Here is a 57,671-nt window from a genome sequence, read left to right on the forward strand (position 1 = left end):
ATATAACTTATTGTTTGAGCGTTTTTTGAATCCGGAACGTTTAACCATGCCCGATATCGATATTGATTTCTGCTTTGAAAGAAGACAGGAAGTAATCGATTATGTTGTTGAAAAATACGGCAAAGACCGGGTGGTTCAGATTGTGACGTTTGGTACCATGGCTGCAAGAGCTGTTATCCGTGATGTGGGACGTGCTCTGGATTTAGGATACGGCAGAGTGGATACGGTAGCTAAGATGATTCCCACTGAGCTTGGTATCACTATAGAAAAGGCATTAAAACTTAACCCGGATCTGAAAACCTTATACGACAATGATGATGATATAAGAAACTTAATTGACATGTCCAAACGTCTGGAGGGTTTGCCCCGCCATACTTCCATGCATGCGGCTGGAGTTGTAATCAGTAAAGCTCCCGTGATGGAATATGTACCCCTCTCCCGGGCTTCCGACGATTCCATCACCACCCAATTTACCATGACAACCCTGGAGGAACTGGGACTTCTTAAGATGGACTTTTTAGGCCTTAGAACCTTAACTGTTATTCAGAATGCGGTCCGTCTGATAAATAAAAGGCGTAATGAGGGAGAGAAAATAGATATCGATAACATCGATTACAATGATAAAAATGTATATGCTTTATTTGCCTCCGCTAAAACAGACGGCATATTCCAGTTTGAAAGTGCAGGAATGAAAAACTTCCTGAAAGAATTAAAACCAAGCAACCTGGAGGATATCATTGCAGGTAATGCACTCTACCGTCCGGGCCCAATGGATTTTATTCCAAAATATATCAAAGGTAAAAATCAGGCAGGCAGTATTATCTATGAGTGCCCTCAGCTGGAACCCATCCTGTCTCCAACCTATGGCTGTATCGTTTATCAGGAGCAGGTTATGCAGATCGTTCGTGACTTGGCAGGGTACAGTTATGGCAGAAGTGACCTGGTACGCCGTGCCATGTCAAAAAAGAAAGCTTCCGTTATGGAAAAGGAACGGTACAATTTCGTATACGGTAACGATGAAGAAAATGTTCCTGGCTGTATCAAAAATGGGATATCAGAAGAAGTTGCAAACCACATATTTGATGAAATGACAGACTTTGCGAAATATGCTTTTAATAAGTCCCATGCGGCTGCTTATGCAGTTGTAGCTTATCAGACAGCATTTTTAAAATGTTATTATCCGGTTGAATTTATGGCTGCTTTAATGACTTCGGTAATTGATAATCCAGGAAAGGTGGCAGAATATATTTTTACCTGCAGACAGATGGGTATTAAAATACTTCCGCCGGATATTAATGAAGGAGACAGTACTTTTTCCGTATCGGAGGGCGCTATCCGGTATGGACTATCCGCAATAAAAGGTCTTGGGCGCCCGGTTATTGAAGCAGTAGTAAAGGAACGGGAAAGTAATGGTAAATTCACCAGCTTAAGAGATTTTGCAGAACGGCTGTCCGGCAAGGAAGTAAATAAAAGGACTGTTGAAAGTTTTATCAAATCCGGTGCTTTTGACAGCTTACAAGGTACCAGAAAACAGTTAATGATGATTTATGTGCAGGTACTTGATGATGTGGCTCAGACCAAAAAGCGTAATCTGTCAGGGCAGATGTCATTATTTGATTTTGCAGAGGAAGAGGAGAAGACGGAGTATGAGAATAATCTTCCGGATGTAGGGGAATATACCATTGAACAAAAGCTTTCCTTTGAGAAAGAAGTTATGGGTATCTATGCAAGCGGTCATCCACTGGAAGCCTATGGGGAATTAATGAAGAAAAATATAACGGCAACTACCATGGATTTTGTTATCGATGAAGAAACGAATGAAACGAAAGTAAATGATGGAGAGATGGCAACCGTAGGTGGTATCATTACAGGGAAAACCGTAAAAACCACAAGAACCAATTCCATGATGGCTTTCGTCACTCTGGAAGATATGGTGGGAGCTGTTGAAATTATTGTATTTCCTAAAGATTATGATAAATATAAAATGCTTCTTGTAGAGGATAATAAAGTACTGGTAAGGGGAAAAATAGCAGTAGAAGAAGAAAAAAATGCTAAATTAATCTGCCAGACGATTATTCCTTTTGAAAGTATTCCCAAAGTTATTTGGATAAAGTATCCCAATAAAGAGAAATTTGTTGAAGATGAACAGAGGCTGTATACGATATTAAGGGAATATGATGGTACGGATAGTGTATGTATTTATCTGGAATGTGAAAAAGCAATAAAACACTTACCTAAAAGTATGGGTATTAAGGCGGAAATAGAGCTTATTGATAAACTAAAACAGACATATTCGGAAGCAAATATAAAAGTAATTGAAAATAGTATTGAAAAAGCTAGAAAAATAGATTAAAATATAAGCAATTTAGTTTTTTTGGAGGTGGACACAATGGCAAATGAAGTAAAGACAATCGGTGTATTAACAAGTGGTGGTGATGCACCGGGTATGAATGCAGCAATCAGAGCGGTCGTTAGAACAGCTTTAGCAAACGGTTTAAAAGTAAAAGGTATCAGACGAGGATACAGCGGCCTATTAGATGAAGATATAGTAGATATGGAAGCGCAGAGCGTTTCTGATATTATACAAAGAGGCGGTACCATTCTATATACTGCCAGAAGTAAAGAATTTATGACAACAGAAGGTCAGGATAAAGCTGCTGAAATCTGTAGAAAGCATGGCATTGATGGTTTGGTGGTAATAGGCGGTGACGGTTCTTTCCGTGGTGCTGCCGATCTTGCTGTAAGAGGAATTAATACGGTATGTTTACCAGGAACCATTGACTTGGATATTGCATGTACCGATTATACCATTGGTTTCGATACGGCAGTCAATACGGCTATGGAAGCAATTGATAAAGTAAGGGATACTTCAACTTCCCATGAAAGATGCAGTATTATTGAAGTAATGGGTAGAAAAGCCGGTTATATTGCATTATGGTGCGGTATCGCTAACGGGGCGGAAGATATCTTAGTTACTGAAAGATATGATTATGACGAACAAAAGATTATAGATAAGATCATTGAAAGAAGAAAAGCCGGTAAGAAGCATTACATCATCGTTAATGCAGAAGGTATCGGCGATTCCAATAATATGGCAAAGAGAATCGAAGCAGCTACCGGTATGGAGGCCAGAGCAACCATTATCGGCCATATCCAAAGAGGTGGCAGCCCAACCTGCATCGACAGGGTACATGCTTCCGCTATGGGTGCATATGGGGTTGACTTATTATGTAAAGGAGCTTCCAACCGTGTAGTAGGTTACAGAGACGGTAACTATGTAGACTATGATATTAAAGAAGCACTTGCCATGAAAAAAGATATTGATCAATATTTATATGACGTGTCTAAAACATTGTCCAGATAATTATAATACAATTGTTTTATAAACGAAAGCCTGACTTAAAAACCACTTAAAGCTTAAGTGTTATTCAACGGTCAGGCTTTTAAATTTCTGAGAAAGCAAAGTGAGCAGAAATTCAAGCGTTAAATTATGAACTTTATAAAATCGTCATAAATATAAGTATAAAATATAAAAATGCTGTTAAACAGGGGGAAAAGATGAGTAATAAATTTCAAAAGTTTTTATCCTATTATAAACCATATATGGGTTTATTTTTATCTGACATGTTTTTTGCATTAATAGCAGCGGGTATATCACTGGTGTATCCATTAATAGTCAGATATGTAACCAATGATCTGTTGGTGCATTATGAAATCAGTGAAGTAATGCATACTATAATTAAATTATCATTTCTTATGATAGGGCTGGCCATACTGGAACTGGTATGTAACTTTTATATTGCTTACCAGGGGCATGTTATGGGTGCGAAAATGGAATACGATATGAGGAATGACATTTTCGAACATTATCAGAAATTATCCTTTAATTTTTATGATAATCAGAAAACCGGACAATTAATGTCCAGAATTACCAATGATTTGTTTGACATTACGGAATTATGCCATCATGGTCCGGAAGATATCGTAATCTCCATTATTAAGTTCGTAGGTGCTTTTATTATATTAATTAATATAAATCTTCCCATTACATTAATCGTTTTTGCTTTTATTCCCATTATGTTTATTTTTGCTTATCACATGAAAAATAAAATGAATCACGCTTTTCGTAAAAACAGGGAACGAATCGCAGAGATTAATGCCCAGATTGAAGATAATTTGTCCGGTATCCGGGTTGTAAAATCCTTTGCAAGTGAAAATAAGGAAATGGATAAATTCCACGACGGAAACCGCCGTTTTGTGGAGAGTAAACGTAACAGCTACTGGCAGATGGCAACATTTCATTCCGGACTTGGGTTTTTTACAAGTCTAATAAATGTTGCGGTTATTGTCGGTGGTGCCGTACTTATGGCAAATAAGATCATTGCTTTAAGTGATTTACTTACTTTCTTATTATATATCAATAATATTATTGAACCCGTCCGTAAATTAATTAACTTTACGGAACAATTTCAAAACGGAATTACCGGTTTTGACCGGTTTATGGAGATTATGGATATCCAGCCGGATATTATTGATAAAAAAGATGCCGTATCCATTAAGGATGTAAAAGGAAAAATTGAATTTCGTGAGGTATCATTCCGTTATAATGATACCAAAACGGATGTATTCCGTAATATAGACTTGAAAGTGGAATCGGGAGATTACCTGGCTTTAGTCGGTTCCTCCGGTGTAGGTAAAACAACTCTTTGCAGCCTGATTCCAAGGTTTTATGAAGTAAACTCCGGTAAAATCCTGTTAGATGGTACGGATATTAGGAATATTAAACTTCGGTCGTTGAGAAAAAATATTGGAATTGTTCAGCAGGATGTTTATCTGTTTACCGGTACGGTATTGGATAATATACGGTATGGTAAATTAGAAGCTACGGATGAAGAAATTATAGAAGCCGCTAAAAATGCCAATGCCCACGAATTTATTATGGAACTTCCGGATGGATATAATACATATATCGGACAGCGTGGCGTTAAGTTATCCGGGGGACAGAAGCAGCGGCTCAGTATCGCCAGAGTATTTCTTAAAAATCCGCCCATACTAATCTTTGATGAAGCAACTTCTGCCCTTGATAATGAAAGTGAAAAGGTAGTGCAGGAATCCTTGGAAAAACTGGCGAAAAACAGAACCACTTTTGTTATAGCCCACAGACTTTCAACAATCCGGAATGCCAAAAATATCATTGTTTTAACAGAAGACGGAATTAAAGAGAGAGGAACGCATACGGAACTACTGAATCAGAACGGAATCTACGCCGGCCTGTATAAATTAACACAGGGAGCAGAGAAAAATCTGGCATAAATTAGCAGTTTTTTTATTGGAACCATAATTTCATTTGCGTCGTCTAATAGTTGATAGTATACTAATACTGCAGCTATCAATAAAAGCGGAAAGAGGACTGTCCGGCTCGCGGCATAACTTAGAGAGCTGCCGGACAGCGTACAGGTCCTAAGTCGGCACAGAATAGGAGATGGAGCAAAATATTACCGCGTAAATAATATATTGAGGTTATAATTCAGCCTATGAAACCGCGAGGGGTTTTTGGTGAGCGGAGCGAAGCGAAAGTCACAGAAAACCCACGACATGTATGCAAAATTATGCATTTAGCATTATTTTTGTGCATTATGTTACGGTTAAAAGCCAAGGCTGAACTGTAACAAATAGGGGGAAGTTATCAATGTACGAGGATAAAGAACCGGTTTACGACATTGAGACATTGATGAGGAAATATGGCAATGATGTACTCCGTACGGCATATATGTATGTAAAGGATAGTCATTTGGCAGAGGATATTTTTCAAGATGTCTTTATAAAAGTAAATCAAAAACTTGAAACCTTTCAAGGTGGCAGCAGTATTAAAACATGGATGATACGTATTACTATTAATACCTGTAAAGATTATCTGAAAAGCGCATGGAATCAACGTGTCATGCCTTTTACGGAGTTTCAGGAGAACACAATGGCAGGGGAGGACGATTTTACAGCTGTAGAACAACAGGATGAAAATCGGATCATCCGCCAGGAAGTTATGAAACTGCCGGATAAATACAAAGACGTTTTGCTTTGTGTCTATTATCATGATATGACAATAAGTGAAGCCGCAAAACTTTTGCATATTGCAGAAGGAACGGCAAAAAGCCGTCTGTCCCGAGCAAAAGAAAAACTTAAGCTTTGCCTTGAAGGGAGGATTTAAGGTGGATAAGAATAAGATAAACAATAGCCTTCCCAGTGATTTGGATGATTTACGTGTGAAAGACCATCTGAATGCCTCTTTTGAACTGGATAATTTAACGGTATCGGAAGATTTAATCGCCAGAACCCTTAAGGCAATAAAAGAGTCCGATCAGCAGGAAGAGCAGTCAAAAAAAATAAATAAAATTAAGCATTTCCCGGTTCGAAGACTTGTTAGTGCCGCAGCAGCTATTGCCGTACTAATTGTTGGAATCAATATATTTCAAAACAGTTTTACAGGAAATAAAAAAGGTACACAAATCAGTATGGATTCCAGTTCGACTGAGAAAGCCCCGGAAGAAGCGGCGACTATGGAAAATTATAGTGCTGCAGCTGATGGAGCAGCATCTTTAAATAATAGTACCAAGAGCAGTGAAATTACGGGTTCATCCGCTGAAGAAAGTGACATGGCCGCTGCTGATGAAGAAATTACCACATTTTCAGCGGAACTGAAAGAGGATACGAAAAAAGCAGGAGGTGCCAGTTCCGGTTATGGAGAAAATCTTTTTTCTGTATTGTATCCAATCAACTATGATACGGTTACGACATTTAACGTATCAAAAAATGGTGATACCGGTAAAGCATTAAAAGAAACCGGTATTAAAGTAAATGAATTCTATAATATACTGGACGGATATCCTTTAACTGAAAGCAATACAAACGAGAATAGAAATACTGCCGAATGGATTTACAAAGCTGAAATTGTTGAACCAAATCAAGTGGCCTATACTATAATAATTGGGGATACGATTCAGGTAGAACAGAAAAGTGAAACGGGAGAGCCACAAGTTTCCGTATACAGTACGGAAAATATGGATAATTTAATTAAACAAATTCAAGATTTTTATAATTCGAATAATAAATAAAATAATAAAAGAATGTTGAAAATTCTAAATCTATTCGTTATATTTTAACAAAAAGCAATGTACCTAAAGCCATTCTTGCAACCGGAAGGAACACGCTTTGCGAGTTTCTCCGGTTCGCGTGCGCGTTCGAATTATTGCAAGCAAGCTTGCTAATTCTCACTTTGCTTTCGCGGAAATAAAGATAACCGCTCATTCTTAACAGGAACGAGCGGTTTTTCTAATCTGAGAATATTATTCTTCTGTAACCTCTTTTTCGTCAGTTTCAGTATCAGCTGCGGATACTTTATCTTCAAAAGAACCCTGGTCAGATCCTTCTGAAGTAATATTAATTGAAACATATTCCCTTGTATCTTTTTTATTTTGATCAGTGGTATCCTCGTCTTCAGCGTCGAAATCTTCGAATTCATCTTCAAATTCATCAAAATCATCAGAAGAGTCCTTATTTACTAAGTTTTTGTACAAATAATAAGCACCACATGCTATAGTCGCAACGGATACTGTACCAAATAAAAACTTTCCAAATTTTTTCATGCGATTCATACTTCCTTTCGTTAAACAGTATATGCAATTACTGTTATTTGTTATACAGTTTAAAAGAATTTGTTTGCTAAAAAAAGTTTTTCAGTTCCATTATAAGGGAAGGGGGTGGAAAAATAAAGTAAAACTTATCTAAATTTTTACCAAAAAAACAATAAAATATAATAGTATTACAAAAAATTATTTTTCCAAGGGTAAAAGGTTTCTGAAAATTCTTAAGATAAGACAGTATAATGTAACGGTGAAAACAACACGACTATTTCTAAGGTTCCTTAAAACGTTTGTACTGTGTAAAATATGGAAATATATTGATTCAAAAAATTAGAAATGATATAATTGAAATAAAAAGCACGGAGGGTGCGTTTCACTCAGAATTAGTATGCCGCTAAAGCGGCAGATGGGGTGTATTATGAAATATGAAAATGTGCTGGCTGGGATATTCTTATCAAGGCCCAACCGGTTTATAGCATTTGTGGAGATAGATGGGTGTGCAGAAACCTGCCATGTTAAAAATACAGGACGATGCAAGGAATTACTGATTCCAGGTGTAACAGTATATGTACAGAAAACGGATAATCCGTCCAGAAAAACGAAATACTCACTTATCGGAGTGAAAAAGGGAACGCGGATTATTAATATAGATTCACAGGCTCCCAATAAGGTCGTTTCTGAATGGCTGCAAAGGGGCGGGTTATTTAAAGATATTACTTATTTAAAGGCTGAGAAAACCTATGGTAATTCCAGATTTGACTTTTATTTGGAAACCAAACAGGAAAAAATTTATATGGAAGTAAAGGGGGTAACTTTAGAGGATAATGGCATAGTTTTATTTCCTGATGCACCGACTTTGAGGGGGATTAAACATATCAAGGAATTATGTCAGTGCAGGGAAGAGGGGTTTACGGCTTATCTTTTATTTGTGGTACAAATGAAAGATGTATTATATTTTAAACCAAATGATAACACTCACCCGGCATTTGGTGAAGCTTTACGGGAAGCAGCTAAGAACGGTGTTCATATTCTGGCTGTGGATTGTGAAGTTTCATTCGATGGAATGGAAATACGGGAGAAAGTACCGGTTAATCTGGGATAACAAAGGAACGAAAGAAAATTCAATTATGAAAGGATGTATAAAGTATGTATGAGATGAAAGAGGAATATTATACCGGTATTGAACTAATAGATAAAGAGCATAAGGAATTATTCCGGCTTGCAGATGAAGCATATCAGGTTTTAAAAGACGATTTCATAGCGGATAAATTTGATCATATCGTTGAAATTATTATAGGGCTAAAAGAATATGCAATCAAACATTTTGCAGACGAGGAAGCTTATATGCAGAGTATCCAATATAAAAGGTATTTATCCCAGAAAGTAGAACATAATGATTTTGTTGAAAAACTGGAGGCAATCGATTTTGACCAGATGGATCATAATCAGACCGGTACACTGGTTGATTTACTGGAATTCTTAAATGACTGGCTTGTTCATCACATTCTGGAAAAGGATAAGTTAATTGGAAAGATTTAAGAAACTAATAAATTCTTAAATTTTTTATCATATAAAATTTAAGAATTTTTAGTTATTATATAAGAGTCATAATTTAAACTGATAATCAATCAAATTTTTGCAGGCAGTTTAAATTATACCATTACTTGCAGGAATCCTGGATATCATTTGGATAGAGGAGAGTTATCATTGAATATTGGTTTGTTTACGGAGACTTATTACCCTGAAATCAATGGTGTTGCGAATTCGGTATATATGCTCAAAACAGAGCTGGAGGAAATCGGACATAATGTATATGTCTTTACAACAACGACACCGGGAGCACCGGAATTTGAGCACAATGTTTTTAGGGTTCCCAGTCTTCCTTGTATATTAATTACGGAACGAAGAGTAGGACTGTTTTATCAGCCGAAATTAGCTTCCCTCATAAAAAATTGAATTTGGATTTAATACATACCCATACGGAATTTTCTTTGGGTATCTTTGGACGGATTATGGCAAAAGAATTGAAATTGCCCACGGTCCACACTTATCATACGATTTATGAGGATTATACTCATTATTTGACACACAGAAAAATTCTGGACAAAAGGGCAAAAGCTTTTGTAAGGGTGTTTTCAAAAATATGCTGCAATACCGTAGAGCAGGTTATCGTACCGACTGAAAAAGTAAAGGAATTACTCTTAAAATATAGTGTTTTCAGGGAGATATCCGTTATTCCTACCGGGGTAAATTTAAGAAAATTTAATCCCGGACTTTATTTAAAAGAAGATGTATTAGCCTTAAGAAATCAATTTGGAATCAAACCAGAGGATAAAGTACTTTTATATCTTGGCAGGATCTCAAAAGAGAAGAATATTGCTGAGATCATAGAAGCAATGCCGGATTATATGAGAAACAGAGAACAGGTCAAGTTCCTGATCGTAGGCGGTGGGCCTGAGATAGAACATTTAAAACAGGTTGTGGCAGACAGGAATATGACGGATAAAATTATTTTTACCGGACCCAAACCCTGGGATAATATTGGACTCTTTTATCAATTGGGAGATGTATTTGTCAGTGCCTCCCAAAGTGAAACCCAGGGACTTACTTACATTGAAGCTATGGCAGCAGGATTGCCCGTTGTAGCAAAAAGAGATAAGTGCCTTGAAGATATTCTGGAACCGGGATGGAACGGATATGATTTTACAGACCGGGAAGGCCTGATTAAAGGACTGGATGCTATCTTTTTTGAAAATAACGGGATCCCCTACGGCGAGAATGCCAAAATCAGAATGCAAAGGTATTCTTCCGAAGAATTTGCCAAAAATGTTGAAAGGGTATACGAAGAAGTGATGCAGCGGGATGCCATATCTGAGCAGCGTGCAGCCTATGAAACCAAAAAGATAAGTCATCTGTTTCATACCTGATAATTGGAGAATTAAATGAATTTATTAGCAGTTATATTTTTAATAATTGGACTATTCAGTATAGGATATACGATTGCAATCGTCTGTTATTCCGGTATCAATACGGCTTTTCTGGGGTTTTGGATCATCATGGGACTGGGGTGTATTGTTTTATCCCTAGTATTAAGATTTCTTTATACTCATAATATAGAGGGTCCGAAATACCTTAAATTTATCTTTACTTTTCTCTTTTTATCCGGAATAAGCATTTTCCTGTTGGTTGAAGCAGTAGTTATCCAAGCTGGAAATAAACAGCCCCAACCAGGAGCAGATTACGTTATTGTACTTGGTGCCCAGGTGAGGGGAACGGCCTTATCAAGAGCATTAAAAAACAGACTGGATACGGCTTATGAATATCTTGTTAATAATACCACTGCCAAGGTTATTGTATCAGGCGGACAGGGTAACGGTGAGGATATATCAGAAGCAGAGGCAATGAAAGAGTATCTTGTCGGGAAAGGAATACAAGACGAACGGATACTTATGGAAGATAAATCTACCAATACACATGAAAATCTTCTTCTAAGTAAAGTACTTATGACAGGTGAGGAGCATAATACCGTCATCGTTACCAGTCGTTTTCATGTATTCCGGGCAGTCGGTATAGCGGGTAAACTTGGTTTAACGAATGTAAGCGGTTTAGGAGCACCTACCAATGATATATTGATAGTAAGCTATTATGTCAGGGAATTTTTTGCTATTATTAAGGATAAATTGGTGGGTAATATATAAAGAAGGGGTATTCTTATGATGAAATCGGATAGTCAGTTAATAATCAACGGTCTTAATTTTACACCGGTAGTTATGGAAGATGAGATTAAAAAGGTTGCCGCCGCCGCAACGAAAATCTGGCACGAGCATTTTACAGCTATTTTATCATCAGAGCAAATAGATTATATGGTGGACAAATTCCAATCTGAAAAAGCCATAACCAACCAGATAGAAACAAGCAGTTACCGCTATTATATGATCAGGGTTGAGGAAAAGCTCATTGGTTATTTTGCCATAAAGGAAGAAGAACCGGAAAAAAGTTTATTTTTAAGTAAACTATATCTGTACAAAGAATATAGGGGATATGGTATAGCCAGTAAGGCATTTGAATTTATGACAGATTTATGCAGGCAAAAAGGTTATCATAAAATATGGCTCACTGTAAACCGCTATAACGAAAATACTATCAAAGTTTATGAGAAAAAGGGTTTTATCAAAGTCCGTACACAGGTAGCCGATATTGGGAATGGTTTTGTTATGGATGACTATATTATGGAGAAAACCATATAATGAATAAAGGTGTATGGCTTCGGTTAAATTTTATTAGCTTATCTCATTCTTTTATAAAGCTGTTACAAATAATAAATGAAAAATAGAATTTAGAATGGATTAAAGTTGATTATTAAGGATATAAATTAGATTATAAGATATTAATAATTAGGATTAAGTGTCAAAAGGTCATTTTATCGTTTTCAATGTATACGGGCGTAGTAGATATACGGTATTCATTCATTACGATATGAGTGACCTTTTGACACTTAATCTATTTGGCTGTTGCTAAAGTATTTTATTATTAGAACATACCATATAATACTCTTATTTCACAATTAACTGGATATTAATATTAATTATAAGGATAGTGATATTAAATTTTAGCATCTTAGTAATCTGTTTTATAATGTTAATAATGCTTACCGTTGAAAGTAAGTATTAGGATTCTCTGAATAATTAGAAATTACCTGAATTTATACAAATGTAAATACTGATGAGAGAAAATCCCTCTTGACAAAGATTTTTACAATGCTATAATGAAAATTATCAAATAATATGTTAATACGATGATGAGACAAGTAAGATGCCTGATATTGCAGAGAGAGATATGATATGCTGAAAATATCTTATTGGAAGACATCCGAAGACTACCTCTGAGTGACCCTAATCCGGTCCGTTGATTACGTTATAATCTAATTAAGATGGGAATTTAATTACAATAAACAATCATTTATAATAATATAAATTCCAACAAGGGTGGAACCGCGAGATAATGACTCGTCCCTTTCGAAACTAATCAGGTTATTCGGAAGTGACGGGCTTTTTTTATTTCTTAGAAAAGTGATAAAACTTGCTTATCTTAATGCAAGCGCCATACAAGCCGGAGAAATTCCTACTGTATACTTCCAACGATTACCTGATGATACAATAGAGTATTTGACATATCAAATCATATAACTATTTAAAGGAGAGAATCAAATGAAGATTACATTAAAAGATGGATCAGAAAAGCTTTATGATAACGCCATGTCTGTAATTGACATTGCAAAAGATATCAGTGAAGGCCTTGCCAGAATGGCTTGTGCCGGAGAAATAAACGGAAAAGTTGTGGACTTAAGAACCGTGGTTTCAGAAGATTGCCAATTAAATATATTAACCTTTAATGATGAGGCAGGTAAAGCCGCATATAGACACACAACCTCCCATGTACTGGCAGAAGCGGTAAAACGCTTGTATCCCAACGCAAAACTTGCAATCGGTCCTTCCATCGATACCGGTTTTTATTATGATTTTGATATAGAATCTTTCGACAGAGCAGCTTTAGATGAATTAGAGAAAGAAATGAAAAAGATTATTAAAGAAGGTGCTGAGCTGGAACGTTTTACCCTGCCCAGAGAAGAAGCAATGAAGTTCATGGAAGACAGAGGAGAGCCTTATAAGGTGGAATTAATCCGTGACCTTCCTGAGGATTCCGTAATTTCTTTCTACAGACAAGGGGAGTTCGTAGACCTTTGTGCCGGCCCTCATTTAATGAGCACGAAAGGAATTAAAGCGATTAAATTAATTTCTTCTTCCGGCGCATACTGGAGAGGCAGCGAGAAAAATAAGATGTTAACCAGAGTATATGGTACCGCATTTACCAAAAATGCAGACTTGGATGAATATCTGGCGCATCTGGAAGATATCAAGAAACGTGATCATAATAAATTAGGCCGTGAAATGGAGTTATTTACCACAGTTGACGTAATTGGACAGGGACTTCCTCTGATTATGCCAAATGGTGTTAAGATAATTCAGACTCTTCAGAGATGGATTGAAGATGAAGAAGAAAAAAGAGGTTATATCAGAACGAAAACTCCTTTGCTTGCTAAGAGTGACTTATATAAAATTTCAGGACATTGGGATCATTACAAAGATGGTATGTTTGTTCTTGGAGATGAAGATAAGGATAAAGAAGTATTTGCTCTTCGTCCAATGACCTGCCCATTCCAGTATTATGTTTATAAGGCAAGCCAGAAATCCTACCGTGATCTGCCTCTGCGTTATGGTGAAACCTCAACTCTTTTCAGAAACGAGGATTCCGGAGAAATGCATGGTTTAACCCGTGTACGTCAGTTTACCATATCAGAAGGACATCTGATAGTAAGACCGGACCAGATGGATGAAGAGTTTAAAGGCTGTCTTGACTTAGCAAGATATTGTCTGAAAACTTTAGGTTTGGAAGATGATGTAACCTACCGTTTATCAAAGTGGGATCCAACCAATAAAGAAAAATATATCGGTACGGAAGAAATCTGGGAAGAAACCCAGGGAAGAATCCGTAACGTTCTTACAGAACTGAATATTCCATTTACGGAAGCAGATGGGGAAGCAGCGTTCTACGGTCCTAAAGTAGATATCCAGGCAAAGAACGTTTATGGTAAGGAAGATACCATGATTACGATTCAATGGGATGCTATCATAGCAGAACAGTTTGATATGTATTACATCGACCAGAACGGTGATAAGGTTCGCCCTTATATTATTCACAGAACCAGTATGGGATGTTATGAAAGAACTCTTGCATGGCTGATTGAAAAATATGCCGGACTGTTCCCAACCTGGTTATGCCCGGAACAGGTAAGAGTACTTCCTATTTCCGAAAAGTATCATGATTATGCGAAGAAAATCGAAAGCGAGTTAAAGGATAACGGTATTCGCAGCAGTGTGGACGAACGTGCAGAAAAAATCGGTTACAAGATTCGTGAGGCAAGACTGGACCGCGTTCCATATTTATTAGTAATAGGTCAAAAAGAAGAGGAAGAAGGTTTAGTTTCCGTAAGAAGCCGCTATCTTGGAGATGAAGGACAGAAACCTCTGGATACTTTTATAGATGATATCTGTAAAGAAATCAGGACAAAGGAAATTAAGAAGATTGAAGTAGAACAATAATTCACATAAATATATAGGCCGGCCCGACTGGGCCGGCTTTTATATTTTGGTAAATCTGGATAAACCGAAGATAAGTTAAAAAAATGCTTACCTGATTATACTGAAATACCTTGACAATTAATGCTTTTTTATTATATTATGAAGTGGTTTTGAGAGTTATTTACATTAGAAACAGGAATCACGGATAATATAACTTATCAGAAGTTGCTTTCCAAACTTCTGATAAAAGGCGCTGCACTTGCGCCGTACATCCGATTATAGGAACACGGGTTTTGTTCCTATAATATAACTTATCAGAAGTTGCTTTCCAAACTTCTGATAAAAGGCGCTGCACTTGCGCCGTACATCCGATTATAGGAACACGGGTTTTGTTCCTATAATATAACTTATCAGAAGTTGCTTTCCAAACTTCTGATAAAAGGCGCTGCACTTGCGCCGTACATCCGATTATAGGAACACGGGTTTTGTTCCTATAATATAACTTATCAGAAGTTGCTTTCCAAACTTCTGATAAAAGGAGCTGTTCTTGCGCCGTACATCCGATTATAGGAACACGGGTTTTGTTCCTATAATATAATAGTAACTGCTTTGATTCTGTATTTATGAATTATGTTTACCGTGATTACATTGATAGATTAAAAATTAACCATGAATTATATAGTGTGGAGGATTTATTTTGGCTGATTATACAAAGGAAATTAACAAAAGACGAACATTTGCAATTATATCCCACCCCGATGCCGGTAAGACGACATTAACGGAAAAACTTCTTTTATACGGAGGAGCAATTAACCTGGCAGGTTCCGTAAAGGGGAAAAAAACGGACCGTCATGCGGTTTCCGACTGGATGGAGATCGAGAAACAGCGTGGTATTTCGGTTACTTCTTCCGTAATGCAGTTTAATTACGGGGATTACTGCATCAACATTCTGGATACACCGGGGCATCAGGATTTCTCGGAAGATACTTACCGTACTTTAATGGCAGCAGATTCTGCGGTCATGGTAATCGATGCGTCAAAGGGTGTTGAGAACCAGACAATTAAATTATTTAAAGTTTGTGTTATGCGTAATATTCCCATCTTTACTTTTATCAACAAGATGGACCGGGAAGCAAAAGACACCTTTGAATTATTAGATGATATAGAAACCGTTCTTGGTATCCGTACCTGCCCCATTAACTGGCCTATTGGTTCCGGCAAGAATTTTAAAGGGGTCTATGACAGGGAAACAAAACATATCACACGTTTCTTTGCCGCTAATAACGGACAAAAGGAAGTGGATACCGTAGAAGTGGAATTAGGAGACGAAAGCCTGGATAACTTAATCGGTAAGGTAAATCATGAGGTCTTATCCGAAGAAATCGATCTGTTGGACGGTGCCAGCAGTGAATTTGATATTGATTTGGTTAGGGAGGGTAAATTAACACCTGTTTTCTTTGGTTCCGCATTAACGAATTTTGGTGTGGAAACATTTTTAAAACATTTCCTTTCCATGACAACATCACCGTTGCCAAGAAAATCAACGGAAGGAATCATTGACCCGGTACAGAATGACTTTTCCGCGTTCGTATTTAAAATACAGGCAAATATGAATAAAGCCCACAGAGACAGAATTGCATTTATGCGCATCTGCTCCGGCAAATTCGAAGCCGGTATGGAAGTAAATCATGTGCAGGGCGGGAAAAAGATACGACTGTCACAGCCGCAGCAATTAATGGCACAGGAGAGAAAAATCGTGGAAGAAGCTTATGCCGGGGATATTATTGGTGTATTTGATCCTGGTATTTTTTCCATTGGTGATACGTTGTGTATGCCGGATAAAAAATTTGCATATGAAGGAATTCCAACCTTTTCTCCGGAGCATTTTGCCAAGGTGAGACAGGTGGATACCATGAAAAGAAAGCAATTCTTAAAAGGTGTATCCCAGATAGCCCAGGAGGGAGCTATTCAGATATTCCAGGAATTTAATACAGGAATGGAAGAAATTATTGTGGGGGTTGTAGGTGTTCTGCAATTTGATGTGTTAAAATTCCGCCTGGAATCCGAGTATGGTGTTGAAATCCGTCTGGAGCCTTTAGCATATGAATATATCCGTTGGATAGAAAATAAGAATCTGGATGTAAGCAAGTTAAGTATTACCTCCGATACGAAAAAGGTAAAAGACTTAAAGGGAAATCCTTTATTGCTTTTTATACACAGCTGGAGTATTCAGACTGTTTTAGACCGGAATAAGGAACTCAAATTATCGGAGTTTGGCAGAGAGTAATCTTTAATATTAGTAGTGTTTAGGGTATAAAATTAAGGGGAGGATACTATGATAGAATATCGTAAGGCAACACTGGAAGATGCTGATTTAATCGCAAAGATACGGGCTGACTTTTTAGGTGAGGTAAATCATCTGACCCAGGAGGATAAACAGGATATGTGTAAAGCAAATCAGGACTATTTAAAAAAAGCCTTAGCAGATGGAAGTTTTGCTGCCTGGCTGGCAGTTTTAGATGAAGAAGTTGTTGGAACAAGCGGTATAACTTTTTATCATGTGCCTCCCAATATGAAATGCCCAAACGGAAAAGCTGCTTATATCAGTAATATGTTTTCTTATCCCCAATATCGTAAACAAGGTATTGCGACAAAATTATTTTCCCTGATTGTTGAAGAGGCGAAAATACAAGGTCACAATAAAGTACTATTAAATGCTACTGATATGGGTAAACCTTTATATGAAAGATACGGATTTAAAGAAGTACAGGGTGATATGGTGTATTATATTGCTTAGATGGAAGAGTCCGGATTAAAAACATATAAAAAATTAATAATATCTTAAGTGCTAAATAACTTATTGACATTTGCAATTATCTATGTTATACTTATAAAGCTTGTGAATCATATGTGATTTTTATGGTGATTCAACGATAACAACAAAGCAGAGTATCCACTCTCACCTTAGCACTAATGTGTGACTTTGGTTCATAATTTCGGTAAAGAAACAGCATATCAGCTGTGAGATTAGTACTTATTGAATTAGTTCAGTGAGGAATTTAACGAATTGGAACGTGGATAGACTTTGCTATCCACTTTTTTTATTTATTAGGAAAGTTCTCCTCCGGAGAACCTGTGTATTAAATATGCCCGCTAAAAGCGGGCATAGGAAACAGACGATATTGCTAGAAGATATAAAAACCTTCTTCAAATTCGTCCTCATCAAGGTCCTCATCCTCGGTAAGAAAATAATGCATGTCGAGCAGATCAGAATCAGTCATGTTCCGAACAAGCTTAGCCGTCATTCCTTCTGGAGGATTTTTGATATAGTTTTGTCTGAGTTCCTCTAGTTGTTTTGGATCCATTAGTAGTGCCTCCCATCTTAGAATGATTTAAGTATGGACCAGATGGGATAGAAAATCAAGTAACTTTACCGCTGGAGCGGCAGTGAAACTTTGCCATTGCCCTTTCGTAAAGTTCAACTAGAGATACACGTTTGTGGTTAAAGTAGAGTTCCAGAAACTCCATGGTATGATTGCACTTTGGACATTTTAAAGGATCGTAACCAAAGGACAAAAGAATAAGGTTACGCCATTTATTAAAATCCAGAATTATCTTGTGTTTGGATTTTGGTACAGCTTTGGTAAGGCTTTTATCTAACTCGCGATGACGAGCATAAAGACCATAATAGCGCGTCATCTTAAAGTTCTTTTCGGGGATGTGTTGGATAAGAAGCTTAATAAAATCTAATACAGGAATTGTTTTCTGAACATAAGAATTATCCTCATGTTTGTTATAATGAAAAGTTACATTTTCACCATCGTAGGAGTCAATTCTTGAAGTAGCAATAACAGGACGACTAAGATAGCGACTGATATATTTTACAACGGTATTAGGGTCACAAAGATTTGGTCTTGCGTAAACATAGAAACCATTTTTATCTTTCTTGTAGATGGCGGCCTTGGTTTTTTTGAAAGATGGACCGATATGCTTCTCCATTTCATTAAGAAGAGCGGTCTGAAAAGCTTTTCTAAAATAAGAGTAATTAAAATGTTTTACAACACGCCAGAATCCATCATCGGAGAATCCACCTTCGGTAAGTAGACAGTGAATGTGAGGATTCCATTCAAGAGGACGGCCAAAAGTATGTAGAACACAGACAAAACCGGGAACATAGTTCTTACTTTTGTTCATCTTGTGGAACAGTTCAAGAACAACGCTACGGACCGCCTGGAAAAGACAGTTAAGAAGGGAACGGTCTTCCAAAAAGAAGTGACGAAGTTCTTCATCAATAGTAAAAACACAGTGGCGGTGAGTGCAACGAATTAACTTAAAAGATATCGTGGTAGAACGATCGTTGGAGTATTTGCTGCCACAGGTAGGGCAAAACTTGGAGTGACAGCGGAAAGGAACGAATTTAAGTTCACCGCAATGGGAACAGCCGTACATGGCACCACCAAAGGAAGGATCGCCGCAGTTAATCATCTTTTCAATGTTTTCCATAACAACATGACGAGGATGAAGAGAATATTTAATTATTTCATAATTGTCATTGAAAATCTTCTGTAATATATTCATATGACTATTATGAAACAAAATGACAAAAAAAGAAACCCCCAGATTCCCCTCATGAATGAGGGGCTAGGGGAGTTGATGTGTCGAAGACACTTTTTTATTTCCGCGAAAGCAAAGTGAGAATTAGCAGGTTTGCTTGCAATAATTCGAACGGACACGCGAACAGAAGAAACTCGCAAAGTGTGTTTCTTCCGGTTTAATAAAATAACACAACGATGGAATATTCAACCTATGGAGGTGCAGTACTATTAGTGAATTAATGATCAATGAGCAAATTAGAGACAAAGAAGTCCGTTTAATTGGAGAAGAAGGCGAGCAGTTAGGTATTATGCCAATTAAGGATGCACTAAAGCTTGCTAAAGAAGCCAATCTTGATTTGGTTAAGATTGCTCCTACCGCTAAACCGCCTGTATGTAAAATTATCGACTATGGTAAGTACAGATATGAATTAGCAAGAAAAGAAAAAGAAGCTAAGAAAAAGCAGAAGATTACCGAAGTAAAAGAGATCCGTTTATCTCCGAATATTGATGAGAATGATCTTAATACTAAGGCAAATCAGGCGAGAAAGTTTATCACAAAAGGTGATAAAGTTAAAGTAGCTCTTCGTTTCCGTGGTAGGGAAATGGCACATATGGCATCCAGTAAGCAGATATTAGATGATTTCTTTGCTAGGCTTGAGGATGTTGCAGTCGTTGAGAAACCAGCTAAGTTAGAAGGCAGAAGCATGATTCTGTTTTTGACTGAAAAACGTTAATTACACTTTGTAAATGTCAGGGACACTTTATTATTATAGAAGCAATAACCGAAGCTTAAGCTTCGGTTATGCAGGAAAAGACCCGATAAGATTTTGCCAAGTGAATAATAATAAAATAAGACAATTGGACAACCCGTAAGGGGATAAGTTAATTGTATCATGATTAAGGAGGAAATATCATGCCTAAAATTAAAACAAACAGATCAGCAGCAAAGCGTTTCAAGAAAACCGGTACAGGACAGTTAAAGAGAATGAAAGCTTATAAAACCCATATCTTAACAAAGAAGACTACTAAGAGAAAAAGAAATCTTAGAAAAGCTACTTTAACAGATGCAACAAAAGTAAAGAATATGAAGAAGATTATGCCATATCTATAAGATATAGGTGATATAAGGAGGGAAATAGAACATGGCTAGAATTAAAGGCGCATTAAATGCTAAAAAAAGACATAATAGAGTATTAAAACTGGCAAAAGGTTATAGAGGAGCCAGATCAAAACAATATAGAGTAGCGAAACAATCCGTTATGAGAGCTTTAACTTCTTCATTTGCAGGAAGAAGACAAAAAAAGAGACAATTCAGACAATTATGGATTGCCAGAATCAATGCAGCAGCAAGAATGAATGGAATTTCTTACAGCAAACTTATGTTTGGCTTAAAAGTTGCCGGAGTTGAAATCAATAGAAAAATGTTATCTGACATGGCTATAAACGATCCTGCAGGCTTCACAGCTTTAACAGAAGTTGCAAAATCCAAAATAGCATAAATCATATATTCTAATTAAGTTGAATTCAAAACCATTGATATAGATAAAGAGCTTATTTCAGACAGCAGATTTTATAATCTGAAGTTTAAAATAAGCTCTTTTTATATTTATATATCATATGGTCTATGTTATCAGTAGGTACTAGAATTTCAGTTGATATTACCAATTAACCAATCGGAAAGTCAAATTGTAAATGGTCTCAGCCATTTCCTTTGCAGACTGATTGATACCGTTCTTCAGCCAATGCTGTAAGAGACCGACACTTCCGTTTACAGCAAATATAAAATAATCTTTGCTGACACCGAAATCCGTCTCCGCTCCGGTCGACGGCGATATCCCACATTGCTGGTAAATTAAGGTAAACATTTGCTTTTGGAAATCGATATCACCCTGCTCACTCATTAGAATCTTAAGATGCCTGCTGTTCTCAACGAAATATTGGAAGATTTTCTCTAGTACCATCATTTTTTCCTGCTTATCCGTTTTACCAATCAGATTGGAAAGCGATTCTTTCACCCAAAGGAGAGTTTCATCCTGAATTTTACGAAGAAGGTCATACTGGTCGGTATAATATGCATAAAAAGTCGTCCGGTTAATGTCTGCATTTTCACAGAGTTCTTTGATCGTTATTTTAGTGATGGGCTTTTCCTCCATTAATTCAAACAGGCTCTCCTGCAAAACCATTCTTGTATATCGTGTTTTACGGTTCTCTTTTATTTCTTTTACCAAGTTGTCCTCTCACCTCACCAAAAATAAATTTAGCTAATCCTGTTTTTAAATCAACATTTGTATAGCAATTTGTTGCAAACAAGACATCTATTAAAAAAATGATGGTTGCATAATCAACATAGTGTCATTATAATGAGTTCTTAGTTAAATGTCAAGAATGTGTAAAACTTGCACAGGACTATTAAGGCTAGCAATGGTTTTTCCCATGGCTTCTCAAAAGGAGCCTGCAAGTTACGCAGCAAAGGAGACTACATATGGATTTTATCACATTCGAAAACGTGGAAAGGGAGTATCACATCGGCGGTAATGTCATCAAGGCCGTGGATGGCGTCAGCTTTGAATTTAAACGAGGTACGTTTAATGTGGTACTCGGTCAGAGCGGCGCAGGGAAAACGACGGTTCTTAACCTGCTTGGCGGTATGGATTCACCGACCGCCGGCCGAATTGTCGTAAATGAGTACGAGGTTTCCGGTATGTCAGAGCGGGAACTCACCGACTACCGACGTACGCAAATCGGTTTTGTATTCCAGTTTTATAACCTGGTGCCAAATCTGACTGCACTGGAAAATGTACAACTAGCTGAGGAAATTTGCTCCGATCCGCTCGATGCCAGAGAAATGCTGCGGCGCGTGGGGCTGGAAAATCGGATGGACAATTTTCCAAGCCAGATGTCCGGCGGCGAACAACAGCGCGTATCTATCGCTCGGGCACTGGCAAAAAACCCCCAGATCGTACTGTGCGATGAGCCAACAGGAGCTTTGGATTCCGGAACCGGCCGAAAGGTGCTGCGCCTGATCCGGGACGTGGCAAGGGATCTTGGTAAAACCGTGATTATTGTCACGCACAACGCGCCGATCGCCGAGATGGCACAGACGGTGTTACATATGAGAGACGGCAAAATCGCAGAGATAGAGTTCCATGAGCAGCCCAAAGATGTGGAGGAAATCATATGGTGAGGGGGGCATTATTTAAGAAATCTCTGCGAGACATGCAAAAGTCAAAAGCACAGTTTATTTCCATCTTTATTATGGCGACTCTCGCCATATCTATTATGACAGGCCTTGATTGTATTTGGTTTACCGTTTGGAACCACACGGACACCATGTACCGCGGGACGAACCTTTCCGACCTGTGGGTGACCGTTATGAATCCTTCGGAACAGGATTTATGGGGTATACAGCGAATCGACGGCGTCAAACAGGTAGAGAAGCGCTTTTCTGCTGAAGCAGATACGGACCTGCCCGGAAAACCCACTCTCCATGTCTACGCTTTAAATGACGGCAGTACCCTGGACCAACCCGAGATGCAGGCGGGACGATTCAAGAAAAGCGGGGGCGGTGCGGTACTAGACAGTGCATTTGCAAAAGCTCATAATCTGAAAGTCGGAGATACTATTTCTATCAAATTGAACGGCGTATGGCTGTCTCTTCCCATCGATGGGCTGGCGCTGAACAGTGAACAGGTCTATGCTGTTAAAAATACTGCAACGCTCATTCCGGATCCCATGCTTTACGGGTTCGTTGTAATTCATACCAGTGCACTAAAGAGTGTTTACGGTCAGAAGGTCTACAATCAAATCAGTGTGAAAACGGAGCCGGGGACCGACCTTAAGCAGGTGGTTCAAAAGGCAGATGCTGTAATTGGCCGTAAAATGATTGGCACTACCCTACAGAAAGATAACACCAGCGTCAGCAGCGTTAATGGCCGCATACAGCAGTTTAAAACACTTTCTTTTGTATTTCCCCTTCTGTTCTTTCTGGTAACGGCTCTGATTACCCAAAGTACCATGTTGCGACTGGTAGAAAGTCAACGTACACAAATCGGGATCCTGAAAGCAATGGGTTACAGCAAGATAAGGATCCTTTGGCATTATACCTCTTACGGAGTTTTGATCGGTGTGCTGGGCTCAATATCCGGCCTTATCCTCGGTCCCAACCTGTTCGGCAGGGTTTTGGTCCCACGGTTAAAACTGACGCTAAACAGCTACAGCCTTCATATTAATTACTGGAACTTCGCCCTATCATTCCTCCTTATCCTGTTGTGTACGGGCGGTGTTTCGTTTTATGCCTGCTGGAAGCTTCAGGGGATACTCCCGCAGTGCTTCTCCGCGACAAACCGCCCAAAAAGGGTGCCCATATTTTTCTGGAAGCATTCCCCTCTCTCTGGGGGAAGATGAAGTTCAGTGATAAACTGATTGTACGGAACACCTTGAAAAACAAAGGACGTCTTATCATGAGTACCATCGGTGTCATGGGCTGCGTCAGTGTAATTATCGCTGCCCTGACCGTCAGAAGTACCATATCTGGAATTACCGACCAGATGTATGGGAATACATTTACCTATGATCAGAAAATTCTCGTTGACCCAGAGAAAGCGGATTCTCGTTATCTGAAAAATCTGGGGATTAACGGCATCACTCAGCAAATCCAGGAATCCGCCATAGAGGTGATTTGCCCAAATGGTAAGCAGAAAATGGAACCGATTACTATCACCACCGGAAACAGCCCGCTGATTCACATGTTTGATGTTAGAGGGAATCCCATTTTTTTTCCGGAAAACGGAGTACTAATGACCCGAAAACTATGCAGTACGTTGGGTGTGAAACAAGGAGACAGTATCCGAATTAAACGTTCAGGGGAAGATTATGTATCGGTGCAAATCATTCAGGTTGCCTACATGGCATCCGGCCAGGGAATCTACGTAACCGACAGTTACTGGGAATCTTTGGGCGAAACATTTTCGCCGACGGCTCTTCTTATACAATGGAATGGCCAGCCCAATCAAAGATTTCTTAATAGTGATGCAGTAATTGATTCAGCAACCCGTGAAAGCCAGCAATCCGGTTTATCCTCCAGTATGCAGGTAGTAAACTTCGCTGTAGTGGCGCTGATTGTAATGGGTGCATCGTTAGCATTTGTGGTGCTGTATAACACCAGTATCCTTAATTTCGTAGAGCGGATTCGGGATCTTGCGACCTTGCGGGTTCTAGGGCTTCATCATCATAAAATCCGAAACCTGGTGTTGATAGAGAATTATTTTTCCGTTTTGCTCGGTACGTTTGCCGGCATCCCCATAGGACGGTTTATATCCTGGGTAATCGCCAGCAGCCTGGATGAACGTATGGATCTTCCGGGCAATATCACATTACCCGACGTGCTGCTAGCAACCGCCATGACCCTGTGTTTCGCATTGATTACCAACAGTATCGTAGCCCGAAAGATGAAACAGATTGATATGCTTGAAGCGCTTAAAAGCGTCGAATAATTATAGATGGAGGCTTATTTCATGAAAAAATGGATTTTATCCCACAAAAAAACGGTGTTTACGGGTGCTTGTGTACTTGCTGCACTTTTTATTATTCTCGGTTTTTTTTATTACCAGAAAAACAGTGCTTCCGCTCTGCAAACCATGGATGCCGGGGATTCGGCTAATCAGGTAGAAGAGATCGATGTCTGGGGTGAGGTGAAATATACGCACATGGAGGACATCAGTATCGATTTCCTGTCTGTGGTAACGAGTGTATCGGTAAAGGAGGGTGAACGGGTTGTACTGGGTCAACCGCTTGTAACCCTTGATCTCTCCGAATATAACGGAAATATTGAAAAATTGAATCAACAGCTAGCCGCCGGTGAAGCGGCTCTGCCCGCTGCAGAGCAGGACATTTCCGCACTAAAAGCAGATATAAACCAGATGCAAGGTCAAATCGCACGCAAGACCAATGAGTATAATAACGGTACGAACGTCGATCTTAAACTGCTTCAGAGTTCATTGGATCTAGCCAGAAAGCAGCTTGCTACCGCTAAAAGTGATCTGAAAAAACATCAAACGAAGTATAACGATGGTACGAATGCTGATCTGAAACTGCTGCAGAATTCCCTGAAATTAGCAAGCAAGGAGCTTGCTGCCGCTAAAAGTGATATGCAAAAAAGCCAGTCCTTGTACGACGCCGGAGCTATTTCAAAAGACGAACTGGACCAATACGAAGATGCACTGGATCAGAGGCAGAAAGCGGTTAACGATATAAAGTATAACATCCAGAAAACGAAAACTGCTTTAAAAGATGAGATAAACCAGTACGCGGATGTGTTGGATCAGAGACAAAAAGCTGTAAATGATATAGAGGATAACATTCAGAAGACTAAGACCGCTTTAAAAGAAGAATTGGATCAGTTGAATGTTTCACTGAAATCCAAGAAGGTACAGCTTTCTGAGGCTAAGCTGGGAAACACCGCGAACGTTACCAAGCAGCAGAGTGGTATTGGAACCGCACAGGTGGATTTGGACACGATGAAAGCAAAAACCGCAAAAGATTACCTAAAGGGTAATCAGATCGTCTCCAATATTAATAATGGCATCGTACAGAACATCATGGTCAGCGATGCTGCTCATCTTGGTGCACAGGGCATGCCCACTCAAGTTTTACAGATTATAGATGCAGATTCTCTCACCATAAGCGCGGAGGTTGATGAGGAATTTATCAGCAGTGTGGAGGTGGGAGAAACGGTAAAGATTATACCGGTCTCAAAGCCAGACGTCTCGCTCACCGGCACAGTGACGCAGATTCCCAGTCTCGCCGTGGAAAAGGATGGCAAACGCGTAATCCGCGTACTGGTAAAACCCGACGATCCGAACAATTTGTTGAAACCGGGGTATACCGCTGATGTTTATTTTAAAAAATGAACTTAAACAGACACAGTATGAATAAAAACCTAAAATGCATACAGGAGGTATTTGGATGAATAAAATTTGTAGTCTTATAATTTTAACAGTTTCATTATTATTTCTTGCTCCAATAAATATTCATGCCAGTGAAGTTGATGGCGGAGCTGCCAATGAAGCTGTTGCTGTGAGGGAATCTGCCAATCAAGGTATCAATGAAGTTGATAATGAGGCTTCCGGTGATGATGGCAGTGAACATAAAGGACAAATAATGTTTGAAGATATTGAAAAAGAAATATTGGATAATAACCCGGCGGTCTTAATTAACCAAAATGCAATTAATGCAATGGAAGAAGATTATAAACAGATTAAGGATACTAGAGATGACCTGGAGGATGATAGAGATGATCTGGATGACGCAATTGATAGGATGGATCTTCAAATAAAAAAATTGCAACAGGATAGAGCCAGCCTTGAAACCAGAATTGATGGAGACCAGGATCTAATAAATCATATCAAATCAAACTATGATGCCCTCATTGGTATTTATCAATATAACAAAGACAGTCTTATAAACAGCAGAAAATCTTTAAGAGAGCAGCAGTTCTCTTTAGATGACCAGGCAGAAGATATGGATGATGCCATTAATAAATTAAGGGTTCAGTCAAAGATGTCCGAATGCCAGCTGGTGTGGACAGCACAAAATCTTTATATTACCTTTAATGTATTACGGAATAAGGAAACGGATTTAGAAAATCAGACCGAATTAATGCAGAAACAGCTTGAGATCGCCATACTGCGGGAATCATTAGGCCAAATAACAAAAACAGATATAACTACTCTGGAACTTAAAATCAAGGACCTTCAAATAGGTTTAAATGACTTGCAGACGCAAAAAAAGGCGGTTTTAGGTGAATTTAACCTTATGTTAGGCAACAACTATGATTTTACCTTGACTTTAAATACCGAGTTAAAACCTGTATATGAGAACTTTAATGAAGAAAATTATAATAAGGATCTTAAGAGTGTACTTGAAAATAATTATTCCATAGCGTTACAATCTCTTGAACGGGAAACGAAACAAAGATTGCTCAACCGGTCGGATGGGAGTGATACCCAAAGTGAGGAAGCAGCAGAATATAACCTTGAAAACGAGAAAATAAAATTGGAAGAGACAAAGAGGGATGTGTCCTTTTCTTTTGATAAAGTTTATGAAGAGGTACTCAGTAAAAAGATGTCTTTTGAACAGGAAAGCAAGAAGTTCGAGCAGGCAGGCACTAACAGAAATTATGCAATCATGAAACATGAACTCGGAAGGATTTCTGATTTGGAACTTGAGATTGAAAATTCAAACTATCGGAACCAGGAGATAAATACCGATGTGGCAGAGTTTGAGTATATCCGGTCTTACTTAAAGTATGACTGGATGATAAATGGTTTAACCTTTTAAAAAAATAAAAACAAGGGTTTCAAAGTTTATCTAAACTTTGAAACCCTTGTATCTCAATATGCAGTCGAAGGGACTTGAACCCTCACCCAGTTTACCCGGACTAGAACCTGAATCTAGCGCGTATGCCAATTCCGCCACGACTGCAAAATTAGTAACGTATATATTATACTACAAATTTTTAAGATGTCAAGTAAAAAGTGATTGAAAAATAATTGTAAATCATTTCCTGAAAATAATAGAATGGTTGATTAAATCAATGGTTACCAGGAGGTTGTTTTTCCTTATTTGATCAGAGTTTAATTCAATCATTACAGGGTATGGCAAATCGGTAACTTGAGTTATATTCACTTCCTCTAATCCTTTTAGGGTTAATTGCATGCCGCCAAGATTAATTACAATATTCTTCCTGGGAACGTTGGATTCAGATGTGCCTGTAGAAAGAGAACTGTCAGGATTATGCATATAGGAATGATTTTTACCTGTATCTAAATAAACAATAATGGATGCACCATTTAATTTGGCTTCAAAAAAGAGTAAATTTTCCTGATTATTTAACTTTGTCTTTAGTAGAGGCAGTACTATATATTTATCCATGTCCAGGTTTTTATAATCCGGCGGATGATTGGTTATGGCAATTTTCCTGCCCGTATAATCAAGTGTAACCAATTTGGATTTAAAATATTTTAAACCAATGATACCATTAAATTTTTCACTGGAAAACATTTTCCAATCTGCAATAACAGACGTAACCGCAGCATACTTCTCACCAAATACTGATAAATCGTTTATACGTATACTTTTAGACCAGCCTCTGTGAGAGCCGTCCCGGTTTAACTGTTCTGTCTGACCTAAAAGGGTATATGTTATCTTGCCGTCCATTAAATTGGTAAGAGTAATGCCGGGAGCACATCCGGTATCAAAATCGATTGTAAAATTACGATTATCTATTTTGATTGGAATCCTTGGACATCCCAATTTATTTAAACTCATTTCATGGACCTCGTCATTCTTATAACCGAAATCTTGAATCCAACTCTTATCAACTGGCCTAATTGAAATATATGGTATCGAAAAATAGCTTCCACTGACCAGTAATAGTATAATTATTATGGATGTGATAATATGCTTACGGGATTTCATTTTGTATCTCCTACATAGTTTGTTCTCCTAAATTATACCATATATTTATAACTTAACAAATCCAAAAGCGGCAAATATTTTTATAATTTTATAAAATTATCCCTTGACATTAGTGAAAGACAGTATTAAAATTACAGATGTATTCCTCGATAGCTCAATGGTAGAGCACACGGCTGTTAACCGTGGGGTTGTTGGTTCGAGCCCAACTCGGGGAGTTTTTTTATGTAAATTTAGCGGATATAGGAAAGTAAAGAAGTCTAATGAAATTTAAACCTCCAGCTGATACTAATGATCAAATCAGCCTGGAGGTTATTTTTATCTATCTTAAACTTATATCATTTTACATCTTTAATTTTATTAATTTTCCAGATCCAGTCGGAATATTCCTCTATCGCTCTGTCCGCCGAAAATCTTCCGGAAGCAGCAATATTAACTAAAGACATCTTATTCCACCTTATTTTATCCCTATAACGGGAAGCCGCTTCTTCCTGTATCTTTCGGTAGGCTTCAAAGTCAGCCAGAACCATATAAGGGTCGCTGTTTCCATACTGTCCGCCGATTAAGCTGTTTGCAATATCCTGAAAGGAGACACCGTCCACACCGGATTTAAGCCGTTCCATTAATCTGCTGATATTTGGATCGTTATAATAATTAGAGGGGTAATACCCGTTTTTCTTTAGATCCTCTACTTCATTCGTTCGCAGGCCAAAGATTAATATATTGTCTTCTCCAACTGCTTCACTGATTTCTACATTGGCACCGTCCATGGTTCCTAATGTAATAGCTCCGTTAATCATTAGCTTCATATTACCGGTACCGGAAGCTTCCGTACCTGCCAGGGAGATCTGTTCGCTGATTTCGGCGGCAGGAATAATGAGTTCGGCCAGGGAGACTCTGTAATCTTCTAAGAACACTACTTTTAATTTATCGGAAATGCTTTTATCCTTATTAATTTCATTGGCTATACTGCATATTAGACGAATGATCTGTTTTGCCATATGATAGCCGGGAGCAGCCTTTGCCCCAAAGATAAATGTCCTTGGATAAAAATCCATATTCGGGTTTTCTTTCAATTTATCATAGAGCAGCAAAATGTGTAAGGCATTTAATAACTGCCGCTTATACTCATGTAATCTCTTAATCTGAACATCAAAAATAGAATCGGGATTAACAATAATCTGATTGGTTTCTTTTATATAATCAGCCAGACGTAATTTGTTATATTTCTTAATCTCAGCCAATTTCATTAATACATCCTGATTATCAGCGTATTTTAAAAGACTTTGCATTTCCTTTGGATTGGTTTCAAAACCGGGACCTATCAGTTCGGCAATATAACCGCACAGGTTAGGATTGGACTGGCACAGCCAGCGGCGGTTTGAAAAACCGTTGGTAATATTGATGAATTTAGACGGAAACAATTCGCTGAAATTCCGAAACAGGCTGGTTTTAATAATATTAGAATGAATTTTTGAAACACCGTTAACGGAAAAACAAGCACAAATACAGAGATTGGCCATATGAATCTGTCCGCAGTTAATAATAGCCATCTGGGAAACCCGCATGGAATCATTACACATTTCATAAATCTTGTGGCAGAAACGGTTGTTTATTTCCTGCACAAGCTGATAGATACGGGGAAGGATCCGCTTAAATATTTCCTCCGGCCATACCTCTAAAGCCTCACTCATGACCGTATGATTCGTATAGGCAAATGTTTTGGTAACCGTGGTCCAGGCATCCTCCCAGCCATAGTTCCACTCATCTAAAAGAATTCGCATTAATTCCGGTATAGCTAATGCCGGATGAGTTTCATTAATATGAATGGCAACTTTATCGGACAAATTATCTATGGTTTCATAATAAGATAAATGTTTCCGTATGATATCCTGTATGGAAGCGGATACTAAAAAATACTGCTGCCTGAGCCGGAGACTTTTCCCTTCCATATGGTTATCAGACGGGTACAAAACGTTACTGATAACTTCAGCCATAGCCTTTTGTTCCACAGCATCCATATAATTACCCTGATTAAACAGCTTAATATCAAAATTTAAATTTGTTGCACTCCATAAGCGGAGAAGACTGACACTGGTATTATCATAACCCGAAATCATCATATCATAAGGAATTGCTAAAACAGATTTATAATTAATATGTTCAATATGGTGTTCATCGCCCCAATTCTCCATGACCTGTCCGTCAAATTTAACGGTAACGGCTTCGTCCGCCCGGGGAGTCAGCCATACTTCACCTCCGTGAAGCCATAAATCAGGAAGTTCTGTCTGCCATCCGTCAATTATTTTCTGACGGAAGATACCAAACTCATAACGAATGGAATAACCGTCAACCGGATAACCCAGAGAAGCCGCCGCATCCAAAAAACAAGCAGCAAGCCTTCCAAGGCCGCCATTTCCCAGACCGGAATCCGGTTCTAAATCAAAGATTGCAGAAAATGAATGGTTTAGCTCTTTTATAGCGTCTTCAAATGGTTCCAAGATCCCCAAATTGAACAGATTATTGCGAAGAGATCTTCCAATCAAAAATTCCATACATAAATAATAGACGGATTTAGCTTCTTTCTCTCTCTGGGCTGATACAAATTTACGCCTGCGTTCAATTAACATTTCCTGAACAATCATAACGGACGCCCGATAGAATTGTTCCAGGGTGGCATTTTCCGGAGGTACCCCGAAATGATGATTAAGCTTCGTACAGATACGCCTTTTTATTACCTCTTTATTCATAGAAGCTTCCATAGATTAACCCTCCTTTACGTTTATTTCTGATTTAATAATTTCTTATAAAGAGTTATATATTTTTCAGCCGAATTCTGCCAGCAGTTATTACACTCCATTGCACGTTTGATCAGGCTTTCCCAGGCCATTTTATCAGAATATAAATCCAAACCACGTTCTATTGCTTCTAACATATCATCAGAACTATAGCTCCTGAACGTAAATCCATTGCCGTTTTCCTCCTCACAATCTATTACGGTGTCTTTTAAACCACCGGTCTCTCTGACAATGGGGATAGTTCCGTAACGCAGAGCAACCATTTGTGATAATCCGCAGAGTTCTGATTTGGAGGGTTTTAAAAACAGATCAGCTCCTGCATATATTTTTCGTGCAATATCCGGATGGTATCCAATTTTAATGGCCATTTTCGCGGGAAATTTTTTCGCAATATCCTGGAAAAAGGTTTCATTTACAGGATCCCCTGTGCCTAATAAGACAACCTGTACTTTTTGGCAGAGAATATCCTGAATGACCTCACGGACTAAATCAAGCCCTTTGATATCCACCATTCTGGTTACCATTCCGATAATAGGAGTGGAACTATCTACGGGAAGGTTAAATAATTTCTGAAGTGCTTCTTTATTCATTGCTTTTCCGCTAAGATCGTTGCTGCAATAATTTTTCAGGATACTTTCATCTGTCTCCGGATCATACAATTCCATATCAATGCCATTGGTAATTCCGGTTATTTTATCCGAATGCTTCCGTAATATTTCATCCAGACCATATCCGAAGACAGGATCTTTAATTTCCTCCGCATAGGTCTGACTTACGGTAGTAACCGCATCCGCTGTTTCTATCGCGGCTTTTACGAGATTGATACAGCCATTGTACTCTAATAAAGATAAATCCTGAGGATTTAAACCAAGTACATCTGAGAAAAACTCTAAGCCAAACTGTCCCTGATATAACAGGTTATGAATAGTAAATATGGTCTTAATATTTTTATATTCTTCTATTTTACTATATAATAATTTATAAAAAACAGGAATTAACCCTGTCTGCCAATCGTTGGAATGGATAATATCCGTAGGGTAATGGATATATTTTATCATTTCCAAAACAGCCCTTGAAAAAAATGCAAAACGTTCACCGTCGTCCGGATGGCCATAAATACCGGAACGTTTAAAATAATATTCATTGTCAACAAAATAATAGGTAGTGCCGCTTACGTGTACTTCAAAAATACCGCAGTATTGCTGACGCCAACCCAGTGGGACAATGAAATTAGTTAAAAATTTCATTTTCGAACGCATTGCTTCCGGTATATCCGAATATAACGGAAGTACAATCCTGCAATTGGTGATTTTCTCACGGATAGACCGGGTGAAAGATGCAGCAACTTCCCCCAGTCCACCGGTTGCGATAAATGGATTTGCTTCCCCATAAGCACATAAAATATTCATATTGATACCCATTGCATAATACATCTGCCACAGATGTGTTACTGCCATATATTAAAATGTGAAACAAGTTTCACAGGGTGAAAGAATCTATATATGGCATTCCTTTCTTTCATTAAATTTTCTTTCACACTAACGCCCATGCTCTTTGGGCAAAAATCGTGAAGAATAGCGTCTTTTGCTATTCTTTTAATGGCTCGCATTTTTTGGCGATACGATTCTCACTGGTCCTCCAAAAATTTTTACACATTGGAACCTTTGCTGATATAAATTGGACGTCCTTCATAACCCATAAGCATCCGGTTATCCTGAAAAACCACATTTTTATCAGCTAAAATATAATTAAGGGTAACATTTTCACCGGTTTTACTATCTTTCATTACGATAGAATTGCTGATTTTCGATCCTTTACCTATTTTAACGCCTCGAAATAAAATGGAATTGTGGACAGAACCATAAATCTCACATCCATCTGCAATCAGGCTGTTAGATACTTCAGCTGATTCACCGTATTTTGCCGGAACGACGTCCAAAACCTTGGTATAAATGGGACCATATTTATAAAAAAGATCATCCCGATTCCTAGAATTCAGTATGTCCATATTTGCCTGAAAGAAATCGCAAATGGAATTTGTTTTTCGGATATATCCGTCAAATTCCCAAGCGGCTATTTTATACTGGTTTAATTTCTTCTGGAGTATATCCCGTTCGATATTCTCCAGATTATGAGAAGTGGCATCTTCAATTATGCTAACTAATAAACTTTTTTTAATAATCCACATATTTGTTCCAATGGAACATGGCTTACAGGTATTCTGATTAATTAGGATATCTGTTACAAAGCCGTCAGGAGATATGGTGTAAAGGGTTTCGTTTTTTAATTCCTGTGAAGGAGTTATCTGATAATAGATCACCGTCACATCTGCATTTTTATTAATGTGATACTGAAGCGGTACTGCCCAATTCAGGTTGCAAATGGTATCACAATCCGTAATAACCAGATATTCATTTCTGGATTTCTTTATATAAGTCATAATACCATGCAGCGCTTCTATTTTATTTTTGTAAATGCCGGCAGATAAGCGGCTGAAAGGAGGAAATATAAATAAGCCGTCCTGTTTTCTGGACAAATCCCATTCTTTACCCGAGCCAAGATGTTCCAGGAGAGATTGATAATTACTCTTGGCAATGACACCCACGCTGGTGATGCCGGAATTATGCATATTAGATAATGCAAAATCAATCAAACGGTATCTTCCTCCAAAGGGTAGGGCACCCATCGTCCTTGAGTTAGTCATTTCATGCATTTCTTCGTCATGCATATTTGAAAATATAATTCCGCTTGCGTTTAGACTCATTTTATCACCTCTTTTTTTCTGATTCTATCATGCTGTTTTCTTCTATTACGTCACCCTCATTGATAATGACATCTTCGCCGATTACCGTGATAAGTTGAGCGATATCTTCCTTATTGTTATTGGAAGTTCCGATTATGGCATTGGCACCTACCTTGCAGTTCTCATCAATAATTGCATAATTAATAAGACAGCCTTCCCCGATACGAGTGCCTGGCATAATTATGGAATTTGAAATTCTGGCATTTCTTTCAATTGTGACACCATAAAAAATAACGGAGGAGTTTATCTCACCATCAATGGTACATCCGCCGGATATAATACTATTAGTTACTTTAGCTGTTGTACTGATATAGTGAGGCGGCAGGACAGGACTGCGGGCATAGATCTTCCAGTCCGTATCAGCAGAGAAAATATTGTATTTGGAATTTAACAGATCCATATTGGACTGCCATAAACTTTCGATAGTGCCAACATCTTTCCAATAACCTTGAAATGGATAGGCAAATAGATTTTCACCGGCCGTTATCATGGCTGGAATTATATTTTTACCAAAGTCTTTTTGGGAATTATCATCTTTGTCATCCTGTTCTAAATATAATTTTAATTTTTCCCAGGTAAAAATATAAATTCCCATGGAAGCTTTTGTACTTTTCGGTTCTTTGGGTTTCTCCTCAAACTCATAGATCCTGTCATTTTCTTTGGTATTCATAATTCCGAAACGGGAGGCTTCCTTAATATCTACATCAATTACTGCAATGGTGCAGTCTGCCTTTTTTTCTTTATGGTAAAGAAGCATTTTGGAATAATCCATTTTATAAATATGGTCACCGGATAAGATTAATACATACTTGGGATTGTAACGTTCGATAAAAGGTATATTCTGCTTAATAGCATTTGCGGTACCGCTGTACCAGTCAGAAGACTCACGTTTTTGATAAGGGGGTAAGATATGCACGCCACCCTCGATCCGGTCCAGATCCCAAGGCTGCCCGTTACCAATATAATCATTTAACTCCAGCGGTTGATATTGTGTCAGCACTCCGACCGTATCGATTCTGGAATTAACACAATTTGATAAGGTAAAATCTATGATCCGATATTTCCCTCCAAAAGGAACAGCAGGTTTAGCACGCTCTTTTGTTAAAACACCCAATCTGCCGCCTATTCCACCGGCTAATAGCATTGCGATACATTCTTTTTGCATGTTTTATACTCCTAATCGATTTTTGTGATTGTGATTTTGTCTTAGTTTTCTCGATTATTATGGTATTACCTGTATAATAAATGAAAAATTGAAACAACCTAAATAACTGGTTTTTTTAATAATTTAGTCTTTATTAGAGTTCCAATTTTATTATTTTTTATTAGAATTATAACTGGAAAAGACTTGATTTGTTTTGTTATATTGGTTAAAATAGGTTTGTTTTCTCCTGTTAATTTTTAATTAATTCATTAAATCAAAAGCAACTACATAAATTTAAAATCGCCGTCCATAGTCTAAGATATTTTGATTTTTAGTAATGCCTGTCATATTACGGAATCGATATTTGTGAAAAAACACTATTTACAACCTGTATAAAAAAAGATATTATAATTCTTGGATGTCCTTAGTCTTGCGGATCTAAGAAGATCCGCTTTGAATAGTTGAAATTATCACCTAAAAATAAAATGATTTAGGATTTAATTAGTTGAAATTATCACCTAAAAATAAAACGATTTAGGATTTAAATAGTTGTGGTATCATCTGGAAATAATTATCAGGATCGATTTTGATCCAAGCAGAGGTGGGATAAGATGTTTTATGATATTAGCAATCGCTCCTTAGTTATAGTTTATTTTATAATTTATTTAGCTACCTGTCTTTCGTTGACTTTATTTGCTAAATGGCTTCCTCAGGACAAGGGGAGGGAATATGCATACAATGGAACGAAATCAAAAGGAAAACGCCGCGGTGCCGGTTTAATCATGATAATAATTTTCGATATAGTGTCATGTTTATTTTTACCGTTAAAGGCAGAATATATCATATATTATTTACTTATAGGGATATGTATGATATTCGGATATTTGGACGATAAGGCAGAAAAACCATGGGGTGAATATAAAAAGGGTTTTTTTGACTTACTGTTAGCTTTAATAACAAGTTATGCATTTTTAAAATATAATGAAGGACTGGATATATTTATTTTCAGCCATTTAAACTTTTATATAGTATGGATTATCGCGACTGTTTTTATATGGTTATCAATAAATGCAACAAACTGTACCGACGGGGTAGATGGATTAAGTGGGGCATTATCAATAGTTACCATATTATCTCTTGCAGTTGTACTATATTTACAAGGGCAATCCAATGACATGATCAAATATGCAATAATAATGTGTGAGATTATTTTTGCTTATTTGTGGAAAAACACTTCGCCAAGTACACTATTAATGGGAGATGCCGGTTCCCGTGCAATAGGATTTTTTATTGCTATTTTGACTTTAAAAACTAATAATCTGATGTTTTATTTAGGAGTTGCAATGGTGTTCATTCTTGACGGCTTAATAGGTTTGGTAAAAGTATCATTTACCCGCTTTTTTAAAATTAAGTTATTTCCGAATATCATTTTCCCGCTCCATGACTTTTTTAGGAAAGAAAAAGGGTGGTCGGACAGTCAGATAGTTTTTCGATTTATAACCTTTCAAGTGATAATTTCATTTATGACAATATTTTTATATTTTTATTACTAAGTAGAAAACCTTTACGCATGATTGAAAAAAGTATACCTTACTTATTTTTAAGAGACAAATAAGACGTATAAGAGATAAAAATAAGAGACAAAAATAAGAGATAAAAATAAGAAACAAAAATAAGAGATAAAAATAAGAGATAAAAATAAGAGATAAAATTATAATAAGTTTTAAATTGGGTATTGCTTTTTTATTAAAAAATTGATATAATATAATTCGTTCGCTGGACAACAGCCAGAGTACAGATTGACTAATGAATTGATGTTCCAATATATTTCTTTGTCAGTTTTAATTAAATTTATGCAGTCGTGGCGGAATTGGCATACGCGCTAGACTAAGGATCTAGTGAGCATTGCGCTCGTACGGGTTCAAGTCCCGTCGACTGCAGTAGTAAAATCAAGGGTTTCAGAGTTTTGATAAACTTTGGAGCCCTTATTTTTGTGTTTTAATTGGATTACGCTGTATGTGTACTAACTTTGTCAGGAGGACTCTATTGTTTTAACAATATTCCCGATAATCAAGTCGATTTTATGAATATGAATATAGCCTTATTCTTTACATGTTTGTTATTGCATTAAATACATACAGCATATTTGCAAAGCCTGATATATATGATTTATATACAAGGTTTATAAACATTATATCTGTTATATCTACTGCTACGATACTTTTATTAAAATTTGATAATATCAAAAAATGATATTTCACAGGAATAAATTGAATAATATGTAATAACCCAGGCGTATTCAGCAATATTAAAACTTCCTATAATGAAATTGTCAATGGGTTCAATCAAACAGCATCAGCAATGAAAGTAATTGATGATAAGTCAAGAAATATATCCCTTAGAATACAGAATGTAGCTTCAGTTGCGGAAGAATTTGCTGCAAGTACTGAGGAAATATCAGCATCGAGTCAGCAGCAGCTTGCTTCAACTGAAATGATTGCACGAGCTTTAAAAGGGTTATATACTTTATCTGAGGAACTCATTTCTGAAGTAAATAAATTTAAAGTACAATAGTAAATCAGTCAAGGCACAAGTTATTTGTAATATTTATCCAGACGATAAAAAAACGCTATGGAGACCTTTATGTTTAAAAGGTTCCGCAGCGTTTTTTATTCTATTATATGATTTGAGTGTCAAAAAGGCCAATCCAGCTGCCTTTTTCTTGAACAATATATTTTTTACAAGCCTCTAACGTCACAAAAATGAAGCGGATGAATTCATTTCTGACCAGAGTCTTTACTAAATATTACTTCTGTGTATTTCCGCCCGCTTTATTTTTGGATGTAGAATCACCGCTTACATTATTACGTGCTCTTTCTGTATTATTGATTACAGAATTACCGTTACCTTTACCTGCACTTTTTTTATTACTGGTTTTATTATTCATGTCTTTACCTCTTTCTATATTTTATAGCTTCAGCAGCCTTTAGATATAGATAGTATTTACCAATATTTTTAAAGTATACTTTAAGTAACTATGATTAAGTGTAAAGTCATCAAATCAGATAAAGAAGAGGAAACTTTAATGGAACAGTTTATTCAGTTTTAATATCTGATTTAGTTAAGGTATTTGATTCCATTCCCATGTTAAATACGATTCCTCCCGGTTTATGTTTTTCAGAACAATTAAGGTATTTGAAATACTGATACCAATATACCTTTTCACTGTTATCTGTGGCTATCAGTATAATTACCTCATCATATTTTTCTCCGGAAGTATCTGTTTGGTTATATTTATATTGTTCTTTATGATACAGGTTTATAAAGCCGGTATCCAACCGGATATCATCTAACAGGCCATTGATTTCTTCAGCTGTAAAGGCAGGACTGTCTGATTCTTCTGGCGTTTTGGGGGTTTCTTCCTGATGTTTGAGAGAGGGGATATGTACTTTTAAACCGTGTAGTCCGTTACCATAGTCTATTTGGTATTTAATAATACTGCCAATCAGGATGAAACAAAATGCGCCGATTATAATTCCATATGTTTTAATAAGAACCAATATCGTTTTTTTCCTTTTATAGGAATTTTCCAGGTATAAGGGATCAGCAGATAAAGGGTTGTATTTTCCGCATTCAGGACACATACCGTCATGTTTGCTGTAATTGAAGATACTACCGCAGTTGCAGCATTTTGCCATTAGTTTTGTATTATTAGAAGTTTCCTGTTTTGGTGATTTCATGTTATCAGTTATCGGAATATTCTCTTTTGTATCAATGTAAAACCAGATGGAAGTTGTTAAAAATAAGAGTACCCAGCCTATAAACAGGGCAATAAGTATTTTACCATAGGTAATGGATGCAAAGGTTGTAAGAATATAATTGATATCCAGGGTTTCGGAATCACTTATGATAAGTGCGGTAAAAAATTCCGCAAACATTAAGAAAATACCAAGGATAAATACTGCCGGTCCGTTCCAGGATCTTTTTATGGATTTTAATGATTTACTTTCCGATAAAGCAGCCAATCCGTGCATTTTATTCGTCTCCAGTAAGAATGCCACTAATTGAAACAAAAAAATATTTCTTCTTGTCTTTGCTGAAAGCAGAGTTGGCTTTTCAGGGAAAAAGATGCCTGGAATAGCGATAACGATAGAAAATATAAGATACAAAAGTGATATAAGTATCATAAATATATCTGCAGTCGGGTTAAAAGAAAAAGACTTCAGAAAGAAAAAACTGGTTATGGATAGGATAAAAATGAGAACAATAAGAAAGCTGTTAATGTAATGTATTATGGTTTTTGATGTAATTTTACCGTTATTAAACATTCGATTATTTCCCCCTAAAAAAATCAAGAAGCAGATAAAATGCACCTGTTAACGACATTAATATATTATGGTTACCATTATTATACAATAGCTACACTGATATTACTATATAATTTTCCCGCGCTCGGATGTCTCTTTAATCTTTAATAAAGTTATTTGGTTGTGGTAATATCCATTTATTTAATGTTATTTACAGGTTAAGCTTAAAGTCTTCAATATCATGATACAATATCCTGAATTTACCCGGTGAGGTACCAATATATTTTCGGAATACTTTATTGAAATAGTTTGAACTTTCATATCCTGCCATGTTAGCTATGGCATCTATGGTAAGGTTTGTAGATAGAAGCAATTCCGCCGCATATTCAATTCTCAGTTTTGTAAGATAATTCCAGGGTGATATTCCCACTGACTTTGTAAATATGTGGTTAAAATGATATTTTGACATACCAAGAAAATTTGAAATTTCATCCAGAGAAAGAATATGGTGAAAATTCTCTTTCATATATTGGATGGATTTATCTATGTTACTATTGACAGGACTTAAGTTAATTAATTGGGAATTCAGACTTCTATAAAGCTTCATGATAAATTCATAAGCGATAAAAGAGGTTTGATAGCCATCCGTTATTTTATTGTTGGCAGCAGACCAATAGGTTTCCCATAAATACTTAATGATTTCTTCCTGTCCCTTAAACTTTATAACCGGTTCAAACTGTTCCTGGATTTTATTCCACTCTGAAAGAGCATAATCCCCTGTTAACGTAATAAATAGAAATTCCCATTTATCACTGTCTTTCGGAATATAATACCGGTGTTTACTTGGAATGACCGTTATAAATGCACTGCCTTCATCAAGGATATGTTTTTGCCCATTCAACTCTAATATTCCATAGCCGGACAGGGTATATTGAAAAATACAGTTGCCATTTTCACTATACCGATTCATCCCATCAAAATCATAAACGGAAGAGGTCTGTATCTGCCAGCCTAATGAGTATATCTGTGCAGGTGGTGATTGAGGACTTTTTATAAAACGGTAGGCAAAGGATTTATGTCTGGAATCATTATTTATGTGAAGCAATATTTTACCCTCCTTTAAGCATTATATTACTGTTGTCTGAAACTTTAATAAATGCTATTATGATTATACGCTATAATTAAAAGGATTTCTATAACTCTAATAAAAAATAAAACTGTGATCATTTATTTTTTTAGGCGCAGTATTTGGAAAAAAACATATATGAAAGGGTGGGGCAAATGAAAAGTAATGTGGAAAAAGAACTTTTAGAAGGAGAATACTGGTGGGGTGGAATCGTTCAGGATGGGATTTATATGCCCTATAATGAAATAAACTTTTCCAGAGATTTGAATAAGGAGCAGTTATATAATCAGAGTTCCCCTTTGTTATTGTCCGACAAAGGCCGTTACATTTGGAGCGAAAAGCCTTTTTCTTATTCCTTTCAGAATAACAAATTAACTATAAATTCTAATGATGACATTATATTCAGCGAAGGTCATGGGGATTTAAGAGGAGCTTTTTTAGATGCTTCAAAGAGTTATTTCCCGTCTGATGGAAAGATTCCGGATTCGTTGCTTTTTACCGCTCCCCAATATAATACCTGGATCGAAATGATGTATGAACCGACGCAGGAAAAGGTATTGGCTTACGCAAACTCAATTATAGACAATGGTATGGCGCCGGGAGTGCTAATTATTGATGACAATTGGCAGGAGGATTATGGAGTATGGAAATTCCATCCGGGCCGTTTTCCCGAGCCGGGTGTTATGATTGATAAACTGCATAAGATGGGATTTAAAGTAATACTCTGGGTATGCAATTTCATAAGTGCGGACAGCCTCACATCCAGATTAATTCATAATAATGGCTATCTCGTGAAAGATAAGGACGGAGATCCTGCTATTGTAAAATGGTGGAACGGTTATAGTACTATGCTGGATATAACCAATGAGGATGCGGTTCATTGGTTTAAGGAACAGCTGGATGTTTTAATCCGTGAGTTAGGTGTTGACGGATTTAAATTTGATGCAGGAGATTTAGAACACTATAGGAAGAACTTTGTTTGCAGTAAATCAATAAATGGCCTTGAATATTCTGAAAAATGGGCTCAAATCGGTTTGAGTTATTCCTTGAATGAATATCGTGCCTGCTGGAAGATGGGGGGAAAACCACTGGCACAGCGGCTTAGCGATAAAAATCACAGCTGGGAAGTTAAAGGCGGCCTTGGCAGCCTTATTTCCAATGGTCTGGGGCAAGGCTTGCTGGGTTATGCTTTTACTTGTCCGGATATGATTGGCGGAGGCGAATATAAAGACTTCCTTGATATAAAGAATATTGATACGGAACTTATCGTTCGGAATGCAGAGTGTGCCGCATTATTTCCTATGATGCAGTTCTCCATAGCACCATGGAGAGTACTGGATGAAACTCATTTGAAGATATGTGTTGAGATGGCAAAACTGCATCAAAAATTCGGGGAAAAAATCCTGAAATTAGCAAAAGAAGCTTCCATAAGCGGTGAACCAATCATCAGACATATGGAATATGTTTTCCCTCACAAAGGTTATTCAAAAATAAATGATCAATTCATGTTAGGAGATACTATTTTAGTTGCACCGGTACTTGTAAAAGGAGCTGTTACAAAGAAAGTGGTTTTTCCGGAAGGAAATTGGCTTGGTGATGATAACAGTGTGGTTAACGGACCATGTACCTTAATTATAGAAGCTCCGTTAGAAAGGCTGCCATGGTATGAAAAACAATAGATAATCCATAAAAAGTATCCGATTGGAGAATCCATGGAAGTAATCGCAAAAAGATACTTATCAGAAGTATATTCAGCAGAAGAGACTGCCAAAATTATACAACATCCAATAGAGTTTGTTAAAAAGTGCAGAGAAAAATTATAAGACAGTAGAATTTTTAATAATTTTAAAAAAGATATATCCTCCTGAATTAATAGAAAACAAATTCTATTCAGGAGGATATATTTTAGTTTATAACCAAGTTTTTATACAATATAGACTAGACTCCTTAAACAGGCAAAAGTTCCTGTCATTTTATTGTTTTATTTTGTATAGGTATAAAAGTCGGCGGCGCATTCTGCATCAAAAAATACTGCTAAAATATAAAAGGTATTGGAATTCTTGACCTTAAAATCCAGGAATCTCATATCCTGAATATTGAATGGTTCATGGCTGCCATCCATAAGCGTTCTCAAATGCCCGTTTTCCATGTTGATCCTATAGATACCTGTTTTCTTCAGGATATACATGTATTTTCCTGAAACCGCATAATCATAGTTGTATTGAGACCCCAATAGTTCGGAATAATCATGTAGCTTAATCAAATAGCCATAATCTGCAAGATGTATTATATTTATTACTTTGCCTGAGTCAGAATCAATTACAATGATATTATCTTCAGAGTAATCCTGCATATAAATGAATTTACCGTTAACTTTTATATCACCGGAAGAAGGATAATAACCGGTATCATATTCTCGGATGATTTTTCCAGAAGCCAGATCGAGTAGCTGCAGGTTGTTATATAACTGCAAATTGTTCGGCGCGTGTGAAGAGGAATCGGCGGGGTCATACGTTTTAAGCAACACCTTACCGTCCGATAATAAGTAGAATCCTGTATTTTGGCTGTCAGTAAGGTCGGAAATACAAACCTCGTGTTTTACTTTCAGCGATTTATCCAATTGATAAATATAAAACTTATCCTCATATCGAACAGATATATACCAGTTACCATTAGAGTCTCTTTTAATTTCGTTGGTGTCCTGCTTTTTTAAAGGGTTTGGTTTTGTACCGCTATCTGTATAGCGGAAGGATTCAGTAATCCATGTTCCATCTGACCAGGTGAGTACCCTTAAGGAGTATTCTTCCGCAGGGACGGATTTCAGCGGTTTCCACTTGCCCCCAGTCCATGCATATAATTTCTCGTCTTTCATGTAATCCGGATCAAGGCGTATGGAATTATAGCAGACGGGAGCTCCGGCAGGTGTCTGTTCCATGGTGAATATTCCGTGGGCAGTATTGCCATTGTAGAAAGTTTTAAAAACTTCATAATGCTTCTGAGTGTATTGATTAAGCATATTCGGTTCATTCACTTCACTTAAATGTAGAACGGGATCATTTTCATTTAGTGGAAACATCCGTCCGACTGTAATAAGATTTTTAGTTTTGTTAAAAATATCTTCGTCAATTCCATCAAGAACTCCTGCAGTCATTTTATTTAACAGGTCAGAATAGGAAATATCATTACAACTATTATTATTGAAATTATACTGTAAAGAAATTGCCAGGCCTAAACCAGCTATAGGGGTAGGGGTGGAGTCGGAATCAGTAAAATTCAGCTGTTTTTCATCTGCAATATCAGCGTAGTACATATCAATCCAGACTTGACGTGCTGACATTATGTTTAATCCTACAGATTCCAAATCACTTTTTAATGCTGAATATTTAAAAACACTCTCATTGGAGGTTTGATAGAATGCTAAATCGAATTTTACACCGGCTTTTGTATATGATTCTAATATATCCAGATTATCAATTGTAGGTTGCAACCCAACCATTATAACCTTATCTGCATCAGTAATTTTAGATATTACTGTTTGGTCGGTCAAAATGGTTGATATACTGTAGGAGTAGATACAATCCACAGTGGAATGACCTGTAAAATCGCCAAGATATTTATAAAATTCTGCAACCTTTGAATTAACCATATTGTAGTTCATGATAAAGACGATATGAGAAGCTGCATCTTTAATGCTCCCGCCGACTGCTTCAGGAACGGTTGTGACTGTTAATGGACCGTGTGTCACAGTAATCTGTATGTTGTAAACAGGGATTGTTTTACCGCCTTTTTTGTAATCAAATATAAGGTCTGTTGTACCCGCACCTACTGCAGTAACATGGCCGTACATATCTGTGGTTACCATTGTAGTATCGCCTGAGTGCCACCGGCCTGAAGATATATTTTTATCGGTTGAAAACTTGTTAATATCTAAATCCAAACTTTGACCAACATAAAGACTTAATATGTCTTCAGCATATGCATTCGCAGTTAATGGTGAGGGCAATGCAACTGACAGCGTTAATGCTAAAACAAAAAATAAAGCTGCTATTAGTTTTCTTAGATTAATCATAATAACCTCCATTTGCCGCTTCAGCGGCATACAAATCCCTCATGTTAAAATTTTATCCTAATTCTTTTTCCTTGGTAAATATCCCCTCAAAACTATAATGATCTGCGTAGGTATCCTTTATACCATCTACTGTTACCACTGCCGAATTAATATCCGGCAGATTAAGAAGTGTATTGGTGAGTTCATTCATCAATATGATTCCTGCGCAGCTGCCTGCATTAAATTTATCGGCCACTTCCTGAGGTATATCTACGGTTATACATTTTGATGTGGGATCAACTTTGGCGCTGTTAAATCGGATATCCGTTTCAGCAAAAATAAGATTTAAAGCTTGGGGCAAATCAGTCTCGTATAATACTTTGCTTACCTGTATTATTTTCTTTTCTATCGGGTTATCATAATCGTCCGGTCCATAAATATAAAGGGTAATATCAAGCTTTTCATCCGTAACAGTATTTTTATCTGCCGTTGGAGCCACAGAAGCGGCCGGAGCAGAAGATAACAGTATGACATCGGGAGCAGGAAAAATGAACAAGGGTTTTACTGTGGGAGCAGCAGAAGCTGGTTTCGGAGCGATATAATCAGTTGATTTTGATATTGTGCCGGTAGATGCTTTATCTTTTGTATTACATCCAACTAAAAATGTGAAACATAACAGTATAAATATTACTTTTATCTGTTTCATAATTTCCCCTTTATATAGTGAATTACTATTTACAATTTCATTATACTTTATTTTCCAAAAATGTGCAATTGGTTAACAGATTCGGATAAAATATTTACGGATTATACTTAAGGGTAGTAGAAATAAATCACCCGGTATTGGGGTATATTATATAAGAAAAACTCCGGCAAAAATCTGCATTCACCGGAGTTTGACATAATAAAATTATGCTTCCCTTATATATCGTTTCAAGTTATTAAATCCAATAGTAAGAGCAGTTATTGTCTCTTCCATTCCTTCAAACTCGATTGCTGCATAACCGTCGAAATCAACATTTTTTAACGCCCGGATACAGTGAAGTACCGGGACATCTCCATGGCCGATAATTGCACCTCGGAGATAATTTCCGCTCCTGGACCTGAAAAAGCCTTCACCAGGATCCGGAAGCATGGCAGATTTTACGTGAAAATCTTTGGCGTGTGCATAAAAAGTGTAAGGTGCTATCCTGCCAAACGCTTTCTCTGGTGGTTCATCTGCACATAAAAAATTGCCCATGTCTGCCAGTAATCCAAAGTTCTCATGGCCTACCGCATTATATAATTTTTCTACCCTGTCACTGTCCTGACAGAAATAACCGTGGTTTTCAACCGTAGTTTTAATGCCCTTGGCAGCAGCATAGACTGTTACCTCTCTGCAGGCGTTTGCTATGATTGGCAAAATGGCATCAAAGGATCTTCCATCACCTCTGGCAGCATCATGCCGGATTAGTTTTGCGCCCAGGATTGCAGCGATATCCACCATTTTTTTTACCCGTTCAATTTCTAAATCAGTGCTGCCGCCGCTTCCCGTTAAAAAATCTGCACCAAAGGTAAAACTGGATACAGGTAATTCCATATGTTTACATTCTTTTGATAAGACTTCGGCATAATCTTCTTTTGATACACCGTCGGGTGCAAGGATATCTACAAATTCAATGGCATCAAAGCCGATTTCCTTAGCTTTCCTGATGCAGTCAAACTGCGTCATTTCGCCTGAGGATAATAATTTGTCAAAGCTGTACGAACTAACGGATATTCTCATATTTTTGTAACCTCTCTGGTTGGATTATAATTAGATAATTATAATATAACTTCATGTCCTGTTGCTGCAGATTTATAAATTGCATCTAAAATTGCCATAATCTCAATCCCATCCTGGGCTGGAGAAATGCAAGGAGTTCCATCTGTTATGCAAGAAACAAAATGATTGATTTCCTTAGCAAAAAGACCGTCGAAGCTTAAGGAGGTTTCTGCATCTAATGTAACATTAGCTAAATAATCGTTGATTTCGCTGTATAATTCCAGTTCCGGATCTAATTTGGCACCACCCTTTGTACCAAAAAGTTCAATTTTACCCTCATCTTTCTTTAGGTTCAGGCTAAAGCTTGCTTCAATTGAAAGTACCGCTCCATTGTCAAACCGTATCATGGCGGAGGCTAAATCTTCTACATCACAGATATCGTGATCCGTAGCACTGGAGGATTGGTAGAATTTTTTCCCTTTAATATTGTCTCTGTTACCCAGTTTTTTGAAAGTTGTACCATATACGGATACGGGTTTCGGATTCCCCATTAAAAATCTCACAAGATCAATTACATGGACGCCCAGGTCTATTAAAGGGCCGCCCCTGAACGGGATTTATCACCGAACCATCCGCCGGGATTTCCTTTTCGTCTGAGGTAAGTTGCTTTCGCGTAATAGAGATCACCGAAATAATCGGAATTAATAAACTCTTTTAATATTTTGCAGTCATTTCCGTAACGTCTGACAAATCCAATCATCAGCAATTTACCGTTTTTTTCAGCTGCGGCTTTCATGGCTTTTGCATCTTCTTCCGATACTGACATCGGCTTTTCACACAATACATGTTTACCTGCATTTAAAGCTGCAATGGTACAGGGGGCATGTGCCGAGTTCCAGGTACATACGCTGACAGCATCGATTTCTCCTAGTTTCAGCATTTCATTCATATCCGTAAAGGTATGCTTTACGTTGTATTTTTCAGCCATGAATTTCAAACGTTCTTCATTCAGGTCGCAGAAAGCATATAATTCTACATTATCATTTTTTAAATAAGATTCTATATGTTCTACAGAGATTGAACCTGTTCCGATAACACCAATTTTAATTTTTGCCATATTGTATTCCTCCTATAAACCTTTCATCTTATTAAGAAAAATTACCGCATTTTTAATATCTTCTTCGGGATTTTCACCAACTTCACGTTCTATGGTTAGGAATCCCTTGTAACCGATATCATCAAGGGCTTTTAAATACTCCGCAAAGTTCACATCACCCGCTCCTAAAGGAAGTTCAATAAATGGCAGATTGCCCTCTCCGGATGTAAAATTATCATGAGAAGCAGCTACTTCTTCTACCGTGATACCGTAAATAATTTCCGGATCTTTTACCAGTAACCGCCTGCCGTCTTTTGCATGTGTATGAACGATATAATCTTTTAATGTATAAACAGCTTTAACAGGATCATCCCCCGTTACCATAACAAAATTGGCAGGATCAAGGTTCACAGCGACACCTTTTGAGTGTAGTGCATCTAGGAATTCTTTTAAGGTTACGGCGATTTCCGGACCGGTTTCAATAGCAAAATGTCCGTCTAAGGAATCGGCAAAACGGCTTAAGGTATAGCAGGCTTCCTGCATAATTTTGTACCGTTCATGGTTCTTGTCTTTTGGTACAACACCGATATGAGTGGTGATAATATCGGTTTCCAGATCTTTTGCAAGTTCCATGATACGTTTTGATTTTTCAATCAGTTCAGAATTTTTCTCTCTATTGCCAAAACCCTGTCCTAAATCCCCGCATAGTGCAGAAAAAACCAGGCCGTTTGATTTCACCATATTTAGAAGTTCTTTTCTTTTGCTGCCGGTTAAATTTTCCGGAGAGTACTCACCGGAGGTTGCATACATCTGGAGTCCTTTTGCTCCAAGTTTTGCAGCTTTTTGGGTAGCAGTTTTTGTATCCAGCTTAAAGGAATCCAACATGACACCTATAGGAAAATCGTACATAAAAAACCATCCTTTCAAATAAAAAGTTGTTTGTTTATTAAGCTTATTGTATAATTGAGCTATGATGATGTAAAGAAATGAAGTTGCTATAAATTAACACTATATTGCTCTGAGTGCATGTGAAATAAAACAAACGGTATAGCAATTGCATGGGATATTTAAAAAAATAAATCGTTACGCAATTATCTAATATAAAACCTGTTATAAATGGGAGCCGCAGATGAATTCAAGTAATTTCTATGAACCGCATACTCATAAGGACCCTTCCTTTCCGATTATATTCCATTTGGATACTATGATAAAAAGCCAGTCCCAATTCCTGCCTCATTGGCATGAAAACATTGAAATCCTTTATGTTATAAAAGGAACGATTAGCGTTTTATCTGATGCCAGCAGTATAACTGCCAATAAGGACGAAATTATTATCATTAATTCAAACAATGTTCATTACATACAAACTTTAGAAGAGGAATCAAAATATTACTGCCTGATTATAGACCGTAAATTCTGTGAGGAGATAGGAATAGATACAGAGGAAATTGTATTTCAGAGGCTGATAAAAGATAGAATGGTGAGAGATAAATTTAATGTCATAAAAGAGGAATTTTTTTCACAAAAAGCTCTCTATAAAGCCAAAATTAAATCGGTAATCATGGACCTGGTAATTTGTCTGTACCGTGAGCACATTCTGTCAGAATCGGCCTTGTCTAATAAACCGGAAACAAATAAGATAGAGATGATTAAAAAAGCAATCAGATATATACAAAGCAATTATGATAAAAATATTTCCATCGCTCAAATTGCCGAAGAGGCAGGGGTAAGCAAATATTATTTTTGCCGTATTTTTAAGGAAATAACCGGTTATACAACCATATGTTTTATTAATATCTTAAGATGTACCAATGCAAAAAAACTATTGCTAAGCGGAAAATACAGTGTGGAAGAAGCAGCTTTTGCTTGCGGGTTCGATAATCTGTCTTATTTTTCCAAGACCTATAAAAAGCATATGGGATGTTTGCCGTCATCATTAAAAAAGCGTTGATGTTTTAATGCGACAGCTCGTTTTAAAAAAAATGTTGACAATCATTATAGACAAGTGTAGAATACAGAATATAGACAAATGTAGAAAATAAAAATATCAGGAGATACATATGAAACAAGAAGATATAAAAGAGGATTCCAAAATGAATAATAATATCAGGCAATCAGAAAAAAGTCCTGCTGAGACGTCAGTTTCTTTAACAAAATTACCGGAAACCGAATTTGAGGTGATGTCAGCGGTTTGGAAAAATACCCCTCCGATAACTACTGCTATGCTTATGAATCAACTGGGCAATGAAAAAGGATGGAAGCTGCAGACCTTAATTACCCTATTAAATCGTTTAACGGAGCGTGGTTTTTTACACAGTGAAAAAACAGGAAAAGAACGTACTTATTACCCCTGTATTAAACAGGAAGATTACATTCAATATGAAACTAATCTTTTTGTAGAACGTTATCATGCCAACTCATTGTTTCAATTAGTAAGTGCTTTTACCGGAAATAATAAACTCAGCAAAGCGGAAATAGATGAGCTTAACACCTGGCTAAAAAATCAGGAGGAAGAATAGTTTGATAAATTTATTAGTTTTATATTTTACGAATTCCCTTAATATCACATTCTTTATCCTTTTAATGCTATTAATTGAACCATTTTTAAAAAAATACTTTTCTGCGATTTGTCTATATCGTGTTTGGGTGATATTAATGATTGGATTATTGATACCGATACGCTTTGAATTTTCAAAGGCTTTATTTTATATCAGTTCGCCGCGGATAACTGTAGAAGATAAAACCTATGAATCCAATATGCCGGGAACCCAAGAATCCAATGAAAATCCTGATGCAGCTGACTTATCACATAAACAACCCAATAATCAACATAGCAGGAGTATCTATTTTTTCAAAGAGTTACTGTCAGATATGCAGTCTCTTGTCATTCAATACAAGTATTTGCTTTTATGCCTGATTTGGATTATTGGTATTACACTTATGCTTGTTATAAACAGTATTCGATATTTCAGATTAATAAAATTGCTAAAGAGGTACTTTCTGCCAATAAACCAAACAGATATACAGCAGAAAATTATCCATTGTATGAATAGCTTAAATAATAATTACAGTAGAAATATTAATACTAGGTTTACTAAATATTGTAAGATTAATATATTTAAGTGTGCTCTTATTTCAAATCCAATGACAATAGGTATTTTTAGACCAACAATTCTTTTGCCGGATGAATCATACACGGAAAAGGACTTACATTTTATATTAGGGCATGAACTGGTACATATTCATAGAAAGGATTCCCTGGTCAAATTAGTGCGGTTAATTGTTCAGGTACTAAACTGGTATAATCCGTTTTGCTATGTATTAGCGAGGCATATAGATGATTGGTGTGAAATTTCCTGCGATGAAATGGTTCTTCGAAAATCAACGAAGGCGGATTGTCTGGATTATGGTAAACTTTTATTAAAATGTGCAGCAGCTTTGCCCAAGCAGAATACAGTATCTTTAATGAATTTATATGGAGGAAAAAATAATATGAAACATAGATTAAATTTTATTTTAGATCATAGAAAAAAACATGCCGGAAAATTACTTCTTGCACTATCTCTAAGTGTAATCTTTACAACAGTAATTGTAGCAACCGGCAAGGATGTATTGGCATCTGATAAAAATGTAAAAATTACTGGGGATTTAACTACCATACAGTTAGATGAAAAAGATAAAAATAATACTGTGGATAATACTGCAGTTACTCCTGACAGCAGTGATAGCGGTAATAATATGGCTAAAACAAATCAATATGATTCCGAAGTTATAAATTCGGAAGATGTTTCCAATACTGACACCCTGCGCAATGATGTAGTAAACTATGCGAAACAAGCGGAGGGTATTCCTTATATATGGGGAGGTAATGATCTTAAAACCGGCGTTGACTGCAGTGGATTTGTTCAGGCAGTATATAAAAAAGTCGGTTACGACTTACCCAGGACATCAGAGGAGCAAGAAAAGGTAAGTAATCAAGTATCTATGGATAATCTTCTTCCAGGTGATTTGATATTCTATGCAGATTCAAATGATAATACCATTGGGCATGTCGGAATTTATATTGGAGATAATAAAGTGATTCATGCCAAAAATCTAAGAGTTAATGTGGTAATTGAAGATATGAACTACCGTCCGCCTTATTCTGCAGGGAGAATTATTAACAATTAAAATATTAAGTCCCATTTAAGTGTATTTTAGGAAGGGGCTGTTGCAAATTTTCAAATCTATCTTACTTGGGAGAGAATGTAAACTAATTCCGGACCCGAGTCCGGTAAATTTATTATTTTGCAGCAGCCCTTTTCTTATCGGCAGGGATAAGAAATAGGAGTAGAAAGATATTTATATTGACTATTTGGTAATATTATGCTAATATTAGTACTGAATAGTCAGTATAAAAAGGAGCAGAACTATGAATCAACCTAATGCACGTGAAAAAATTCTTCAGGCTGCCATAAGAGTATTTGCAGAGAAAAGCTATGAAGGTTCGCGTATGGATGAAATATCCCGCGAAGCCAATGTGCCTAAATCGCTGATATATTATCATTTTAAAAGTAAAGCTGAAATTCTGGAGGTTTTGACTTCCAGATTTATAGATGAGTATACCGGTATTATCTCTGAAAATACGAAAGAAACACATCAGGAAAAAGCACAAGAGCTGACAGGCCGAATGAAAAATACCTATTATGAATTTGGACGGAAAAATGCGGATTTAATTCGGGTTATATTTATTGATTCACTAAAGAAATCAACGGAAAAACCTATATTATTTAAAATATTAGATGCCTTAATTGCCAAAGAAACTGAAGATAAAGCAGATATAAACTATGATATACAGGAAAGAAGAGTTGCAGAATTTTTTACAAGTTTTATACCAAGCTATGCTTATATCTGTTATGCAGAGCCATGGATGAAATATTACAATATTGAAAAAGAACAATTTGATGGATTATTTTTAAAAGTTTATGAAGAAACTCATGGAAATTACCATAAAAATCATAAATAACTAGGAAAGGTATTTTATGTGACAGTACCGCAGAACTTTCTGTGGTATGCAATTACGTAAACAATGGTGTAAATTATGAAACAGGAAATCATAAGAATTGACCTAAGTGGTGTTAATTGTTATCTTGGTAAGGAAAATGATAATTTTATCCTCTTTGATACCGGTGGGCACCTGTTTTTTGATAAGAAATTCAATAACCGCAGGGAGGCGGTGGAGAAAGAATTAGAACGCCATGGCTGTAATACCAATAATCTGAGGCTAATTGTTTTGACTCACGGTGATAATGACCATGTTGCAAATGCATCCTATTTTCGAAAAAAATATAATACCAATATAGCAATGCACCCTGCTGATGAAATTTTAGTTAATAACCCGGAGATTGAAAATTTAATGGAAAACTGTCATTATCACTCCGTTTTATTTAAAGTAGTTTTTTTGTTTATGAAGAGATTAATTAAAAAAATCGTAATTAAAACTCTTGAGGATTATGATAGTTTCAGACCGGATATCCTGATAGACGAAGGCTTTGATCTGTCTGAATTCGGGTTCCATGCTAAGGTAATACATATTCCAGGCCACACCAGAGGATCGATTGGTATAATTACTGAAATGGGTGATCTAATTTCGGGCGACACTTTTGCCAATACAGGAAAACTTGAAATCGCGCCTAACGCTTATAATTTTAAAGAGCTTATAAAAAGCATTAAAAGGATAAAATCTTTAAATAGGAAAACAATTTATCCCGGACATGGAGATCCGTTTAATTCGGCTTTATTAAATAATCTAAAATAGTAGCAAAATAAATAAATTTCAGATGCGGTGATACACCTTATCCTGTTAAATTAACAGGCAGAGTTTTTTTGTTTAAATTTCAGTTTGGGATAATGTCCGTAAGTAATGAAGAGTTTCATACTTACGAACGCTGTCCTTAAAACTGAAAAATTTTTCTTGACAATTGTACTATATAGTACTATTCTATATGAAGAGGTGATAAAGTTGAAAACATACGGAGGTTTCTTAATAACACAGATACAAAGGCTGCAGGGACGGGTATTTGAGAAAATGCTGAAAGACAGTGGTATAGAGGCGTTTAATGGTGCACAGGGCAGGATACTTTATGTACTGTGGGAACATGATAAGCTGTCTATCACCGATGTAGGCCGTCTGACGTCCCTTGCTAAAACTACGTTGACCAGTATGCTGGATAGAATGGAAGAAAGCGGGTTAGTAAGGCGGGTTCCCGATAAGAAAAACAGAAGACAGATTTTTATATCCATTACGGAAAAAGCAAAAGAATACCGGGAAATGTACGATCAGGTTTCTGAACAGATGAACGAATTATTTTATCAGGGTTTTTCTGAAACAGAGATTGAAGATTTTGAAAATAAACTAAGGAGAATTATTAATAATTTAGAAAAATAGGAGGGTTTACTATGAATGAGCAAGTAAAAAAAGATATCTTGAAACTGGTAGAAGAAAGCAGAGATGTAATAGTGTGTTCCGTCACTGAGAACGGTTATCCCAATGCAAAGTCCATGTTTAAAGCAAAACAGGAAGGGTTAAAAACATTCTGGTTTTCAACTAATGTATCTGCCGCCCGTACAGGGCAGTGGCTTAAGAAACCTAATGCATGTATCTATTTCCTCGATTCGGAGAACATACATGGTCTGATGTTAACCGGGCAGATGAAGGTATACATGGATAATGAAACAAAACAGGCTTTTTGGAAGCCGGGAGATGAGAGATATTATCCCCTTGGTCCGACGGACCCCGATTATTGTATGTTAAAGTTTACGGCAACAGAAGGAAATTACTGGGGACAGCAGAAATATCTCTTTAACGTAGATTCTGTAGAGGAGTGATCATAAAGAGCTATCATAGGTTACGATGCTGCCCCCAGAGACTGACAATGATTTAAATTTTTCGTTGGCTACTATGGGGGCAGCATCGTACACAGCTTCCCTGGCATAATGCAGGATAGCATCTGCTTTTAATTCCCTGTCTTCAATAAGAAACCTTAATTGATCAATGGTTCACCTAATCCGATTAGGCTATCTTAATTTTTTCAATAATTCCATCAATCTGTTTAACCTGATTCTCACTTAGCGGTCCGAATTCGGCAGCACGGGCTAATTCCTTAACCTGTTCTACAGTACGAAAACCGGGGATTGGTATGGTACGGTTACTCTTGGCCCATAACCAGGCCAATGCACCCTGAACCAGAGATCTACCCTCCGATGTCAGTACTTCACGAATCAAACCAAGTCGCTGCAGCAATAAAGGATTGACTTTTCCGTCTTTATAATAAAAATTCCAGTCAATATTTTCGCTTCTGATATCACCTACGATAGCAGGAGATTCATTTGTATATTTACCGCTGAGAACACCCATCGCCAGTGGTGAACGATTAATGCTTGCAAGATCGTAGGTATCGCATACCTTAAGAATATCGTCTGCGTTAATTAATACATTAAATTGATGCTGAATCACGGCACCGTTCGTATTTTTTACAAAAAAGTCAATTAAGTCAGGATGATCCGTACTCCATCCGTATGTTCTGATCTTACCTTCTTCTTTTAACTTATCTAAGGTTTCAAAAACGGCTCCGGCTTCATCTAAAGGAACAAACCATTCATGACATTGGAATAAGTCGATGTAATCGGTATTTAGTCTTCTTAATGAGTCCTCACAGGATTTTCGGATAAAATCCGGTGATACACTGTTCCCGATGCAACGTTTTGTTTCTTCATCAAAAATAGAACCAAATTTGGTTGCCAGAACAACCTGGTCTCTTACCCTGCTAAAGGCTTTGCCAAGGAGTACTTCGCTGTGACCGCATCCATAGACACTGGATGTATCGAAAAAAGTTATCCCCATATCCAAAGCGGTTAATAACGCTTTGGTGGATTCCTCATCATTAACGGTCTTAAAACCACTGAGCTGGCCGCCTTCGGAATAAAAAGGGCCGCCAATCGGCCAGCAGCCTAATCCCAATTCACTTACTTTAATATTGGATTTACCGAGTTTTCTGTTTAACATTTTCTAATTCCTCCTTATTATTTAATTTATATAGATAAATTCAAAACAACAGATTGTATCTAAACTATATAGTTCGCAATCATTGATTATGTTGATTTGTAATTAAATTATATAAGAAAAAGTTGTATGATCCGAGAACCAATAATCGGCTTTTTTGAGGAACCACTTAAGTAAAACTGTTTGAACTGGAATCAGGATGTTATAAATTCAGGCTAACGGCAGAAGAGATAGTTTTATTGGAGAGTCAAAAAGAAATATGTTCAATTACTAATTTGTATTATAGAAAATATAAAAACTAATAACGAAGTAAACAAAATACACCGAAAGGAAAAATTAAGCCGGTAATATAATTGTTTCCTTTCGGTGTATTATAGGTTATTCAGTTATATGTAATAAGTTTCAAATGAAGATGAATTTTACAGGTCAAATAATATTGGATTCATTATATCCGTATAAATTATAGATAAATTTATCCTAAATTCTTGTATTTTATGTATTATATCCTAAATCGATTAATTAACATTTGTAATTCGGAAGTTATCTTGGTTAAATTCTCGCTGGCATTTGCAATTTCTTCACTGGATGCATATTCCTCTTCCATAGCGGCAGAAGCTTCTTCTGTAGCAGCCGCATTTTCTTCTGCAGATGCAGATAGATTTTGGATCAGATCGAATATTTCATCTTTTCTATCTTTCATTCGGCTGCTGGATTGATTCAGAACATTTACAGCCTCTTTTGCATTGGTCATTGCTAATGCGATATCATTGAAATTCGTTTCCGTTACGCCTACGCTAACCGTCTGCTCTTTTACTAGGGCATCTGCTTCTTCCATTTTTGTAACAGCAGTAGCAGCGGCTTCCTTTAAGGAATGTACAATTTCATTAATGATTTTGGTTGAATCGGTGGATTGCTCAGCCAATCTTCTGATTTCTTCTGCAACTACAGCAAACCCCCTGCCATTTTCTCCTGCTCTGGCTGCCTCAATCGCTGCATTTAATGCCAGCAGATTCGTCTGTTCGGCAACGGAGGTAATAAAATCACTTGCTTCACTTATTTTTTCAGAACTCTCACTGGTTTTAAGAATGCTTTGGTAAGCAACTGATACTGCTTCTCCATTGGTTTTGGTATTAAGGGACAAGGTTTTTACCGCTGCCAGACCGTCTTGAACCAATTCGTTAACGTGATTGGTTTCTTTTGTAAGGTTTGCTATATGAGTTTTATCCGTATCAATCAGGTTTCCTAATTCCAACAGACCTTGGGAACTTTCTTCCGTATTTTCTGCCTGCTCAGTTGCACCAACTGCGATCTGATTAATGGTCTGGGCTACTTCTTGTGATGCTATGGCTGATTGCTTTGCTGTTGACGACAGTTCCTCAGCCGTTGCAGAAACCTGGTTTGCATTATCAGCAGCACTTATCAGAAGCTGTCTTACATTTTCTTCCATGGTTATCAAGGAGTTGGTTATAATCCCTATTTCATCTTTCCGTTTTCCATATTTCATAAAGTCAGCTTCACTGTCCCTGCTGAAATCCAGATCAGCCTGTTTCTTAATAGCTGCAGTAAGAGAAATAATCGGTTTGGAATTTTTGTCTCCTACAAAAACAGCAATTACCGCTACGATTAAGATAGTAATAAGAGAACAAATAATAAGTGCTGTCAACAGGTCCTTTACCGGCTTTATGTACTCTGCATCGGATATTGCCAAACCAAATTTCC

At 37.0% G+C, this 57,671-nt stretch carries 51 protein-coding genes, 3 tRNA genes, 1 pseudogene and 1 other annotated feature (2 of these 56 running past the window's edge); of the genes and pseudogenes, 34 read left to right on the forward strand and 21 right to left on the reverse strand.

From position 1 onward, the window contains the following. From Ana3638_RS07985 to Ana3638_RS08005, 5 genes are all read left to right on the forward strand, one after another. On the forward strand, positions 1-2,353 hold the 3' portion of the coding sequence (locus Ana3638_RS07985; RefSeq protein ID WP_161837558.1) for a DNA polymerase III subunit alpha. It extends 1,136 nt beyond the left edge of the window; 2,353 of the gene's 3,489 nt are visible here — the last part of the coding sequence; the start codon falls outside the window, past its left edge; it ends in the stop codon at positions 2,351-2,353. A 36-nt stretch (positions 2,354-2,389) separates the two neighbouring features. Further along, positions 2,390-3,364 carry a 6-phosphofructokinase gene (pfkA, locus tag Ana3638_RS07990; protein WP_161837559.1) on the forward strand — a complete coding sequence of 325 codons (975 nt, stop codon included), beginning with the start codon at positions 2,390-2,392 and terminating at the stop codon, positions 3,362-3,364. A 194-nt stretch (positions 3,365-3,558) separates the two neighbouring features. Beyond that, entirely contained in the window at positions 3,559-5,313 is a 1,755-nt protein-coding gene (locus Ana3638_RS07995; RefSeq protein WP_161837560.1) for an ABC transporter ATP-binding protein, read from the forward strand. Between the two features lie 376 nt (positions 5,314-5,689). After that, entirely contained in the window at positions 5,690-6,205 is a 516-nt protein-coding gene (locus tag Ana3638_RS08000) for a sigma-70 family RNA polymerase sigma factor (RefSeq protein ID WP_161837561.1), read from the forward strand. A 1-nt stretch (position 6,206) separates the two neighbouring features. Continuing rightward, positions 6,207-7,109: a hypothetical protein gene (locus tag Ana3638_RS08005; protein WP_161837562.1), complete on the forward strand. Its 903-nt coding sequence runs from the start codon at positions 6,207-6,209 to the stop codon at positions 7,107-7,109. 231 nt (positions 7,110-7,340) lie between these two features. Here the strand turns inward: Ana3638_RS08005 and Ana3638_RS08010 are convergent, their stop codons facing one another. Beyond that, positions 7,341-7,640 carry a hypothetical protein gene (locus Ana3638_RS08010; RefSeq protein ID WP_161837563.1) on the reverse strand — a complete coding sequence of 100 codons (300 nt, stop codon included), beginning with the start codon at positions 7,638-7,640 and terminating at the stop codon, positions 7,341-7,343. Positions 7,641-8,055: 415 nt separating this feature from the next. Between Ana3638_RS08010 and sfsA the strand changes: the two genes are divergently transcribed. The 9 genes and pseudogenes from sfsA to Ana3638_RS08050 all read left to right on the forward strand — a co-directional run bounded on the left by sfsA (position 8,056) and on the right by Ana3638_RS08050 (position 17,573). Next, positions 8,056-8,739: a DNA/RNA nuclease SfsA gene (gene sfsA / locus Ana3638_RS08015; protein WP_161837564.1), complete on the forward strand. Its 684-nt coding sequence runs from the start codon at positions 8,056-8,058 to the stop codon at positions 8,737-8,739. 44 nt (positions 8,740-8,783) lie between these two features. After that, a complete protein-coding gene (locus tag Ana3638_RS08020) occupies positions 8,784-9,176 on the forward strand; it encodes a bacteriohemerythrin (RefSeq protein ID WP_161837565.1) in 393 nt (130 codons plus the stop codon). 234 nt (positions 9,177-9,410) lie between these two features. Next, a pseudogene (locus tag Ana3638_RS24980) lies at positions 9,411-9,835 on the forward strand (glycosyltransferase); the annotation flags it as partial. A gap of 36 nt (positions 9,836-9,871) precedes the next feature. Then, positions 9,872-10,564, forward strand: coding sequence for a glycosyltransferase (locus tag Ana3638_RS24985; protein ID WP_330588022.1), 693 nt, complete (start codon positions 9,872-9,874; stop codon positions 10,562-10,564). Positions 10,565-10,579: 15 nt separating this feature from the next. After that, positions 10,580-11,335, forward strand: coding sequence for a YdcF family protein (locus tag Ana3638_RS08030; protein WP_161837566.1), 756 nt, complete (start codon positions 10,580-10,582; stop codon positions 11,333-11,335). 15 nt (positions 11,336-11,350) lie between these two features. Then, positions 11,351-11,884, forward strand: coding sequence for a GNAT family N-acetyltransferase (locus Ana3638_RS08035; protein ID WP_161837567.1), 534 nt, complete (start codon positions 11,351-11,353; stop codon positions 11,882-11,884). Between the two features lie 539 nt (positions 11,885-12,423). Continuing rightward, positions 12,424-12,654 (forward strand) — a binding site (T-box leader). Positions 12,655-12,844: 190 nt separating this feature from the next. Then, positions 12,845-14,797 (forward strand): threonine--tRNA ligase, encoded by a 1,953-nt coding sequence (gene thrS / locus Ana3638_RS08040; RefSeq protein WP_161837568.1) that lies wholly within the window; start codon positions 12,845-12,847, stop codon positions 14,795-14,797. A gap of 676 nt (positions 14,798-15,473) precedes the next feature. Next, positions 15,474-17,063, forward strand: coding sequence for a peptide chain release factor 3 (locus Ana3638_RS08045; protein WP_161837569.1), 1,590 nt, complete (start codon positions 15,474-15,476; stop codon positions 17,061-17,063). A gap of 48 nt (positions 17,064-17,111) precedes the next feature. Further along, entirely contained in the window at positions 17,112-17,573 is a 462-nt protein-coding gene (locus tag Ana3638_RS08050) for a GNAT family N-acetyltransferase (RefSeq protein WP_161837570.1), read from the forward strand. A 388-nt stretch (positions 17,574-17,961) separates the two neighbouring features. Here Ana3638_RS08050 and Ana3638_RS08055 read toward each other — a convergent pair whose 3' ends face one another. Further along, positions 17,962-18,141: a hypothetical protein gene (locus Ana3638_RS08055; RefSeq protein WP_161836914.1), complete on the reverse strand. Its 180-nt coding sequence runs from the start codon at positions 18,139-18,141 to the stop codon at positions 17,962-17,964. 55 nt (positions 18,142-18,196) lie between these two features. Further along, positions 18,197-19,354 carry an IS91 family transposase gene (locus Ana3638_RS08060; protein ID WP_161836913.1) on the reverse strand — a complete coding sequence of 386 codons (1,158 nt, stop codon included), beginning with the start codon at positions 19,352-19,354 and terminating at the stop codon, positions 18,197-18,199. Positions 19,355-19,610: 256 nt separating this feature from the next. Here Ana3638_RS08060 and infC point away from each other — a divergent pair, with 256 nt between their 5' ends. From infC to rplT, 3 genes are all read left to right on the forward strand, one after another. Further along, positions 19,611-20,105, forward strand: coding sequence for a translation initiation factor IF-3 (infC, locus tag Ana3638_RS08065; RefSeq protein WP_161837571.1), 495 nt, complete (start codon positions 19,611-19,613; stop codon positions 20,103-20,105). 179 nt (positions 20,106-20,284) lie between these two features. After that, positions 20,285-20,482 (forward strand): 50S ribosomal protein L35, encoded by a 198-nt coding sequence (gene rpmI / locus Ana3638_RS08070; protein WP_161837572.1) that lies wholly within the window; start codon positions 20,285-20,287, stop codon positions 20,480-20,482. Positions 20,483-20,513: 31 nt separating this feature from the next. Next, on the forward strand, positions 20,514-20,870 hold the full coding sequence (rplT, locus tag Ana3638_RS08075; RefSeq protein WP_161837573.1) for a 50S ribosomal protein L20: 357 nt from the start codon (positions 20,514-20,516) through the stop codon (positions 20,868-20,870). Between the two features lie 159 nt (positions 20,871-21,029). On the opposite strand, the gene Ana3638_RS08080 is transcribed toward rplT, so the two are convergent. Next, positions 21,030-21,599 carry a TetR/AcrR family transcriptional regulator gene (locus tag Ana3638_RS08080; protein ID WP_246240877.1) on the reverse strand — a complete coding sequence of 190 codons (570 nt, stop codon included), beginning with the start codon at positions 21,597-21,599 and terminating at the stop codon, positions 21,030-21,032. A 254-nt stretch (positions 21,600-21,853) separates the two neighbouring features. Between Ana3638_RS08080 and Ana3638_RS08085 the strand changes: the two genes are divergently transcribed. From Ana3638_RS08085 to Ana3638_RS08100, 5 genes are read left to right on the forward strand one after another with little or no spacing between them, the layout of a single operon-like run. Next, a complete protein-coding gene (locus Ana3638_RS08085) occupies positions 21,854-22,555 on the forward strand; it encodes an ABC transporter ATP-binding protein (protein ID WP_161837574.1) in 702 nt (233 codons plus the stop codon). Then, positions 22,549-23,775 (forward strand): ABC transporter permease, encoded by a 1,227-nt coding sequence (locus Ana3638_RS24990; RefSeq protein ID WP_246240880.1) that lies wholly within the window; start codon positions 22,549-22,551, stop codon positions 23,773-23,775. Before Ana3638_RS08085 ends, Ana3638_RS24990 begins: the two co-directional genes overlap by 7 nt. Beyond that, on the forward strand, positions 23,697-24,863 hold the full coding sequence (locus Ana3638_RS24995; protein ID WP_246240882.1) for an ABC transporter permease: 1,167 nt from the start codon (positions 23,697-23,699) through the stop codon (positions 24,861-24,863). Before Ana3638_RS24990 ends, Ana3638_RS24995 begins: the two co-directional genes overlap by 79 nt. 21 nt (positions 24,864-24,884) lie before the next feature. Then, positions 24,885-26,279 (forward strand): HlyD family secretion protein, encoded by a 1,395-nt coding sequence (locus tag Ana3638_RS08095; protein WP_246240884.1) that lies wholly within the window; start codon positions 24,885-24,887, stop codon positions 26,277-26,279. Between the two features lie 55 nt (positions 26,280-26,334). Continuing rightward, positions 26,335-27,708 (forward strand): TolC family protein, encoded by a 1,374-nt coding sequence (locus Ana3638_RS08100; protein ID WP_161837575.1) that lies wholly within the window; start codon positions 26,335-26,337, stop codon positions 27,706-27,708. A 59-nt stretch (positions 27,709-27,767) separates the two neighbouring features. Here Ana3638_RS08100 and Ana3638_RS08105 read toward each other — a convergent pair. Together Ana3638_RS08105 and Ana3638_RS08110 are read right to left on the reverse strand one after the other, a co-directional pair. After that, positions 27,768-27,852: transfer RNA gene (locus Ana3638_RS08105), tRNA-Leu, on the reverse strand. A 75-nt stretch (positions 27,853-27,927) separates the two neighbouring features. Then, entirely contained in the window at positions 27,928-28,698 is a 771-nt protein-coding gene (locus Ana3638_RS08110; RefSeq protein WP_161837576.1) for a hypothetical protein, read from the reverse strand. Positions 28,699-28,991: 293 nt separating this feature from the next. Here Ana3638_RS08110 and Ana3638_RS08115 point away from each other — a divergent pair. Continuing rightward, positions 28,992-29,063: transfer RNA gene (locus Ana3638_RS08115), tRNA-Asn, on the forward strand. Between the two features lie 120 nt (positions 29,064-29,183). Here the strand turns inward: Ana3638_RS08115 and Ana3638_RS08120 are convergent. From Ana3638_RS08120 to Ana3638_RS08135, 4 genes are all read right to left on the reverse strand, one after another. Then, a complete protein-coding gene (locus Ana3638_RS08120) occupies positions 29,184-31,607 on the reverse strand; it encodes a glycogen/starch/alpha-glucan phosphorylase (protein WP_161837577.1) in 2,424 nt (807 codons plus the stop codon). 20 nt (positions 31,608-31,627) lie between these two features. After that, complete coding sequence (gene glgA / locus Ana3638_RS08125) at positions 31,628-33,064, reverse strand: glycogen synthase GlgA (RefSeq protein ID WP_246240887.1); 1,437 nt, start codon at positions 33,062-33,064, stop codon at positions 31,628-31,630. A gap of 227 nt (positions 33,065-33,291) precedes the next feature. Continuing rightward, positions 33,292-34,407, reverse strand: coding sequence for a glucose-1-phosphate adenylyltransferase subunit GlgD (gene glgD / locus Ana3638_RS08130; protein WP_161837578.1), 1,116 nt, complete (start codon positions 34,405-34,407; stop codon positions 33,292-33,294). 4 nt (positions 34,408-34,411) lie between these two features. Further along, positions 34,412-35,611: a glucose-1-phosphate adenylyltransferase gene (locus Ana3638_RS08135; RefSeq protein ID WP_161837579.1), complete on the reverse strand. Its 1,200-nt coding sequence runs from the start codon at positions 35,609-35,611 to the stop codon at positions 34,412-34,414. Between the two features lie 590 nt (positions 35,612-36,201). Between Ana3638_RS08135 and Ana3638_RS08140 the strand changes: the two genes are divergently transcribed. From Ana3638_RS08140 to Ana3638_RS08150, 3 genes are all read left to right on the forward strand, one after another. Beyond that, a complete protein-coding gene (locus Ana3638_RS08140) occupies positions 36,202-37,143 on the forward strand; it encodes an MraY family glycosyltransferase (protein WP_161837580.1) in 942 nt (313 codons plus the stop codon). A 302-nt stretch (positions 37,144-37,445) separates the two neighbouring features. Continuing rightward, positions 37,446-37,530, forward strand: a tRNA-Leu gene (locus Ana3638_RS08145). A gap of 421 nt (positions 37,531-37,951) precedes the next feature. Next, on the forward strand, positions 37,952-38,164 hold the full coding sequence (locus Ana3638_RS08150) for a hypothetical protein (protein ID WP_161837581.1): 213 nt from the start codon (positions 37,952-37,954) through the stop codon (positions 38,162-38,164). Between the two features lie 232 nt (positions 38,165-38,396). Here Ana3638_RS08150 and Ana3638_RS08155 read toward each other — a convergent pair whose 3' ends face one another. From Ana3638_RS08155 to Ana3638_RS08165, 3 genes are all read right to left on the reverse strand, one after another. Further along, positions 38,397-38,537: a hypothetical protein gene (locus Ana3638_RS08155; RefSeq protein ID WP_161837582.1), complete on the reverse strand. Its 141-nt coding sequence runs from the start codon at positions 38,535-38,537 to the stop codon at positions 38,397-38,399. 148 nt (positions 38,538-38,685) lie between these two features. Continuing rightward, positions 38,686-39,918: a hypothetical protein gene (locus Ana3638_RS08160; protein WP_161837583.1), complete on the reverse strand. Its 1,233-nt coding sequence runs from the start codon at positions 39,916-39,918 to the stop codon at positions 38,686-38,688. Positions 39,919-40,108: 190 nt separating this feature from the next. Further along, positions 40,109-41,002 carry an AraC family transcriptional regulator gene (locus Ana3638_RS08165; protein ID WP_161837584.1) on the reverse strand — a complete coding sequence of 298 codons (894 nt, stop codon included), beginning with the start codon at positions 41,000-41,002 and terminating at the stop codon, positions 40,109-40,111. A gap of 176 nt (positions 41,003-41,178) precedes the next feature. Between Ana3638_RS08165 and Ana3638_RS08170 the strand changes: the two genes are divergently transcribed. Then, positions 41,179-42,702: a glycoside hydrolase family 31 protein gene (locus tag Ana3638_RS08170; protein WP_161837585.1), complete on the forward strand. Its 1,524-nt coding sequence runs from the start codon at positions 41,179-41,181 to the stop codon at positions 42,700-42,702. 302 nt (positions 42,703-43,004) lie between these two features. On the opposite strand, the gene Ana3638_RS08180 is transcribed toward Ana3638_RS08170, so the two are convergent. The 6 genes from Ana3638_RS08180 to Ana3638_RS08200 all read right to left on the reverse strand — a co-directional run bounded on the left by Ana3638_RS08180 (position 43,005) and on the right by Ana3638_RS08200 (position 48,820). After that, positions 43,005-45,092 (reverse strand): Ig-like domain-containing protein, encoded by a 2,088-nt coding sequence (locus Ana3638_RS08180; RefSeq protein ID WP_161837586.1) that lies wholly within the window; start codon positions 45,090-45,092, stop codon positions 43,005-43,007. A gap of 52 nt (positions 45,093-45,144) precedes the next feature. Then, a complete protein-coding gene (locus Ana3638_RS08185) occupies positions 45,145-45,777 on the reverse strand; it encodes a hypothetical protein (protein ID WP_161837587.1) in 633 nt (210 codons plus the stop codon). Positions 45,778-45,981: 204 nt separating this feature from the next. Continuing rightward, positions 45,982-46,836, reverse strand: coding sequence for a sugar phosphate isomerase/epimerase family protein (locus Ana3638_RS08190; RefSeq protein WP_161837588.1), 855 nt, complete (start codon positions 46,834-46,836; stop codon positions 45,982-45,984). A gap of 38 nt (positions 46,837-46,874) precedes the next feature. After that, positions 46,875-47,366 (reverse strand): Gfo/Idh/MocA family oxidoreductase, encoded by a 492-nt coding sequence (locus Ana3638_RS24615; RefSeq protein WP_246240889.1) that lies wholly within the window; start codon positions 47,364-47,366, stop codon positions 46,875-46,877. A 41-nt stretch (positions 47,367-47,407) separates the two neighbouring features. Beyond that, the gene (locus Ana3638_RS24620; protein ID WP_202621586.1) at positions 47,408-47,932 is read right to left on the reverse strand and encodes a Gfo/Idh/MocA family protein; all 525 of its coding nucleotides are present in this window, start codon (positions 47,930-47,932) and stop codon (positions 47,408-47,410) included. 12 nt (positions 47,933-47,944) lie between these two features. Next, positions 47,945-48,820, reverse strand: a complete 876-nt coding sequence (locus tag Ana3638_RS08200) for a sugar phosphate isomerase/epimerase family protein (protein ID WP_161837589.1) — start codon at positions 48,818-48,820, stop codon at positions 47,945-47,947. Between the two features lie 220 nt (positions 48,821-49,040). Between Ana3638_RS08200 and Ana3638_RS08205 the strand changes: the two genes are divergently transcribed. The 7 genes from Ana3638_RS08205 (at position 49,041) to Ana3638_RS08235 (ending at position 54,778) form a co-directional block, all read left to right on the forward strand. Continuing rightward, positions 49,041-49,862: an AraC family transcriptional regulator gene (locus tag Ana3638_RS08205; protein WP_161837590.1), complete on the forward strand. Its 822-nt coding sequence runs from the start codon at positions 49,041-49,043 to the stop codon at positions 49,860-49,862. Positions 49,863-49,971: 109 nt separating this feature from the next. Further along, on the forward strand, positions 49,972-50,430 hold the full coding sequence (locus tag Ana3638_RS08210) for a BlaI/MecI/CopY family transcriptional regulator (protein WP_246240893.1): 459 nt from the start codon (positions 49,972-49,974) through the stop codon (positions 50,428-50,430). A gap of 1 nt (position 50,431) precedes the next feature. Further along, a complete protein-coding gene (locus tag Ana3638_RS08215) occupies positions 50,432-52,081 on the forward strand; it encodes a M56 family metallopeptidase (protein WP_161837591.1) in 1,650 nt (549 codons plus the stop codon). A gap of 241 nt (positions 52,082-52,322) precedes the next feature. Then, complete coding sequence (locus Ana3638_RS08220) at positions 52,323-52,916, forward strand: TetR/AcrR family transcriptional regulator (RefSeq protein ID WP_161837592.1); 594 nt, start codon at positions 52,323-52,325, stop codon at positions 52,914-52,916. A 75-nt stretch (positions 52,917-52,991) separates the two neighbouring features. Then, the gene (locus Ana3638_RS08225) at positions 52,992-53,708 is read left to right on the forward strand and encodes an MBL fold metallo-hydrolase (protein ID WP_161837593.1); all 717 of its coding nucleotides are present in this window, start codon (positions 52,992-52,994) and stop codon (positions 53,706-53,708) included. Positions 53,709-53,978: 270 nt separating this feature from the next. Beyond that, positions 53,979-54,338, forward strand: a complete 360-nt coding sequence (locus Ana3638_RS08230; protein WP_456298145.1) for a MarR family transcriptional regulator — start codon at positions 53,979-53,981, stop codon at positions 54,336-54,338. An 11-nt stretch (positions 54,339-54,349) separates the two neighbouring features. Beyond that, the gene (locus Ana3638_RS08235; RefSeq protein WP_161837595.1) at positions 54,350-54,778 is read left to right on the forward strand and encodes a pyridoxamine 5'-phosphate oxidase family protein; all 429 of its coding nucleotides are present in this window, start codon (positions 54,350-54,352) and stop codon (positions 54,776-54,778) included. A 184-nt stretch (positions 54,779-54,962) separates the two neighbouring features. On the opposite strand, the gene Ana3638_RS08240 is transcribed toward Ana3638_RS08235, so the two are convergent. Both Ana3638_RS08240 and Ana3638_RS08245 read right to left on the reverse strand, forming a co-directional pair. Next, positions 54,963-55,955, reverse strand: a complete 993-nt coding sequence (locus tag Ana3638_RS08240) for an aldo/keto reductase (protein WP_161837596.1) — start codon at positions 55,953-55,955, stop codon at positions 54,963-54,965. A 496-nt stretch (positions 55,956-56,451) separates the two neighbouring features. Further along, on the reverse strand, positions 56,452-57,671 hold the 3' portion of the coding sequence (locus tag Ana3638_RS08245) for a methyl-accepting chemotaxis protein (protein ID WP_161837597.1). The gene runs 838 nt beyond the window's last position; only the last 1,220 of its 2,058 coding nucleotides appear in the window; its start codon lies beyond the right edge, outside the window; its stop codon occupies positions 56,452-56,454.

This window comes from Anaerocolumna sedimenticola (assembly GCF_009931695.1).
Lineage (GTDB): Bacteria > Bacillota > Clostridia > Lachnospirales > Lachnospiraceae > Anaerocolumna > Anaerocolumna sedimenticola.

Coding starts and splice junctions, on each gene's coding strand:
- pfkA (WP_161837559.1), top strand. CDS start 2,390: ATGGCAAATGAAGTAAAGACAATCGGTGTATTAACAAGTGGTGGTGAT.
- Ana3638_RS07995 (WP_161837560.1), top strand. CDS start 3,559: ATGAGTAATAAATTTCAAAAGTTTTTATCCTATTATAAACCATATATG.
- Ana3638_RS08000 (WP_161837561.1), top strand. CDS start 5,690: ATGTACGAGGATAAAGAACCGGTTTACGACATTGAGACATTGATGAGG.
- Ana3638_RS08010 (WP_161837563.1), bottom strand. CDS start 7,640: ATGAAAAAATTTGGAAAGTTTTTATTTGGTACAGTATCCGTTGCGACT.
- sfsA (WP_161837564.1), top strand. CDS start 8,056: ATGAAATATGAAAATGTGCTGGCTGGGATATTCTTATCAAGGCCCAAC.
- Ana3638_RS08020 (WP_161837565.1), top strand. CDS start 8,784: ATGTATGAGATGAAAGAGGAATATTATACCGGTATTGAACTAATAGAT.
- Ana3638_RS08030 (WP_161837566.1), top strand. CDS start 10,580: ATGAATTTATTAGCAGTTATATTTTTAATAATTGGACTATTCAGTATA.
- Ana3638_RS08035 (WP_161837567.1), top strand. CDS start 11,351: ATGATGAAATCGGATAGTCAGTTAATAATCAACGGTCTTAATTTTACA.
- thrS (WP_161837568.1), top strand. CDS start 12,845: ATGAAGATTACATTAAAAGATGGATCAGAAAAGCTTTATGATAACGCC.
- Ana3638_RS08050 (WP_161837570.1), top strand. CDS start 17,112: ATGATAGAATATCGTAAGGCAACACTGGAAGATGCTGATTTAATCGCA.
- Ana3638_RS08055 (WP_161836914.1), bottom strand. CDS start 18,141: ATGGATCCAAAACAACTAGAGGAACTCAGACAAAACTATATCAAAAAT.
- Ana3638_RS08060 (WP_161836913.1), bottom strand. CDS start 19,354: ATGAATATATTACAGAAGATTTTCAATGACAATTATGAAATAATTAAA.
- infC (WP_161837571.1), top strand. CDS start 19,611: ATGATCAATGAGCAAATTAGAGACAAAGAAGTCCGTTTAATTGGAGAA.
- rpmI (WP_161837572.1), top strand. CDS start 20,285: ATGCCTAAAATTAAAACAAACAGATCAGCAGCAAAGCGTTTCAAGAAA.
- rplT (WP_161837573.1), top strand. CDS start 20,514: ATGGCTAGAATTAAAGGCGCATTAAATGCTAAAAAAAGACATAATAGA.
- Ana3638_RS08085 (WP_161837574.1), top strand. CDS start 21,854: ATGGATTTTATCACATTCGAAAACGTGGAAAGGGAGTATCACATCGGC.
- Ana3638_RS24990 (WP_246240880.1), top strand. CDS start 22,549: ATGGTGAGGGGGGCATTATTTAAGAAATCTCTGCGAGACATGCAAAAG.
- Ana3638_RS08095 (WP_246240884.1), top strand. CDS start 24,885: ATGAAAAAATGGATTTTATCCCACAAAAAAACGGTGTTTACGGGTGCT.
- Ana3638_RS08100 (WP_161837575.1), top strand. CDS start 26,335: ATGAATAAAATTTGTAGTCTTATAATTTTAACAGTTTCATTATTATTT.
- Ana3638_RS08110 (WP_161837576.1), bottom strand. CDS start 28,698: ATGAGTTTAAATAAATTGGGATGTCCAAGGATTCCAATCAAAATAGAT.
- Ana3638_RS08120 (WP_161837577.1), bottom strand. CDS start 31,607: ATGGAAGCTTCTATGAATAAAGAGGTAATAAAAAGGCGTATCTGTACG.
- glgA (WP_246240887.1), bottom strand. CDS start 33,064: ATGGGTATCAATATGAATATTTTATGTGCTTATGGGGAAGCAAATCCA.
- glgD (WP_161837578.1), bottom strand. CDS start 34,407: ATGAGTCTAAACGCAAGCGGAATTATATTTTCAAATATGCATGACGAA.
- Ana3638_RS08135 (WP_161837579.1), bottom strand. CDS start 35,611: ATGCAAAAAGAATGTATCGCAATGCTATTAGCCGGTGGAATAGGCGGC.
- Ana3638_RS08140 (WP_161837580.1), top strand. CDS start 36,202: ATGTTTTATGATATTAGCAATCGCTCCTTAGTTATAGTTTATTTTATA.
- Ana3638_RS08150 (WP_161837581.1), top strand. CDS start 37,952: ATGAAAGTAATTGATGATAAGTCAAGAAATATATCCCTTAGAATACAG.
- Ana3638_RS08155 (WP_161837582.1), bottom strand. CDS start 38,537: ATGAATAATAAAACCAGTAATAAAAAAAGTGCAGGTAAAGGTAACGGT.
- Ana3638_RS08160 (WP_161837583.1), bottom strand. CDS start 39,918: ATGTTTAATAACGGTAAAATTACATCAAAAACCATAATACATTACATT.
- Ana3638_RS08170 (WP_161837585.1), top strand. CDS start 41,179: ATGAAAAGTAATGTGGAAAAAGAACTTTTAGAAGGAGAATACTGGTGG.
- Ana3638_RS08180 (WP_161837586.1), bottom strand. CDS start 45,092: ATGATTAATCTAAGAAAACTAATAGCAGCTTTATTTTTTGTTTTAGCA.
- Ana3638_RS08185 (WP_161837587.1), bottom strand. CDS start 45,777: ATGAAACAGATAAAAGTAATATTTATACTGTTATGTTTCACATTTTTA.
- Ana3638_RS08190 (WP_161837588.1), bottom strand. CDS start 46,836: ATGAGAATATCCGTTAGTTCGTACAGCTTTGACAAATTATTATCCTCA.
- Ana3638_RS24615 (WP_246240889.1), bottom strand. CDS start 47,366: ATGGGGAATCCGAAACCCGTATCCGTATATGGTACAACTTTCAAAAAA.
- Ana3638_RS24620 (WP_202621586.1), bottom strand. CDS start 47,932: ATGGCAAAAATTAAAATTGGTGTTATCGGAACAGGTTCAATCTCTGTA.
- Ana3638_RS08200 (WP_161837589.1), bottom strand. CDS start 48,820: ATGTACGATTTTCCTATAGGTGTCATGTTGGATTCCTTTAAGCTGGAT.
- Ana3638_RS08205 (WP_161837590.1), top strand. CDS start 49,041: ATGAATTCAAGTAATTTCTATGAACCGCATACTCATAAGGACCCTTCC.
- Ana3638_RS08210 (WP_246240893.1), top strand. CDS start 49,972: ATGAAACAAGAAGATATAAAAGAGGATTCCAAAATGAATAATAATATC.
- Ana3638_RS08220 (WP_161837592.1), top strand. CDS start 52,323: ATGAATCAACCTAATGCACGTGAAAAAATTCTTCAGGCTGCCATAAGA.
- Ana3638_RS08225 (WP_161837593.1), top strand. CDS start 52,992: ATGAAACAGGAAATCATAAGAATTGACCTAAGTGGTGTTAATTGTTAT.
- Ana3638_RS08230 (WP_456298145.1), top strand. CDS start 53,979: ATGCTGAAAGACAGTGGTATAGAGGCGTTTAATGGTGCACAGGGCAGG.
- Ana3638_RS08235 (WP_161837595.1), top strand. CDS start 54,350: ATGAATGAGCAAGTAAAAAAAGATATCTTGAAACTGGTAGAAGAAAGC.
- Ana3638_RS08240 (WP_161837596.1), bottom strand. CDS start 55,955: ATGTTAAACAGAAAACTCGGTAAATCCAATATTAAAGTAAGTGAATTG.